This is a genomic window from Flavobacterium sp. UBA5153, assembly GCA_002413745.1.
Taxonomy (GTDB): domain Bacteria; phylum Bacteroidota; class Bacteroidia; order Flavobacteriales; family Flavobacteriaceae; genus Flavobacterium.
On record DHXP01000070.1, the window covers coordinates 1 to 57,671 of the forward strand.

A 57,671-nucleotide genomic window follows, 5' to 3' on the forward strand; every position below is an offset into this window, starting at 1 on the left:
TCACATAGCTATGCATTCTAAAAAAAAATGAAATGCCTTTATAAAACAACAACAACAACAACAACTATGTTTCTATGCGTTTAAAAAACTTATTCTCTTTTAATCTCGTGACCCACAAATTCTTCTAAAATGGCAAACATATCGTCTACCGAAAGCACTTCGAAATCGGGGTGGGTTTTAAGAAAATTTGCATTCAACATAATCAGGTTTTCATCTATTTCGAAAAAAGTATCGTTGTTGAGCAAATCTCTTGTTGGGTTTACACCTTCTAGTTTTCCTTTGAGGAATTTATTGAGCTTCACGCTGCTCATTAATTTCACTTTTTTGGATTGTTGTTGAAATAATTCCAAATGTTTTTCGGCTCCAAGCAACGCCAAACCTTCTTCTATCAACTCGTTTAATTCCTTGTCCCAACTCGAATTATAAACAAATTGGGCAAAATTCCCTTCGGTATATTGCGACACATAATAATCTAAATAATAACTCATTAAAGCATCTTCGTGAATCAAATCATCGTTCACGCCTTCCTCACGCATTAGGTTGATTACCGAAATATTAGAGTGAATTATATCTTGAAGATTTTCACTGTTCATCGCCGTTTCAGAAACTATTATTCTACCGAATTCCATAGGTTTTATGTTTAAATACTTGGCAAATTTACATACTTTTTATTTGGCGTTCTAATTGTCTTGACGGCCAAAATGTGGACGGATTAAAATCCATCCCTACAATATATGCCAAGCCTACGGCTCTTATAGATGCGTAAAAGTTCCGTAGGAACGATTCATATTATAGCAACGGATTTTAATCCGTTGGCAGATATAAAAAACAAAGAATAAAGTTCCGTAGGAACGATACATATTAAATTATTGGGGAGGAACTAGAAAAAAGAGAAAAAGCTACATCGATAAAAATGCAGCTTTTTAGATGATGTAAGAAAGCGTTTTTTTATTTCGTTTTCATTGGTGGCAAATCAAATGCTTTTGAATCACTTTCAAAATTATTACGATGTGATCCATCGCAAAAAGGTTTGTTGGATGATAATCCACATCGACAAAGACCCAATGCTGTTCTCCCCTGTAGTCCAAAAACGGTACCATCTTGGTCCATTATTTCAAAATCGCCTTCAATTTTTATCGATCCGTTTTTATTAATTATTAGTTTGGTCTTGCTCATATTGTTTTTAGTTTTTAAGGTCAAAGATTGCAAAATATATTCTGACTTCATCCTATTGAGGTGCTTTTTTATTTTTTAAAGCCCACACTAACCAATCTGGAAATCTTTGTGAATGAATTCGTCACTGCTCTTTTTCTCATTCATTTTTGCAACTAAAGCTTTCAACCGTAATGCTTTTGCCTTTTTATCTTCTTGAAGTTTAGTGTTTTTTCGTTTTAGCAATTTGGTATGCAAAGCCTTGTTTTTAGTGTTTTTTTCGGGTCCTTTTGCCATAATTTATAATCTTATATAATTATGGTTACAAATATAATTAAAGCCGAATTAAAAATGATGGACACTACAATATGTGCCGAGCCTACAGCTCTTTTAGGTGCGTGAAAGTTCCGTAGGAACGATTTTGTTTTGTAGCAACGGATTTTAATCCGTTGGCAAAAACGACACAAAACCACATATTAAACAATTACAAAAACGTCTTGAAAATGCCAAATCCCTAGCCCCGATAGAAGTGAAAATCCCACGCTTTTGGGCGTGGATTGAAACGAATAGCGGGAAATAGCTTCAAATAAAAATTCTATTGCTTATTTTTGCAGGAAATTAAACTGAATTATGTTACAGAATCCTAAAAGATATACCATTACGGCGGCATTGCCTTATACAAACGGACCCATTCATATTGGGCATTTGGCGGGGGTTTACGTGCCTTCGGATATTTATTCTCGCTATTTAAGATTGCAGGGAAGAGACGTTTTATTCGTTTGCGGAAGTGACGAACACGGCGTGGCGATTTCGATGAAAGCCAAAAAAGAAGGCGTTACGCCTCAGGAAATTATTGATAAATATGACGGTATTATCCGGAAATCATTCTCGGATTTTGGAATTTCGTTTGATAATTATTCTCGAACTTCGGCAAAAATTCATCACGATACGGCTTCGGAATTTTTTAGAACGCTGTACGACAAGGGCGATTTTATCGAGGAAGTGACCGAGCAATTGTATGATGCGAAAGCGGATCAATTCTTGGCAGACCGTTTTGTGGTGGGAACTTGCCCAAAATGTGGCAACGAAGAAGCGTATGGCGATCAATGCGAAAAATGTGGTTCTACTTTAAACGCTACAGATTTGATTAATCCAAAATCGACTATTACGGGTGAAACCCCGATTATGAAAAAGACGAAACACTGGTTTTTACCTTTGGATCGTTATGAAGATTTCTTGAAGGAATGGATTCTTGTTGGACATAAAAATGACTGGAAACCGAATGTTTACGGGCAAGTAAAATCTTGGATTGACGGCGGATTAGAACCTCGCGCCGTTACTCGTGACCTAGATTGGGGAATTGACGTTCCGGTTGAAGGTGCCGAAGGGAAAAAATTATACGTTTGGTTTGATGCGCCGATTGGCTATATTTCATCTACCAAAGAATGGGCTTTGCGCGAAGGAAAAGATTGGGAACCGTACTGGAAAGATCAAGACACAAAACTGGTTCATTTCATCGGGAAAGACAATATTGTTTTTCATTGCATTATTTTTCCTGTGATGTTGAAAGCCGAAGGAAGTTATATTTTACCTGACAATGTGCCTGCAAACGAGTTTTTGAATTTGGAAGGAAACAAACTTTCCACGTCTAAAAACTGGGCGGTTTGGTTGCACGAATATTTGGAAGATTTCCCAAACCAGCAGGACGTGTTGCGTTATGCCTTGACCTCGAATGCGCCGGAAACCAAGGATAATGATTTTACCTGGAAAGACTTTCAGGCGAGAAATAACAATGAATTAGTGGCGATTTTTGGAAATTTCATTAACCGTGTCGTGGTTTTAACCAATAAATATTACACGGGAATTGTTCCAAGTCCGAACGAACTTTCGGAAGTGGACGAAGCGACTTTGACCGAATTGAAAGCGTATCCAGCCGTGATTTCGAGTTCTTTGGAACGATACAGATTTAGGGAAGCTTTGGGCGAATTGATGAATGCTGCCCGTTTGGGAAATAAATATCTGGCCGACGAAGAGCCTTGGAAAGTGATAAAAACAGATCCGGAACGTGTGCAAACGCAAATGTATGTGGCTTTACAAATTGCCGCTGCATTGCGAATTTTGTGTGAACCGTTTTTGCCGTTTACCGCTGCAAAATTATCTCGTATTCTTGTCATTCCGACGAAGGAGGAATCTCATCTTACCTGGAAATTAGTTTCAGAAACATCCGATTTAATTGCTGCCGGGCACCAAATTGGCGAAGCAGAGTTGCTTTTTGCCAAAATTGAAGACGAGGAAATACAAAAACAAATCGACAAATTGGAAGCAACAAAAACCGCTAATTTAGCCGAAAATAAAGTGGTTGAACCTCAGAAAGAAACCATTCAATTTGAGGATTTTGCCAAAATGGATTTGCGCGTCGGCACGATTCTGGAAGCCGAAAAAATGCCGAAAGCCAACAAGCTTTTGATTTTGAAAATCGACACCGGAATTGACGTTCGCACGATTGTTTCAGGAATTGCCGAGAGTTTTTCGCCAGAAGAAATCATCGGAAAACGAGTGACCGTTTTGGTTAATTTGGCTCCTAGAAACCTTCGTGGCGTGGAAAGTCAAGGAATGATTTTGATGACCAATAACGCCGAAGGAAAATTGGTTTTCGTAAATCCAGATGCAGATGGTGTTGCGAATGGGGAAACGATAAATTAATAAAAAGGGAATGATTTTCACTATTTTATTTAAAACAATTAGTGAAAATCTTCTTTTGAATACAGCATAAACAAATGGCAAATGCAAAACCTAGATTAGCTTTAGTTACCGGGATTCTTTGTATTTCGATTTTTCCGATATTGGTTAAACTCAAACTAACTCCTGGGTTAATCTCTGCATTTTATAGGATGGCAATTGCAATAGCCTTGCTTTTACCCTATGTTCTTATCACAAAGAAATTTAAATTGCCAAAAACAAACATTCTGCTTTTAGCGGTTCTTTGCGGGATTTTATTTGCTTCAGATGTTGGTGTTTGGAATATCGCCATACAGGAATCGAGCGCTACCCAAGCCTCATTACTTACTAATTTGTCTCCTTTATGGGTTGGAATTATTTCGTACGTTTTTTTAAAATCAAAACCAGCAACCAATTTTTGGATTGGTACCTCAATCGCTTTGTTTGGAATGGCAATGTTCGTCGGTTTCAAATTTTTTCTTGAATTAAATTTTGATAGGGCTTTTTTATTAGCGGTACTGTCAGGAATTTTATATTCCATCTATTTATTGATTAGCAAAAAAGTACTCTCGCAAATGGATGTGCTCTCTTTTATGACCATCAGTTTATTGTCATCAGCTGTATATCTGGCTATTGTTTGTATAATAGTAAAAGAACCCTTTTCTGGTTTTACGAATATGGGCTGGCTAGTGTTATTCATACAAGCAGTGGTTTGTCAACTTATGGCTTGGCTATCTATTAGTTTTGCGATTCAGCATATGCGAGCCACTAGGGTTTCATTAAGTTTACTAGGCCAAGCGGTGTTAACTTCTCTCCTGGCTTGGTTATTTTTAGATGAAAAAATTAAATTAAATATGATTATTGGGGGTCTTATTTTACTTTTAGGAATCCGAATTACTTTTTATGCAAAAACATTTTTAATCAAAAATAGATTTAATAAAGCGAAAGAGGGTTCCTCTTTAGCGACACAAAAAACAGTATGAAAAACCTAAAAGTAATCGCCTTCGATGCGGACGACACCTTGTTTATCAACGAACCTTATTTTCAGGAAACGGAACAAAAATTCTGTGGTTTGATGGAAGATTATTTGTCGCACCAAGGAATTTCGCAGGAACTTTTCAAGGTCGAAATCAATAATTTGAAAATCTACGGTTACGGCATCAAAGCCTACATTCTTTCGATGATTGAGGCGGCGATGAACATTTCGAACAATACCATTCCTGTAGAAATCATCGAGAAAATCATCGAATACGGGAAAGAATTACTCGAAAAACCAATTGTTTTATTGGACGGAGTCGAAGAAACTTTGGAAGCTTTGCACGGAAAATACAAACTCGTGGTCGCCACCAAAGGCGATTTGTTGGACCAACGCAGGAAACTGCATGATTCGGGTTTGGGACATTATTTTCACCATATCGAGGTGATGTCTGACAAACAGGAAAAAGATTATTCCGATTTGATAAAACGTCTGGAAATAAAACCCAAGGAATTCTTTATGATCGGAAATTCGTTGAAATCGGATGTTTTGCCGGTTTTGGCCATTGGCGGTTACGCCGTCCATATTCCGTTTCACACCACTTGGGCACACGAAAAAATTGACTTTAAAGTAGAACACGAAAACTTTAGTGCTTTTGAAAAACTGACTGATGTTTTAAAAAAACTACAATAGTAAAACCCTTTCAGAAACGAATGACCAAACCAAATTTAGAATTAAACAGTCAAAAAATTAGGATGACTAAGGCTCTATATTCTCATTTTTAAATCCAAACTACTCCCATAATTCATTAAAGAAGTAATATAACTAATACAAAAGTGCGTGTTTTTATATTTTCTATTAATTATTTTAAAATAAATATTTTCCTATTTTTTTTTCAACACATTGATTTTCAAATTCATAAATTTTCAAATCATTTTTACTCTTATAGAATTAATGTTAATACTTATATAATTAACAGTTTAAATTTTCTTATCAAAAATTGTGATGTATTTTTGCAATAAATTTAAATAATAAAATTATGAAAAAAGTAATACTTTCTTTAGTTTTTGTTTTGGCTTTGACAACTTTAAGCGCACAAACAGAAACGGTTAAAACCACGGGAACTGGCTTTAACCAATGGTCTTTTGAATTGGCCGGTGGTTTTAATAAACCACAAAGACCAATGACTGCGGGTTATTCAACTTCCTTAATAAGTCCTTATGTTGTTGATTTAGGAGCTCGTTACATGTTTAACAATAAATTCGGTTTAAAAGCTGACTTTGGTTTCAACAGTTTTACAGGAAAAACCAATTCTCTTAATTTTGACACCAAGTACTATAGAGTAGATTTACAGGCTGTTGCCAACTTAGGTAGAATCATGAGTTTTGAAACTTGGACTCATACAATTGGTTTATTGGGCCATGCTGGTTTTGGGTTATCAATGTTGGAAAGAAAAGATCCTTCTTATCTAAAAGACAGAATGGGTAACTTCATGGCCGGTGTAACTGGTCAAATCAAATTGACTGACAGAATTGCTTTAACAGGCGATTTCACAACTATCCTTGATGCTAAACAAAACGCTGCTTTTGATGGCGCTAGTTCATCAAATGCTAGAGGTTTCAGTGGAATTCTTTTTAATGGCACTGTAGGTTTAACGGTTTACTTGGGTAAAAATGTTAAACACGCTGACTGGGTACTTGATAATGAAGACAAATTCGTTGATATAAACAATAGACTTTCAGCTATCGAAACTAAGATGCTTGACACTGACAAAGATGGTGTAGCTGATTATTTAGATCAAGAACCAAATACTGTTGCAGGTGCAATGGTTGACACTAAAGGGAAATCAATCGATCTTAACAACAACCATGTTCCTGACGAAATGGAAAGTTATTTATTGACAAATTACGGAAGTAAAACGGATAAATCCCCTATTTTGACCAATGACGAATTGATTAAAAACTTGATCAACAGTGGTTATGTTTGTGCTTATTTTGATTTCAACAAATCTCAACCTACCAGTGTTTCTACAGAAAGTATTGATTTTATCTTAACTTACCTAAGAAAGAATCCTACTGCCTCAGTTGACATTGTGGGTCATGCAGATGAATTGGGAAGCTCTGCTTATAACGACAAATTATCTGATGCGAGAGCTACTAACGTGAAAAATATTTTAGTGAAAGCTAATATTGATCCGTCAAGATTAAATGTTATCGCTGCCGGTGAAGACAATTCAGTTGATAAAAAATCAGAAGTAGCAAGAAAATTAGTTAGAAAAGTTACTTTTAGTGTAAAATAAACTATTTTATATTCTCTTAAAAGCCCTAAAGGAAATTTCCTTTAGGGCTTTTTTTATTTTGTCCTGTTCTGAAAAAGTTGACCACAAAGTTAAAAAGGAGGTGAACAAAAATTAAATATATTGCTGTACTTTTGAAAAAGTAAATTTCATAAAACAGTGAAAACCCTTTTAGATATTGAAAATTGTCCGAAAAGTTCTTTTGGAAAAATGATGATTGATGAACGGGTAAAAAGGGTGCAGTCACAGTGTCCAGTTTTGGCAGATAAAAATAAAAAGCCGCAATTTACAGGCAAAATAGCGCTGCAAACTGCGACCATAAACAGATTACTAATTCCCCTTTGGAGGCAAGGCGGCTTTACTTTCCTAAAAGCAGCACATCATTCACGACCACCTCGGTAATGTATCGTTTTTCTCCATTTTTATCGTCGTAACTTCGGTGTGTCAATTTCCCTTCAATGGCAATTTGAAGACCTTTAGTCACATATTTTTCGATGATTTCGGCAGTTTTTCCCCAGGCAACGACTTTGTGCCATTCCGTTTGTTCCACTTTTTCTCCTTTGTCGTTTTTGTAGCTTTCATTTGTGGCGATGGTCAGATTGGCTACTTTTTTTCCTCCGTCAAGATTTTTGATTTCGGGATCGTTCCCTACGTTTCCAATTAACTGTACTTTGTTTTTCATTGCATTCATGGCGTGTAAAATTTAAATTGTTAGTGTATGTTTTGCTGAATTATTCGTTTAAATCAACAGGGCAAAGATGCGATGACTCGAAACAGTTATTCGGTTGATAACTACTTACTTTCGGTTGTAGTTATTTGTAACCGTTTGTAAATGGAAATTAATTATTACATTTGGTTGATTTATAGAAATTTACTGATAAATTATTTGAGACAACCGTTCACAAAAAACACAAAACCATGGACAAAACCTGCCTTGAATGTGGAGACAAAATTGTAGGTCGCGAAGACAAAAAGTTTTGCAGTGACGGCTGTCGCAATGCCTACAATAACAAAATAAACAAAGACAGCACTAATTTTATGCGCAACGTAAATAACAAATTGCGCAAAAATTATCGCATTCTTTCAGCCTTGAATGTCGATGGAAAAGGAAAAACTACCAAATCAAAACTATTAAGCAAGGGTTTCGATTTTGAGTTTTTTACCAATATCCTAGAAACTAAAACAGGAAACACCTACTATTTTGTTTACGACCAAGGATATCGCGTTTTAGAAGATGATTATTATATGCTTGTCAAAAAAGAAATATAGACCCCAAACCTAGAAACCTACTATGATGAAAAAGAATTATTCCTCCGTTATCTCGATAGCATTTATCCTCGGAGTCCTTGTGTTATTGTTTGCCACAATGATGCCGCAATGGACAACCAACAGTCAAGTTCCGCTTTCTGAATTTTCGACCCAAAGAGCTTTGGAACAAGTCAAAAATATTTCTAAAGAGCCGCATTTCGTTGGTTCCGGAAATCACGAATATGTTGCCAATTATTTGGTGAAAGAATTGCAAAAAATGGGCTTGGAAACTTCCGTTCAGGAAGGTTTTTCTTTTTCGGATTGGGGAACCTTGACAAAATGCAAGAATATCTTGGCTCGAATAAAAGGGACTGACAGCGAAAAAGCCTTGCTGTTACTTTCTCATTATGACAGCGCGCCACATTCGGCTTCTCATGGCGCGAGTGATGCGGGTTCCGGCGTGGCAACAATTCTCGAAAGTGTCCGTGCTTTCGTGTACAATAAAAAACCGCACAAAAACGACATCATTATTCTATTTTCTGACGGGGAAGAATTAGGTTTAAACGGTGCCGCTCTTTTTGTGACAGAACATCATTGGGCAAAAGAAGTGGGTTTGGTGCTGAATTTCGAAGCCCGCGGTTCTTCGGGTCCAAGTTATATGTTAATGGAAACCAATGGTGGAAATGCAGCATTAATAAAAGATTTCGTGGCAGCAAATCCAAAATATCCCGTGACCAATTCCCTGATGTACAGCATTTATAAGATGCTTCCCAATGACACTGACTTAACGGTTTTTAGAAAAAATGGCAACGTTCAAGGCTACAATTTTGCCTTTATAGATGGGCATTATAATTATCACACGGCTCAAGACGACATCAACCATTTGAGTACAAACACGTTGGCGCACCAAGGAACTTATTTGATGCCGTTGCTGGATTATTTTTCGAATGCCGATTTGAAAACTACGGAAACCAAAAATGACGATGTTTATTTTACGATTCCGTATACTTTAGTAAGCTATCCATTTGACTGGGTTTTACCAATGGTGATTATTGCATTTGGACTCTTTATTATTTTAATATTCGTCGGGATCGCGAAACGAATTTTATCTTTCAAGGAAATTGCAAAGGGATTTATTCCCCTATTCGGCTCCATAATTATTTCTGGATTAATTACCTTTTTTGGATGGAAAGGTTTGCTCATAATATATCCACAATATAATGATTTGCTCAACGGTTTTACGTATAACGGCCACGATTACATTGCGGCTTTCGTGCTGCTGAGTTTGGCTATTTGTTTTGCTTTTTACCAAATTTTCTCTGCCAAAAAAGTGACGATGAACCATTATATAGCTCCGTTATTTATTTGGATCATCATCAATTTGGCAATCGCTTTAAAGCTAAAAGGCGCTGGATTTTTGATAATCCCTGTTTTTGCGGGATTAATTATGCTGGCTTCATTTATCCTTACCCAAAAATCGAATTGGAAACTAAACCTCTTCTTAAGCATTCCAACATTGTTAATTATTGCGCCATTTATTCAAATGTTTCCAATAGGTTTGGGATTAAAAGTACTTTTCGGAAGTGCCCTTCTTACTGCATTGGCTTTTGGATTATTATTACCCGTTTTTGGTTCGTTTAGACGAAAAGGACTTTCGTCATTAATACTGCTTTTAGTTGCGATCGGTTTTTTTGCAAAAGCGCATTATTACTCAGGTTATGAGTTGGGCAAAGCCAAATCAAACAGTTTGTTGTATGTTCTTGACGCCAATAAAAACAAATCCTTTTGGGCAACCTATGACGCCAATCTTGACGAATGGACAAAAGAATATTTGGGACAAAATCCAAAAAATGCCCAAAAATTAAATTCACTTCCTCTGACAAGCAAATACAATTCAGGTTTCACCTTTATGGCGGATGCGCCAATGAAAGACATCGCCAAACCGACGGTCGAATTTCTGAAAGACAGCGTCGTTGGAAATAATCGCTATTTAAAAATCCGAATTACGCCCAACAGAAAAGTCAATCGATACGATATTTTTGCCAATGAGGATTTGGTTTTTCAAAATTTCAAAGCCAACGGCTTGTCGGTTTTAGGTCAAAAAGGCTCCAAATACGAACGAAATGGCAAGAAATTGTTGAGTTATTATGTGGTGGATCAACTTCCGTTAGAAATCGAATTTAGCATTCCTGCTTCAAGTATTTTGGACATGGATTTGATGGAAAGTTCATTTGATTTGATGGAGAATCCCTTGTTTTCGATGACAAAAAGAGCCAATTGGATGATGCCAACACCTTATGTATTGAATGATGCCGTGGTGATTAAAGAAAAAATAAAACCAAGTGCTAAAATAGTTGAACAAAAGCCTTTGAATTCCAGAATTCGTTATGCTGTCAAAAAAGATAGTCTGACGATTGTTAAAGATAGTTTGAAAAAACCATAATCAAAATATATCATCACAAATTGTGATGATATAAAATAATCCATAATCTCTATGCAAGTAACTACATTACAATCTAAAATATATGACATTCGAGGTCAAAAAGTCATACTAGACTTTGATTTGGCAATGCTTTATGAAGTGGAAACTAAAGTTCTAAATCAAGCCGTCAAAAGAAACATCAAGAGATTTCCTGTCGATTTTATGTTTCAGTTATCAGATGATGAATATAATTCTCTAAGGTCACAAATTGTGACCTTAGAGAATGTTGGTCGTGGAAAATACAGCAAATATTTGCCTTTTGCTTTTACCGAACAGGGCGTTGCTATGTTGAGCGGAATTTTAAATTCGGATGTGGCGATAAACGTGAATATCGCCATAATGCGAACGTTTGTCATCATTAGAAAATATGCTTTGGAACACAAAGAATTCAATGAAAAGTTATTGGAAATAGAAACCAAATACGATAAAAAATTTAGTGATATTTATGAAGCGTTGAATTACCTCATCAAAAAAGATGAAAAGGAAACGGTTCAAAAAGAGCGTAAACAAATTGGTTACAAAAAATAATACAACCCCAATTACAAATGAAACAATTTCAATAGCAAATTAATAGCTATATTAGCTAAAAAAACAAAGCCTTTTAGGACACAAAGTTGGCTAAAATAGGTGGAATGGAGGCGTTTTAGGGCTGGGATATGCAAATTAGGAGTAATTGCGCAAATCAACGGAGAATTCACTCAATAAACTAACAGTGAAATTTTAAGAAAATAAAAAAATGAAACCAATGACTTTAATTTTAATCGGAGCATTAATTGCTATCCTAGGAGGAGTTACTGGAGCAATCGGTACGTGGAAGCAAAATAAGAATTCTTCAGAAAAATCTACACGAATTGAAACTGGTGTTAATAAAGGAGTTTCAATTGGAGAAACTACAAATAAAGAAGTACTAAAATTAAGAAACGAAAATCAAGACTTAATAGCTCAATCTGTCGAACTTAACAAAAAGAATGATATACAGATAAGTACAATTGATGCTTTGAGAAAAGAAAACATAGATCTTTACTCAAAGTTAGCAAGTTCCTCTCTCAATATTTATAACAATTTAACTGGTGGAGATAGCTACTGTTATTGTTTTTTTCTTATATCAACTTATTATAAATCAAAAGATACAGGGAACTTAGTTTTCAAGCTTGGGGACAATAACAAGAATCCTTTAAAAAATGTACAAGCAAGAATTTTTGATCTTAATACATACGACAAAGAAAATCCACCAACTCCAGATGATCTTTTTAAAAATTTGATTAATTTTCAAAGCATAGAAACTGATGGAAGCGTTCAAGTACCAACTAAATACCATTTAGATAAGCAAAAAGGTGTTAACTTAAATATCTTCTATTCAGCAAATAATGGTTTTTTTACCCAATTACTACGTATGAGGTTTGTCAATAATGAATGGACTTCTGCCACAATAGTGATACGAAATGAGGATACTATATTTAAAAATATTGATAAAAATTATCCTGATAAAATTTCTAATAAAATATTTAAATAACTAAGCCCAACACGTCTCTAGCCATTTGCAAATTCATCGGCTAAACGTAAATAGGAATGATCATTTTTAATCGTATTTTCGTTTAGCCGAAAATACTCGTTTTCAAAACTTGCAAATGGTTAGAGGTTTGGGTATGTTACAAACACTCCAGAATAAAGCATATTCCCCCATTTAAAAACCGTAAAAACTTTAAATAATAAAGTAAATAGCTACGCTATTTACTTTATTATTTAAACTACTTTTGAGGACTCTATTTTTTTTACAATGACGCAAATTAGCATTCTCGGTTGTGGTTGGTTGGGTTTGCCTTTGGCGAAAGCCTTGCTGGAAAAAGGATTTTCAGTAAAAGGTTCAACGACTTCTCCGATGAAACTTTCGGTTTTAGAAAACCTGAAAATTCAACCATTTCTAATTTCGCTTGAAAGCAAAAATGTTTCAGGAAATATTGAAGGTTTTTTAGAAAATTCTAAAATCTTGATTATAGATATTCCACCCAAATTAAGAGGAAATTCGAAAGAAGATTTCGTTGGGAAAATCGAAACCTTGATTCCATTTATTGAAAAATCCTCAATTGAAAACGTGCTTTTTATCAGTTCGATTTCGGTTTATGGCGACGACACTTCTCCCGATAGCAATCGGGATGCGCTCAGTGTGACAGAAGAAACAATCCCGATAGCTATCGGGACAAATCTAAACACCGAAAGTGGCAAACAATTACTACAAACAGAGCAACTTTTGCAAAGCAATTCCAACTTTAAAACCACCATTCTTCGCTTTGGAGGGTTGATTGGTGAAGACCGACATCCCATGAAATTTTTGGCGGGTCGTGAAAATCTTGAAAATCCTGAAGCACCCATAAATCTCATTCATCAGGTTGACTGCATTGGCATCATTCTAAAAATTGTTTGTCACACTGAGCCTGTCGAAGTGTGGAACGAAACCTTCAACGCTGTAGCCCCTTTTCATCCAAGTCGAGAAGAATATTACACCCAAAAAGCCGTCGATTTGAACTTGGCTTTGCCAAAATTTAATCACGAAAACCTTTCTGTTGGAAAAACAATTTTGAATGGTAAAATAAAGACCATTTTAAATTATACTTTTGCCAAACCAAATTTATAAAGTGAAAGCCAAAATACAAAATGCCGTATCATCTAAAGTAAACGCTATTGGTTTACCAATAATCGCCTTGTGCTGGGTGTGCTTTTTCTGGGGGACTACCTGGATTGCCTCGAAAGAAGGCGTGAGAAATATGCCCGCTTTGCAACTTGCCGGCATCCGACAATTTATTGGCGGATCCCTTTATGTTGGCTACTTCTTGTATAAAAAAGCGCCTTGGCCGAAAGGAAAACAATGGAAAACAATCATCATTTTAAGCATCCTTAATTTTGCATTAAGTAATGGACTGAGCACCTGGGGGGTGAAATACATCAGTAGCGGTTTGGGCGCCATTATCAATGCAGTGTTCCCATTATGGATCGTGATAATCACCGTTTTTAGAGGCGAAAAACTGGTGCGATTGGCCGTGTTTGGTCTAATTGTTAGCTTCGGTGGGGTTTGTGTTATTTTTTATGATCATCTAAACGACTTCATAAATCCCGATTTTAGATTTGGTATTTTACTTTCGATACTATCAACGATAAGTTGGGCTTTTGGTAGTTTATATACCAAGAAAAAAGCGGCCACTTTCAATCCTTATTTTAGTCTTGGATTACAAATGCTGATTTCAAGTACCGTACTTTTTACCATTACAGGCGCAACTGGAACAAGTGTTCCCATAAGTTCAATTCCGGCAAATTCCTGGTGGGCGATTGCCTATTTAGTGGTATTTGGTTCCGTTTTATCCTTTATTGCTTATATCTATATGCTACAAAGACTCCCTCCGGAAATAAACAGTATTTATGCTTACGTCAATCCTATTGTAGCCGTTCTTTTGGGGGCAATAATTTTTGGAGAACCTCTCACAATGGCTATTGCCATAGGTGGCGCAGTGACTTTGGGCGGATTGTATATGGTCAATTATTCGATACGGAAAGCGAGGATGTAATGAATTGTAATCCTCCAAAAACAAAAAAATTCCCAAGCTCACACTTGGGAATTTCTATTATAACAAATTTTTATTACCAGATTTTCACTCTTTTCTCGGGAGCAATATACATCCCGTCGCCTGGCTTGAGGTTGAAAGCTTCATAAAAAGTATCCAGATTTTGCAACGGCACATAAGCGCGGTACATTCCTGGTGAATGTGGATCCGTTTTTATACTGTTTTTTATGGCTTCGTCCCGCGTTTTAGTACGCCAAACTGTTGCCCAAGAAATGAAGAAACGCTGTTCCGGTGTGTAACCGTCGATTAATCCCGGGTTTCCATTCTCTTTTAAATAAAGCTGCAATCCATCATAAGCGGCATTTGTCCCTCCTAAATCGCCTATGTTTTCTCCCAACGTAAATTTCCCGTCAACATGAACTCCCGGCAGTGGTTCCAAAGCACCGTATTGATCTGCAAGTGCGCCTGTTAAAGCCGTAAATTGTTTCAAATCGCCTGCTGTCCACCAGTCAACGAGGTTTCCGTCGGCATTATAACGTGATCCGGAATCATCAAATCCATGAGAAATCTCGTGACCAATTACGGCTCCAATTCCTCCATAATTTACCGCTTCATCAGCTTGATAATTGTAAAACGGGGGTTGCAAAATAGCCGCTGGAAATACAATTTCATTATACGATGGATTGTAATAGGCATTTACCGTTTGTGGTGACATGTGCCATTCTGTTTTATCAACGGGTTTATTAAGTTTATTTAAATCTTCTTGAAAGTTCCAACGAGAAATATTTTTTGAATTATCAAAATACGTTCCTCCTTCTTCCGGGCTGTTTAAAGTCAAGGCGGAATAGTCTTTCCATTTGTCCGGATAACCAATTTTTATCGTTGCTTTATGTAGTTTTTCAATGGCGCTTAACTTTGTTTCTGGCGACATCCATGTTAAATTATTGATTCTGTTTTGGTAAGCCGCAATGATATTTTTAATCATTTTTTTGGCTTTAACCTTGGCTTCTTCAGGGAACATTTTCTCCACATATAATTTTCCAAGTGCTTCCCCAACTGTTCCATTAATGACTTGCAAAGCTCTTTCGTCACGAGGTCTTTGTTTGATGGCACCAGTTAATGTTTTACCGTAAAATTCCCAGTTTGCTGTTTCTATAGCTGTTGACAAACTTCCAGCCGATTTGTTTAATAAAGTCCAACGCAAATACGATTTCCAACCTTCAACCTTATTTTCTTTGAAAATAGTCTCTAAAGCAGTCATGTATTTTGGTTGTGAAACAACCAAAGAATCTACATTTTTTAAACCAATATTGTTTAAATATACATTCCAATCAATGGAAGGCGTAAGTTTTCCCAAATCTTTAACCGTCATTGGATTGTATGATTTTCTTCGGTCTCTTCGCTCAACTCTATCAAATCTTGGTTTTGACATCTCAGTTTCCAATGCCAAAATTGTAGTAGCATCTGATTTTGCTTTTAGTGGTTTTTCGCCTAAAAATTGCAACATTCTAGCCACGTGCAAAACATATTTATCTCTTTTTTCTTTAGAATCCTTATCGTCAGAAACATAATAATCCCTGTCTGGCAAACCAAGGCTTCCTGGGCCAACAGTTATCACATTTCTGTTGCTGTTCTTAGCATCTGAACCAATACCAACACCAAAAAACCCTATACCGCCAATAGGTTCCATCTCTATTAATAATGCTTGTAAATCCTTGACGTTTTTTACTGCATTAATTTTTGCCAAATACGGTTTTAGTGGAGATAACCCTTGTTTATTTCTGGCAACGGTATCCATAATGGTTTTATACAGATTTACTGATTTTCCTTGATCTGTATTTGATTTGTATTTTGGATTCGTTGCGGCTTCTTTCAAAATATCCAAGGCATCTTTATCCGTTTTTTGACGCAATTCATTGAAGCTTCCCCAAGAAGTTTTGTCACTGGGAATTTCGGTTTTGTCTAGCCAATTTCCGTTTACGAACCTAAAAAAATTGTCATTTGGCTTTACGTTCGTATCCATATAAGAAACATTAATGCCCGGTTCTTTCTTTGCCGGAGCATTTTGTGCATTGGCTGTTGTAAATCCAATGATTACAGGAATTACAAAAAAAAGCTGTTTTTTAAAGTGTATTTTCATCTATTTTAATGGTTTAGTTATTATCACAAAACTATTCATAATATTTCAAATAAAAGATTAATTCCTTTAAAAAAACATTGTGTTAATTTAATTTGAAACAAATGTCCTTTTCGTAATTTTGCACCAAATCATTTTTATGAAATGAGCATTCCGTAAATTCGATAAAATCTTAAAAAAGTTAAATGCGAATTACATATGACCATTAAAAAAACAAATAAAAATCTACATATGAAATCAATTCTTTATAGATACCGAAAATTCATAGTTGGGTTTTTAGTTTTTTCCGCTGTTACGCTTTATTTTTTTTATATGGCTTTGAAGCCGGCGAAAACCCTGCCTATATACAATCCGGCAGATGTAAACCCGGAATTGGTCGACACTACTGTTCAATATATAAGCAAATACCACACGATTGCTGATTTTTCATTTACCAATCAAAACGGAAAAACCATCACCCAAAAAGACTATGAAGGCAAAATTTATGTTGCCGATTTTTTCTTCACGACTTGCGGTTCCATTTGTCCAAAAATGACAACCAACTTGATAGATGTGCAAAAAGCTTTTCTTCATAATCCAAAGGTGATGTTGCTATCGCACACCGTTTTTCCAGAAATTGACAGTGTTTCAGTTTTGAAAGAATATGCCAAAATATACGGCGTAGATGACAACAAGTGGAACCTAGTTACCGGAGACAAAAAAGAGATTTACACAATGGCACGTAAATCCTATTTGGCGGTAAAACAAGGAAAACCAGATCAACTCTATGATATGGTTCACACAGGAAATTTTGTCCTTGTCGATTCAAAAAGACGCGTTCGCGGCTTTTATGACGGGACAAAAAAGGAAGAAATTCAAAGACTAATCGAGGATATAAATTGGCTTTTGGAAGACGAAAAAAAATAGCAAACCTGATAATTGTCACTTAATATTCTTTTTTTATCTGTACTTTTGTAATCTAAATTCAATCTAAATAAGAATTGCGAACTACAATAGCCAACCTAAAAAAAGGAGACAAAGCCATCATCAAGGATTTTGATGTAGAAGCCATTCCGTTAAAACTATTGGAAATGGGATGTTTGCCTGGAAATCAGGTCGAACTGCTCCAAATCGCGCCCTTTGGTGATCCTCTGTTTTTAGATATAAATGGTTCTCATCTTGCCATTCGTATCGAAACTGCTCGTGAAATTGAAGTTGAAATTATTGCAAAATAAGTTGAAATGAGCAAGCAAACCATCAATGTCGCTTTAATCGGGAATCCAAACGTGGGGAAAACTTCGGTTTTTAACCAGCTTACCGGATTGAACCAGCAAGTGGGAAATTATCCTGGAATCACTGTCGAAAAAAAATTGGGTTTTTGCAAATTGCCCGACAATGTCAAGGCAAATGTGCTTGATTTTCCCGGAACGTATAGTTTGAACGCCAGCTCTGTCGATGAAAATGTGGTAATCGAACTTTTGCTCAACAAGAAACATTCTCTTTATCCCGACGTCGTCTTATTGGTTGCCGAAGTAGAAAATTTGAAGCGAAACTTATTGCTTTTTACCCAAATAAAAGACTTGGAAATTCCGACCATTTTAGTCATCAACATGATTGACAGAATGGATAAAAAAGGAATTTCATTAGACATTCCCTATTTAGAAACGCAGTTAAAAACCAAGATAGCACTGGTAAGTTCCCGAAAAGGTTTGGGTTTTGAAGAACTGAAAAAAATGATTACCGCATACGAAACGCTTCCCACCGAACCGTGTTTAAATGCTTCATCGATAGACGAAGTTTACTTCAATACTCTTCGAAAAACATTCCCGAACCAGTCTTTATACAAGCTTTGGCTCGTCATTACACAAGACGTAAATTTTGTGGATTTGAACCGAAAATCGCTCGAAAACAATTCGTTTACAAAAACCAATTCCGAGCTGAAAAGATTGCAACAAAAGGAAACCGTTAAAAGGTATCAATTCATAAATGAAACTTTAAAAATTGGTCAAAAAATTGACTCCGCATTGGCCACGGATTTCAGAAGCAAGCTCGACCGAGTGCTCACACATAAAGTTTGGGGTTACCTGATTTTCTTTTTCATATTATTCGGAATTTTCCAGTCGATTTTTGAATGGTCAAAAATCCCAATGGATTTCATTGACCGAACTTTTGCAACACTAAGCACTTTGGCAAACGAAAACTTGCCGCCCGGAGCATTCACCAATTTAATTTCGCAAGGAATTATTCCTGGAATTGGCGGAATTTTGATATTTATTCCTCAAATTACCTTTCTGTTTTTATTCATTTCCGTTCTCGAAGAAAGCGGTTATATGAGTCGTGTGGTCTTTTTGATGGACAAAATTATGCGCAGATTTGGACTTTCTGGCAAAAGTGTCGTGCCTCTTATTTCTGGAACTGCTTGTGCCATTCCGGCGATTATGGCAACGCGAAACATAGAAAACTGGAAAGAAAGATTGATCACGATTTTAGTGACCCCGTTTACCACTTGTTCGGCGAGATTGCCGGTTTACGCCATTATTATTGGGTTGGTAATTCCCGACAAATTTATTTTTGGCTTTCTAAATTTGCAGGGATTGACCTTGATGTTGTTGTACCTTATTGGTTTTGGAATGGCGATTCTTTCGGCTTATGTTCTAAATAAAGTCCTGAAATTGAATTGCAAAACCTTCTTTGTAGTCGAAATGCCCAACTACAAATTGCCGATGTTCAAAAACGTGGCGATAAATGTGGTCGAAAAAACCAAGGCTTTTGTTTTTGGAGCCGGAAAAATTATCTTGGCAATATCAGTAGTTTTATGGTTTTTGGCATCCAATAGTCCAACCAAAAAATTCAATGATGCCGAAGCGATTCTTATGTCAAAAATCGAGAATCAGAACTTGTCAAAATTGGAACTAAAAAACAAGGTCGCTTCCTATAAATTAGAACATTCCTATATTGGAATAATGGGAAAAACCATCGAACCCGCTATTTCGCCTTTGGGTTACGATTGGAAAATTGGCGTTGCCATCATCAGCTCGTTTGCGGCAAGGGAAGTTTTTGTGGGAACCTTGGCAACCATTTACAGCGTCGGCGGAAGCGATAATGACGACACCATAAAGAACAAGATGAAGGCCGAAATTAATCCCGAAACCGGGGAGAAAATATTCAATTTTGCTTCCGGGATTTCGTTGCTGTTGTTTTATGCTTTTGCAATGCAATGTGCAAGTACATTGGCAATCACGAAAAAGGAAACCAACAGTTGGAAATGGCCGTTGGGCCAACTCGTTTTTATGAGCAGTTTTGCCTATATTGTAGCATTGATCGCTTACCAAATTTTAAAATAAATCGTAATGGTACAAGAAATTTTAGCTTATCTAACCCTTGGAATTGCAGTTGCTTTTTTGGTCAGGAAATTCTTTTTCAAAAAGAAAAAAACCGACAAAAACTGCGGTGACGACTGCAACTGCGGTTAAACGACCTTCACAAAAAGATTCGTCGCTATTTTATGCGAAATCGTCAATTCTTTAGCATTCACTTTTATTTTCGTGGAAGAATCGAAAGTTTCTTTGGAGATGATTTCGATTTTTGAACCCAAAGCGATTTCCTGTTTGTCCAAATATTTCAAGAATTGGGACGAAGAATCTTTCACTCCAACACAAATCCCCATTTGGTTTACAGCTAAATCCGAAAGTAACTGTTTTTCCGTTTTAACAATTCTTCCCTTTGCATCCGGAATTGGGTCGCCGTGAGGATCTTCGGTGGGATTGCCCAGAAAATCATCGAGTTTATTAATGAGTTGTTCGGATTTTATGTGTTCTAACTGTTCGGCGACATCGTGCACTTCGTCCCAGGAAAAGTCTAGTTTTTCAACCAAGAAAACTTCCCAAAGACGATGCTTTCTGACAATCATTTTGGCGGTCAGTTTCCCTTTTTCGGTCAAGGAAACTCCTTGATATTTTTTATAGTTTACCAAGTTTTTTTCGGCCAGTTTCCTAAGCATATCCGTCACTGATGAAGCCTTGGTTTCCATCTTTTCGGCAATGGCGTTCGTGCTCACTTCGGCATCTGAAATGGCGGTCAGGTGATAGATGGTTTTAAGATAATTTTCTTCTGAAAAAGTCATAAGATTTTTGATTTTGGCAAGTGTTTATAATGAAATTTTTACCGCAAAGTCGCAAAGTTCTTTACTTTTGTTTGTAAATTTAAGTTCACAAAGTTAAAAACATCTTTATTTTGAAAATATTTGTCTTAAATTTTCGATAAAACTTTGTGCCCTTTGTGCCTTCTTTGTGTTCTTTGCGGTTAAACATTATATTTTTACGATAAACAACGGAATCGAAATCTTGTGTCGCAATTTGTCAACGGTTGTTCCGAAAATTAAATCCTTGATGCCGGTATGACCGTGGGTTCCCATCACCAAAACATCGAATTTTCCGTTATTGATAATTTCCGGAATTACTTTGTTTGGTTTGCCAAATCCTAATTTAGTTTTTACTTTAAATCCTTTTTCCGAAAGCATTTCCTTGTATTCGGCCAATAATTTTGCGTCAATCAAGGTTTCATGGTCCTCAATGTTTTTGCCGTAAACCATAGCCCCCACGGTTTCCACGACGTGAATCAAGGTGTATTTTGCTTCCATTCCGCCCAACTCAAAAGCGTTGTTTATGGCAACGGCATCGGCGGAAGAGAAATCGACTGAAACGGCAATATTCTTTTTGTTATACGTTCCCATTTTAGAAAATTGCAATTTTAAATTGTGTGGCGAATGGTTTTGAATATCCTGTTTTGCCTTGGTAATAAACGGTTTCAAAATAATATAAATTAACAAAATCAGAAATCCCATCGCCAGCGGAACAACCGTCAACCATAATACAACAGGGTTTTCGGATATTTCAAGCCAGTCCTTAATTTCGTCAAAAACTAGTTTGACGTTAAGTAAAATGATGATCGAAGCAACGGTCCAAGAAACAATTTGGGTAGTTTTGCTAATATGAAAACCTCTCATTTTGGTTTTATCGCTCACAAAATGAATGAGCGGAATAATGGCAAAACCCAATTGCAAACTCAAAATGACTTGGCTCAAAATCAAGAGTTTTCCTGTTATGCCTTCGCCAAAAATCGTAATAACAATTAATGCCGGAACAATGGCAATTAATCGGGTGATTATCCTTCGCACCCAAGGCTGAATTCTTAAATTAAGATAGCCTTCCATAACGATTTGTCCCGCTAATGTTCCCGTAATTGTGGAACTTTGACCTGCCGCAATCAAGGCAACCGAAAACAATATTGGCGCCCATTTTGTTCCCAGCATTGGCTGCATAAATTGGTAGGCATCCTGAATTTCGGCAACATTAAACATTCCGTTTTTGTAGAATGTGGCTGCCGCCAAAATCAAAATTGCGGCGTTTACAAAAAAGGCAAGGTTCAAGGCAATCGTACTGTCAATCAAATTATATTTTAAGGCTTGCTTGATTCCTGCGGCGGTTCGGTCGAATTTTCGGGTTTGTACCAATGACGAATGAAGGTATAAATTATGCGGCATAACCGTGGCTCCTATAATCCCGATGGCTATGTAAAGCGCTGCCGAATTTGGCATCGAGGGAATCAGACCGTAAATTACTTTTCCCATTTCTGGCTGGGCAAAAAACAGTTCGAAAATAAACGAAATTCCAATTATCAAAACCAAAGCAATGATGAAAGCTTCCATTTTTCGGATGCCTTTATTGATGAGAAACAACAATAAAAAAGTATCCAAAATAGTAATCATCACCGCTTGAATCAACGGAATTCCAAACAATAAATTAATCCCGATTGCCATTCCCAACACTTCGGCAAGATCGCAGGCAGCGATGGCAATTTCGGCAAGGATATAGAGAATGTAATTAATGAATTTCGAATAGGTTTCTCTTGAAGCTTGCGCCAAATCGCGTTGGGTTACAATTCCTAGTCGCGCACTCAAACTTTGCAAAAGCAAGGCCATCAAGTTGCTCATCAACAAAACCCAAAGCAAGGCATAACCAAACTGGCTTCCGCCGGCAATATCGGTTGCCCAATTTCCCGGATCCATATAACCAACACTAATCAAATATGCCGGCCCAAAAAAAGCCAATATTTTTCTGAATCCTGTTTTCATATTTTGGGTTGCCACCGATTGGTTTACTTCCCCCAATGATTTGTTCATAACACATTAATTTGGAAACAAATATAATTATTTTTATCAATCAAATAAAATTTTTAGACGAAACTAAATCATTAGCTCCCAAAAGTTATTTATGATTATATAACTATAACAAATCTTTATCTCTTTTGCATATTTCAAAAGACGAAAACTTTGTAACTTTGCAATCCCGAAACATCGGGGCAAACAAAAAAACAATAAACTTTAAATTAAAAAATATGTATCCAGAAGAAATGGTAAAACCAATGCAAGCTGAATTAACGACTGCAGGTTTTCAAGAATTACATACAGCCGAGGCCGTTGAAAAAGCAATGAAAGCAAAAGGAACAACTCTTGTGGTTGTCAACTCCGTTTGTGGTTGTGCTGCCAGAAATGCACGTCCGGGAGCAAAAATGAGTTTAGACAATGCTAAAAAACCAGATCATTTAGTGACTGTTTTTGCAGGAGTTGATAAAGAAGCCGTGGCATCTGCAAGAGAATTTATGTTCCCTTTCCCTCCGTCTTCGCCAAGTATTGCTTTGTTCAAAGATGGCGAATTAGTTCATATGTTAGAGCGTCACCACATCGAAGGTCGACCAGCTGAATTAATTGCCGAAAACCTGAAAGACGCTTTCGACGAGTATTGTTAATTCATTAAAAATTGCAATAAAAACCACGATTACTCGTGGTTTTTATATTTTCAACCCTTTCAGCGTTTTGAATCCTGAAAGGGTTTTTTGATTGAATCTTTGCTGCTTTGCGGCAAACTTTCTTTACTTTTGCAAAAATAATTTTCTCAACTTAACTGTTTATAGCATGCAACTGTACAACACTTTAAGCGCAGAAGAGCGAGCCATTATGATTGATGATGCCGGAAAACAGCGACTCACGTTGTCTTTCTATGCTTATGCGCAATTACCAAATCCAACCGAATTCAGGAACGAATTATTTCTGGCTTGGAATCCACTCGATGTTTTAGGGCGAATTTACGTTGCCAATGAAGGAATAAATGCCCAGTTATCGCTTCCGGCAGATAATTTTTATGCCTTTAAAGATTCTATTGAAAAATACGATTTTATGAAAGACATTCGGTTGAATATTGCCGTTGAACACGATGATCATTCCTTTCTGAAACTCACCATAAAAGTCCGTGACAAAATCGTTGCCGATGGTTTAGTGGACGAAACTTTCGATGTAACCAATATTGGAATTCATCTGAAAGCCAAGGAATTCAATGAATTACTTAAAAATCCAAATACGATTGTGGTCGATATGCGAAATCACTACGAGAGCGAAATAGGACATTTTACCGACGCCATCAAACCCGATGTGGATACCTTTAGAGAAAGTTTACCCATTATCGAGGAGCAATTGTCTGAACACAAGCAAGACAAAAACCTTTTGATGTATTGCACAGGCGGCATTCGATGCGAAAAAGCCAGCGCCTATTTCAAACACAAAGGTTTTGAAAATGTGTACCAATTAGAAGGTGGAATCATAGAATACACGCGACAAGTAAAAGCCGAAGGATTGAAAAGTAAATTCATCGGGAAAAACTTCGTGTTTGACCACCGCTTGGGAGAAAGAATTACTGACGATATTGTGTCGCAATGCCACCAATGCGGAAAACCTTGCGATGTGCATACGAATTGCGTGAACGAAGGTTGTCATTTGCTTTTTATCCAATGTGAGGAATGCAAAACGGCTATGGAAGGTTGTTGTTCTTCGGAATGTGTGGAGGTAATTCACTTGCCGGAAGAGGAACAAAAAGCCATTCGCAGGGGGATTAAAAATGGAAACAAAATTTTCAAAAAAGGAAAATCTGACGTTTTGACTTACAAAAATAATCTGGAAAGTCACAGTGTTTTCGTGGCTGAAGAACCTAAAACCACAGTTAAAAAAGAACCTAAAATGCTTCGCCAGTTCGCTAACGCTCGGGTCAAGAAAATCTATATTGGGAAAGGGATTCATTTTTATCCAAAAGCCAATATCGGTCAGTTTTTAATTGAAGAAAACGAAATCAAAGTTGGCGATAAAATCCTAATCAAAGGTTCCACAACTGGCGAACAACAAATGATACTTTCAGAAATGTTTGTCAATGAAATTGCTTCGGCAAAAGCAATTCCTGGCGATACCTGTACTTTTAAATTGCCTTTTAGGATTCGATTGTCTGATAAATTGTATAAAATCATCGAATAATTTCCCACGGTTGAAACCGTGAGCTATAGTAAAAGTAACGCAAAACAATAGCCAACGGTTTCAACCGTTGGAGGAGATAATAAAAACGTATTATGCCACATTCTTTTAATAAATTATGGATTCACGCCATTTGGGCAACCAAAAATCGTCAGGAATTAATAGATTTTTCGATAGAGAAACAAGTTTATAATTATATCCGCGAGGAATTAATAGAAGTTGGATGTCCAGTTAGAATCATTAACGGTATGCCGGATCATATTCACGCTTTGTTTTTGTTAAACCCACAAAAATCAATTGCAGATGTGATAAAACAAATAAAAGGAAGTTCTTCTCATTCAATAAATGGAGAAAATCTAATCCTTAAAAAATTTGCTTGGCAAACAGGTTATGCCGCTTATTCAGTGAGTGAATCCCAGCTAAAAGTTGTTTATAATTATATAAAAAATCAGAAACAACATCATCTTAAGAAAAATAGCCAAGATGAATTTGATGAATTTATAAAATTACACGAATTGAACAATTCTAATGATTGAAAAATCAATGAGTTTTATGCAATACGTTTCCCACGGTTGAAACCGTGGGCGATAGTTGAAAAACGATTATAAAAAACACAATACCATAACCAACGGTTTCAACCGTTGGATACAATATAAGAAAAATCAAAAATGACTGCAACCAATAACATAGAGCTAATGGCTCCCGCCGGAAACTTCGAATCGCTTCAAGCGGCAATTGATAACGGTGCTGATTCCGTTTACTTTGGAGTAGAACAATTGAATATGCGTGCCAGAGCCACGGTAAATTTCACAATGGATGATTTACAGGAAATTGCCAATCGTTGCGAAGCCAAAAAAATCAGAACCTATTTGACATTAAACACCATAATTTACGATCACGATTTGTCGGTCGTGAAAACATTATTGGCGAAAGCCAAAGAGGCCAATATAACCGCAGTGATTGCTTCGGATCAAGCCGTAATTGCCATGGCGAGAGACATAGGGATGGAAGTTCATATTTCGACCCAGTTGAATATTACCAATATCGAGACCATAAAATTCTACAGTTTATTTGCGGATACTATGGTTTTGTCTCGGGAATTGAGTCTGCGACAAGTGAAAAAAATCACGGAACAAATCGAAAAAGAACAAATCAAGGGACCAAGCGGTAATTTAGTCGAAATCGAGATTTTTGGCCACGGTGCTTTGTGTATGGCGGTTTCCGGGAAATGTTATTTGAGTTTGCATTCTGATAATTCATCGGCAAATCGCGGTGCTTGCAAACAAAATTGCCGCAAGAAATACACCGTTATCGATCAGGAAACAGGTTTTGAAATTGAAGTTGACAACGAATATTTAATGTCGCCAAAGGATTTATGCACGATAGATTTTTTGGACCAAGTGATTGATTCGGGTATTCAAGTCTTGAAAATTGAAGGTCGCGGTCGTGCTCCGGAATATGTGGCAACCGTTATAAAAACGTATCGCGATGCGATTGACAGTTATTATGCAGGAACATTTTCTAAAGAAAAAGTCACGGTTTGGATGGAAGCGTTAAATACCGTTTATAATCGCGGTTTTTGGGCGGGTTATTATCTCGGACAGGAATTGGGAGAATGGAGCGATGTTTCCGGATCAATGGCAACGCAGAAGAAAGTCTATGTGGGGAAAGGAACCCATTATTTTCCAAAAGCCAATATTGGAGAATTCAAAATTGAAGCCTACGACATCAAAATTGGAGACAAAATCCTTGTTACAGGCCCAAGCACTGGTGCCCAAGAAATGATCATCGAGGAAATGTACGTGAATGATGCCGCGGCAGAAAAAGCCACAAAAGGAGACGATTGTACTTTCAAATTGCCGTTCCGAATTCGAATGTCGGACAAATTATATAAAATAGTGGAAGCCTAATGGTCATTGTAACACTACAAAGAGCAAAATGTATTGGCTGCAATTATTGCGTTGAAATGGCGCCAGTACAATTCCAAATGTCCAAGAAAGACGGAAAATCGGTTTTGATTCATTCCCAAAATGCCAAAGGTTTTTTTACTTTAAAATCCTACGACCATACTATTGTCGAGAGTTGTGATTTGGCCGCAAAAGCCTGCCCGGTAAAGATAATTACGGTGAAAGAAATCTAAAAAATCATCCTAATTTTAAATTAATCCATCCCAATATACTTAAATTTAACCCATTACGTTTTTAAATCTAATGGGTTTTTTATTATAAAAACGCTAAACCTTTGCTGTTTTCAACCTTTGTAAGTTAACCCGAAAAAATACTATCTTTACCATCTAAACGTTTTAAGAACTTAAGTTGTGCCCGTCACAACACTACATATATAATTATGGCATGTACAAGTTGTTCAACTTCTGACGGTGGCGCACCGAAGGGTTGTAAAAATAATGGGACTTGCGGCACCGATAGCTGCAACAAATTAACGGTTTTCGACTGGCTTTCCAATATGAGTTTACCCAATGGAGAAGCCCCTTTTGACTGTGTCGAAATACGTTTCAAAAATGGCAGAAAAGAATTTTATCGCAATTCCGAAAAACTGACCCTAAGTATGGGAGACATTGTGGCTACCGAAGCTGCCCCTGGACATGATATAGGAATTGTGACTCTTACAGGTGAATTAGTAAGAATCCAGATGAAGAAAAAAGGAGTTAATCATACCAGTAATGACATTCCTAAAATATACAGAAAAGCCTCTCAAAAAGATATTGATATTTGGTCTGTTGCCCGAGCTAAAGAAGAGCCAATGAAAGTTCGTGCTCGTGAATTGGCGATTGCCCAAAAATTGGAAATGAAAATTTCCGACATTGAATTTCAAGGAGATGGGTCGAAAGCCACTTTCTATTATACTGCCAATGACAGAGTCGATTTTAGACTTTTAATCAAAGACTTTGCGAAAGAATTCAGCACCAGAGTCGAAATGAAACAAGTAGGTCTTCGACAAGAAGCGGCTCGTTTGGGCGGAATTGGATCTTGCGGCAGGGAATTGTGTTGTTCCACTTGGCTAACCGATTTTCGAAGTGTCAACACTTCGGCGGCGCGTTACCAACAACTGTCCTTGAATCCACAAAAACTGGCTGGACAATGCGGAAAATTAAAATGCTGCCTGAATTATGAGCTCGACACTTATATGGATGCCTTAAAAGGATTTCCTGACTTTGACACCAAGTTAATAACGGAAAAAGGGGAAGCTATTTGTCAAAAACAGGACATTTTCAAAGGAATGATGTGGTTTGCCTACACCAATGATTTTGCTAATTGGCACATGCTGAAAATTGAACAAGTCAAAGAGATCGTTGCCGAAAACAAGCTCAAAAACAAAGTGGCTTCTCTTGAAGATTTTGCCATTGAACTTATTCAAGAACCGGAAAAACACTTTAATAATGCGATGGGTCAGGAAAGTTTAACCCGTTTTGACCAACCAAAGAAAAAGAAAAAACCAAATAAAAAACGCAAACCAGTAGGGGAGAATCTTATTGTTGCAAATAATAATAAACAGAGCAGCAATAACAATAATAAGCCAAACAATAACGCGAAACCAAAGGTTACAAATGAAAAACCGGCAGTGGCAAGAAAACCCATAATTATCACTAAAAATGAGAATAAAGAATAGTGCATTACTGCTTTTGGTTATGATACTCTTTTTTTCATGTGATAAAAAAAGAGTTTTTGACGAGTACCAATCCGTCGGAAACGCGTGGCATAAAGACAGTATTGTAACTTTCAATTTACCTGAATTAGATTCGACAAAACGGTATAATTTATTTGTAAATTTGAGAGATAACAACAACTATAAATACAACAATCTCTTTTTAATTGTGGCAATGGAAAAACCAAACGGATTTACAAAAGTCGATACCCTCGAATACCAAATGGCAAATCCAGACGGAACCTTGCTGGGTGATGGGTTTTCGGATATAAAGGAAAGCAAGTTGTTTTACAAAGAAAATATAAAATTGAACGGAAAATATAAAGTTCACATAAAACAAGCGGTCAGGGAGAACGGAAAAATCCCTGGGGTTACGACTTTGGAAGGAATTACGGAAGTGGGTTTTAGAATAGAAAAAATAGATTAGGACATTATTATGGCAACTCAAAAAAACAAACATCAGGCAAAAAATACCGAAAAAGACATAAACTATTATAAAAAGAAATTTTGGAAAATTTTCTTTTATGGTTTGGGAACCATATTAGTGTTTTTCTTATTTGCCTCTTGGGGACTTTTTGGTTCAATGCCTTCCTTTGAAGATTTAGAAAATCCAGATTCTAATTTGGCCACCGAGATTATCTCGTCAGATGGAGTGATTCTAGGTAAATATTTTGAGCAAAACAGGTCTCAATTAAAGTATTCCGACTTGCCTAAAAATTTTGTGCAAGCCCTTGTAGCTACCGAAGACGAACGTTTTTACGAACATTCAGGAATAGACGGCAGAGGAACTTTAAGAGCAATTGCCAGCTTGGGAACAAGCGGTGGTGCCAGCACCCTGACGCAGCAGTTGGCCAAACAATTATTTCACGGCGAAGGTTCCAAATTTTTGCCTTTCAGAATTGTACAAAAAATCAAGGAATGGATCATTGCCATCCGTCTGGAAAGACAATACACCAAAAGCGAAATAATCGCCATGTATTGCAATGTATATGATTTTGGAAATTACTCAGTGGGGGTTAGTTCAGCCGCAAAAACCTATTTTTCGAAAGAACCCAAGGATTTGACCATAGACGAATCGGCAATGCTGGTAGGAATGTTTAAAAATTCCGGTTTGTACAACCCTGTCAGAAATCCACAAGGCGTAAAAAACCGCAGAAATGTGGTGCTTGCACAAATGGCAAAAAATCACATTATTACACAATCCCAAAAAGAAAAATTACAAAGCGAACCCATCGTTTTGCATTTTAAATTGGAAAGTCACCGAGAAGGAACAGCCACTTATTTCAGAGAATATTTACGTGACTACATGAAGAAATGGGTGGAAGAAAATAAAAAACCTGACGGTTCCGATTATAACATCTATAAAGATGGCTTGAAAATTTATACCACCATAGATTCAAGAATGCAATTGCACGCCGAAGAAGCTGTAGAAGCCCACATGGCAAACCTTCAGGAAGAATTTTTTCTTCAATCGAAAAAAAACAAAAACGCCCCTTTTGTAAACATCTCTGAGGCAGAAACCCAACGCATTCTAAATCAGGCAATGAAATCATCGAGCAGATGGGCCATTTTAAAAGAACAAGAAAAAAGTGATGAGGAAATAATAAAAACTTTTAGCATAAAAACTAAAATGACGGTCTTCACATGGAAAGGCGAGAGAGACACCATTATGACGCCATTGGATTCCATTCGATATTACAAACATTTCTTGCAATCAGGTTTAATGGCAATGGATCCTCAAACTGGCGGTATCAAGGCTTGGGTTGGCGGCATCAACTACAAATATTTTCAGTACGATCACGTGGGACAAGGAGCCAGACAAGTGGGCTCCACTTTCAAGCCATTTGTTTATGCCACTGCCATTGAACAATTAGGCATGTCACCTTGCGACACCATTATCGATGGTCCATTTATCATTCGCAAAGGGCGTCATCACGTAACCGAAGATTGGGAACCAAGAAATTCCGACAATAAATACCGTGGAATGGTAACCCTGAAACAGGGATTGGCAAATTCCATCAACATCATTTCCGCAAAATTAATAGACAAAGTAGGTCCTGAAGCCGTGGTCGAATTGGCGCACAAATTGGGAATAAAATCCGATATTCCTGCACAACCTTCCATAGCGCTTGGTGCGGTTGACGTCACCGTCGAAGATATGGTGGCCGCTTACAGTACTTTTGCTAACCAAGGAGTTTACATCAAGCCCCAATTCATTAGCCGAATAGAGGACAAAAGCGGCGTGGTAATCTACGAACCAATACCTGAATCACATGATGTTTTAAATAAAGATGTCGCATTTGCGGTCATCAAATTGCTTGAAGGCGTTACCGAGGGAGGTTCAGGAACAAGATTGCGAACACAAGGTGGCGGAAGCGGCGACAATCGATGGACAGGTTATCCTTATCTATTTACAAACCCAATCGCGGGAAAAACCGGTACCACACAAAACCAGTCTGATGGTTGGTTTATGGGAATGGTTCCAAATCTTGTAACCGGAGTTTGGGTAGGATGCGAAGACCGTTCGGCACGATTCAAAAGCATGACTTATGGCCAAGGTGCCACGGCTGCATTACCCGTTTGGGGATATTTTATGAAACTTTGCTATGCCGATGAAAATCTAAAAGTTTCCAAATCAGATTTCGACAGACCTCCAAATCTTTCCATAAAAGTGGATTGTTATACTGCCCCAAAAGTAAAAGACAGCACCGATGTTGAACAAAATACCGATGAATTTGGATTGTAGCAGTATTTGCGAAGAATGAGGCAAAGCTGTTGTTGAGAATTTTTAAGTAAGGAGCTATTTCCAGCTGTTCGCTAAATCTTTTTATCCCGCAAAAAATCAGGATAAAAAGGATATCGCTGCCATCTGGGCTAAGGCATTTGTTTTTAGAAATAATTTACATCAAACTTAATAACCTTAATATCTTAATGGTTAAAAATAATTTGAACCCATTAAATTCAGAAGGATCAATTAACGGCTAATTATTATGATCAACAAAAAAGTAGACAACGTTCAAGAAGCACTCCAAGGAATCGAAAACGGAATGACCATTATGCTCGGCGGTTTCGGTCTGTGCGGCATTCCCGAAAACTCCATTGCAGAACTCGTCAAACAGGAAACCAACAATCTAACCTGCATTTCCAACAATGCCGGTGTCGATGATTTTGGTCTTGGATTATTGTTGCAAAAGAAACAAATCAAAAAAATGATTTCTTCCTACGTGGGAGAAAATGCCGAATTCGAACGCCAAATGCTTTCTGGCGAACTCGATGTGGAATTAATTCCGCAAGGAACTTTGGCAGAAAGATGTCGCGCGGCGCAAGCCGGAATTCCCGCTTTTTTCACGCCGGCAGGTTTCGGAACCGAAGTTGCCATTGGCAAAGAATCCCGAGAATTCAACGGAAAAATGCACGTAATGGAACTCGCTTTCAAAGCTGACTTTGCCATTGTAAAAGCTTGGAAAGGCGACACCGCAGGAAACCTCATCTTCAAAGGAACTGCCCGAAATTTCAATCCCTGTATGGCTGGTGCAGCAAAAACCACCATTGCCGAAGTCGAGGAACTAGTCGAAGCCGGAACATTAGATCCCAACCAAATTCACATTCCCGGAATCTTCGTGCAACGCATTTTTCAAGGGGAGCAATACGAAAAGAGGATTGAGCAGAGAACTGTGAGGAAAAAATAGTGTTCAGTGTTCAGTCGCGGTGTTCAGTTCGAAAAAAAAACAAATAATAAAAATAATTAAAAGCTAAACATTAATGAGAAAATTTATTTTAATATTCTTTATCCTCTTTAAAGGCACTCTTTTTAGTCAAGATTTCAATTCACTTGAAAAAAAATTAAATAATTTGATTGAAAAAAGAATATTTTGGAGTGACAGCCAAAATGAAAATTCTTATGATTCATTAGCCAAATATAACAAAGAATTTGAAAAATTAATTTTAAACTTCACTTCAAAAAACCCCAAAACATTAACTCATAATTTTAATAAAATTAAAGTAGGTCTTAATGTAATTTCTTCTCCAGATGATCTTTTTAGAATCTATACCTGGAATACTTTTGGAGGAGGCTCTATGCAATTTTACAGAAATGTTTTTCAATACAATATTGATGGAAAAGTATATTCAAAATTAAATAAAAAAGATGAAGAGGATAATGGTTGTAGCTTTTATGAAATCAATGAAGTAGAAGTGAAAAACAAGCATTATTATATTACCAATAGCGTTAGTGTGGGAAGTAGCGCAGTTTATCTTTATGAAGCAAAAATATTTTCAATTGAAAATGGAAAATTAAATGAAAATGCTAAACTCATAAAGACAAAAAGTGGTATAAAAAACACTTTAGGTTATGAAGTCGACCTCTCTAGTTTATCAAATAGAGATAGAAAGGATGGTGTTGAAAGTAGAGATTATATTGATTTGATTTATGACAAGATGAATAAAACAATTAAAATTCCTTTAATAAATGAAGATGGAAAAATCACAAAAAATAAAATAACATATAAGTTTAAAGGAGAATATTTCGAAAAAATATAATATTTGTAGCAATTGCAAACTGATTTTAGAATAAAAAATATCGACCCAATTCCTTTATTTCTTATACAATTCAAAAACTTAAAGATTCTTAATTTCTTAATGGTTCAAAACATAAAATTATGGCTTTAACAAAAGAAGACATCGCCAAACGCATCGCCCAAGAAGTTCAAAATAATTATTTTGTAAACCTCGGAATCGGCATTCCCACTCTGGTGGCCAACTATATCCCAAAAGGAATCGACGTGGAGTTTCAAAGCGAAAACGGCGTTCTGGGAATGGGACCTTTCCCATTTGAAGGCGAGGAAGACGCTGATTTAATTAACGCCGGAAAACAAACCATTACGACTTTGAAAGGCGCCAGTTTTTTTGACTCGGCTATGAGTTTCGGAATGATTCGCGGGCAACACGTCGATTTGACGATTCTTGGCGCAATGGAAGTTGCCGAAAACGGTGATATTGCCAACTGGAAAATCCCGGGAAAAATGGTCAAAGGAATGGGAGGCGCGATGGATTTAGTGGCTTCGGCCGAGAATATTATCGTGGCAATGATGCACGTCAACAAAGCCGGAGAATCAAAAATTCTAAAAAAATGTACTTTGCCATTAACAGGCGTTGGTTGCGTAAAAAAAGTGGTCACCGAATTAGCCGTTTTAGAAGTAACCCCAAAAGGTTTTAAACTCTTGGAATGTGCGCCGGGTGTTTCCGTAGAACACATCATCGCTTCCACCGAAGCCACTTTGATTATCGAAGGAGAAATTCCTGAAATGGTAATAAATTAAAAAAAAGAAACCGCAAATTCGCAAATTTTAAATCTCAAAAACTTTGAAATAATTTGCGAATTTGCGGTAAAAATATTCTTTGTGAACCTTGCGACCCGAGACTGAAAGTCGAACGGACGAAGTAAAAACTTTTGCGCCTTAGCGGTTAAACTTTACAAATTCTCAAAGAAATCATTCCCTTTATCATCAGTGATAATGAAAGCTGGGAAGTCTTTAATCGTGATTTTACGAACAGCTTCCATTCCTAATTCTTCAAAATCAACTATTTCAACAGAAAGTATATTTTCTTTTGCCAAAATAGCCGCTGGGCCTCCAATAGAACCCAAATAGAATCCACCATATTTTTGACAAGCATCTTTCACTTCTTTCGTTCTGTTTCCTTTGGCAAGCATTACCATACTTCCTCCATTTTTTTGGAATTCATCTACATAAACGTCCATTCTACCCGCAGTTGTTGGCCCAAAACTTCCTGAAGCCATTCCTTCCGGTGTTTTCGCAGGTCCTGCATAATAGATTGGGTGATTTTTAAAGTATTCAGGCATTGGTTTACCGGCATCCAATAATTCTTTGATTTTGGCGTGGGCAATATCACGAGCCACAATCAAAGTTCCGTTTAGTTTCAAACGGGTTTTGATTGGATATTGAGATAATTTTTTAAGAATGTCAGCCATTGGTTGGTTCAAATCTATTTCGACAGCTGGTTCTAAATGTGGTGCAGTTTCTGGCAAAAAACGTTTTGGATTCACTTCCAATTGTTCTACATAAATACCGTCTTTGGTAATTTTTCCTTTGATATTTCTATCGGCAGAACAGGAAACTCCCAATCCAACCGGACAAGAGGCAGCGTGACGTGGCAAACGAATTACTCGAACATCGTGCGTGAAATATTTACCGCCAAACTGGGCTCCAATATGACTTTCTTGACATATAATTTGCACTCGTTTTTCCCATTCTAAATCGCGGAAAGCCTGACCAGCCATATTTCCTGAAGTAGGAAGATTGTCAAAATAACCTGCTGATGCTTTCTTAACCGCAGCTAAATTCGCTTCGGCAGAAGTTCCTCCCACTACAAAAGCCAAGTGATACGGTGGACAAGCCGAAGTTCCCAAGTCCATTATTTTGGCACGAATGAAAGCATCCATTGATTTTTCATTCAATAAAGATTTCGTTTGTTGGTATAAATACGTTTTGTTGGCAGACCCCCCCCCTTTTGCTAAAAACAAAAATTCATAAGAAGCTCCTTTTTTGGCATAAATATCAATCTGTGCCGGAAGATTAGAACCTGAGTTTTTTTCTTCAAACATACTGATAGGTACAATTTGGGAATAACGAAGATTTCTTTCTTGATACGTATTAAAAATCCCTTTTGAAAGCCATACGGCATCATCCACTCCCGTATATACATTTTCGCCTTTTTTGGCCATTACAATCGCTGTTCCGGTGTCTTGACAAGAAGGTAATTCTCCCTCAATTGCCACCACTGCATTTTGTAATAAATTGTAAGCCACGAAACGGTCATTATCTGTTGCTTCTGGATCGTCAAGAATGGCTTTTAGCTTTTCTAAATGTGCCGTTCGCAACATAAACGAAACGTCTTTCAAGGCTTCTTGAGCTAATAATTCCAACCCTTTTGGGTCAACCGTCAAGATTTCTCTGTCTCCTAGATTTTCTGTTTTTACAAAATCGGAAGTGATTTTGCGGTATTGGGTATCGTCTTTTAAAATGGGATAAGGATCCTGGTATATAAAGTCCATAATATGAGGTTTTTTTAGAACCCCAAATATAAGAATTGTAGAAAGAATTCTTTGCGATTTATATCAACTTATGCTTTAGAATTGTTATAAATTAAAAGGTGTGAATTGGTAAAAAATGACCAAAAAATTCCTCAACGGATTAAAATTACAAAGATTAAAATCCATTACAAAATACATCATCGTTCCTACGCCAACGGATTAAAATCCGTTGCTACAAAATGCACCATCCCTCCTATGCCAATGGATTAAAATCCGTTGCTACAAAATGCACCATCCCTCCTATGCCAACGGATTGAAATCCGTTGCTACAAAATGCACCGTCCCTCCTATGCCAACGGATTGAAATCCGTTGCTACAAAATGCACCGTCCCTACGGGACTTTTCGCACAGATAAGAGCCAGAGGCTCGGCACATTTTGTAAGGCTGGACTTTAGTCCAGTTTATCCAGCCTGCCATAAACAACAAAGAGCCATAGGCTCGGTTCATATCAACTCTTCAAAAACATATCTTTCATCAAACGGGACTTCGAACTTATCTAAAAACTCCAAATACTCGTCCTTAAAAGTTTTTTTCTTATGATGTTCTTCTTGATTGGCGATGTATTTATAGACCCCATTAATTTGTGAATGTCCATAAGAAAAAACACCATAACCTTCCTGCCATTCAAACCTTGACTTTGTCAAATGATTGTCATTAATATATTTTGAAGATTTTGCTTTAACGGTTTTCATTAGTTCCGAGATTGAAACTACTGGTTTAAGACCTAAGAAACAATGAACATGATCTTCAACTCCATTTACAATAATAGTTTTACATCCCGTTTCATTTATCAAATTACCAATTACACCAAACAATATTGATTTCCATTCATTTGCAATAACTGCTTCTCGGTATTTTACCGCAAAAACAACCTGAATGTAAACTTGATGATAGGTATTTGCCATATTTGTTGTTGTTTTATGATTTGTTACTATGCCTATGCCAACGGTTTAAAATCCGTTGCTACAATATTTGTCGTTCCTACGGAACTTTCACATTTCATCCATTACACAGAGCCATCGGCTCGGAGCATTTTGTAGTAACGGATTTTAATCCGTTGTACACAAAACATTTTTTCATTACGAGTTGATTTAAAAAAACCAGCTCGCCACAAAAATAGCCGTAATCACGCAAACTAAATCTACCAAAAGCATGGTACTCAAAGTGTAACGAGTGCTTTTAATTTTAACAGATCCAAAATAGACGGCGATAACATAAAACGTAGTCTCGGCACTACATTGAAAAATAGAACTTAGCCTTCCGGTAAAAGAATCAACACCAAAAGTACGCATCGAATCAATCATAAATCCTCGAGAACCACCTGAACTAAAAGGTCTAAGCATCGCCACAGGTAAGGCATCGGTAATTTCTTTATTTACACCCAAATGAGAGAAAACAAAAGACAGCCAATTGCTGATAATTTCAAATAAACCACTATTTCTAAATAGTGAAATAGCTACCAACATTGCTAAAACATAAGGAAAAATGGTAATTCCTGTTTTCAATCCATTGTTGGCTCCAGTTACAAAAGTGTCAAAAATAGTCGTTTCTTGGTTGACGAATTTTTTCTCGTGAATAAACGAAAACACCAATGTAAACCCAATAATAGCGACTAACATCAACCCGGAAAGGTTGGCCGTAAAAAAGTTTTTACCTATTAAATCCAACTGATTCACATACATTAACAATCCTACAATCGCAGCAATAACAGTCATCAAACCAACCACTAAAGTCGCACTTTTGAAATTTACTTTTTGTCTGATTCCAACAATCAAAAAGGCTGCAATTGTACCAATAAACGAAGTGATGATACAAGGCAACATCACATCGGCTGGATTCGCGGCATTTTCGGCAGCACGATAACCAATGATAGAAGTTGGAATTAAAGTTAAACCAGCTGCGTGCAAACACAGAAACATAATTTGAGCATCGCTCGCCTTGTCTTTATCGGGATTAAGGGTTTGCAAGCTTTCCATCGCTTTTAATCCAAATGGAGTTGCAGCTGAATCCAATCCTAAAAAGTTGGCTGCAAAATTCAAGGTCATATAGGAAATTGATTCGTGGTTTTTGGGAACACTTGGAAACACTTTTACAAAAACGGGACTGAGTGCTTTGGCTAATTTTTCGGCTGCACCAGAAATAATTAGCAGCTCCATCAATCCGCAAAAGAAAGCCAAATAAGCAATTAACGGAATAATTAAATCCAAAACGGTGTTCTTGCAAGTTGGTAAAAGTCCATCCGATTTCTGAACACCACTATAGATTTTGACTGTTTTAGCGGAATACACATAAGTCGTATCTGGATTTGTAGTGACATTGTTGATTACCATCGTTTTATCTGGCGCATTGGCAATGCTGTCTTTTATAAAAGCAGGCAATTGGTGTATGTATTTTTCGGATATTAAAATAGGATCATCTTTCTTACCATTCAATACAAAATCGATGGTATAACTGTTCCCAATAAATAAACTCACTACAATAAAAGCAATCGACGAAATGAAGATGGCCAACCAAAATCTACTCAATACCATAATCTATAATTTCTGTAAATGTAATAAATCAATGGCAATTGCAATTATCAATTGCAATGACAATAATTGAAATCTTAAACGTGAATAATCTCCTCTTCTATCAACAAATCTTCTCTTCGTAAACGCAAGAAAATTTGCGCCACGGCAATGGTGTCTTTTTCACAATAAGTCACAATGCGGTCGATGTCTTTTTCGACATAGAAAACGTGACCTACTTGGCTACCGTCGATATCTCCTTTTGGTGATGGAATCCCGAGAACTTTACACATTAATTTCAAGGAAGTGTAGTGCTTATAATCACCAAATTTCCATAATTCCAAAGTGTCTAAATGTGGGATTTCCCAAGGTTTTTTACCAAACAAATTGAGTTTGTTGGGAATGGCAATTTGGTTGATTATCATTCTGCGGGCAATAAACGGAATGTCGAATTCCTTGGCGTTATGACCACACAAAACGTGCTGCGGTTGATTGAAATGGTTGTTTAAAAGATTGATGAAATCGTGCAAGATTTTCTTTTCGTCTCCAAAAAAGGATGTTACCCTAAAATTCCGAATGTCACCTTTGATGGTAAAATAGCCCACGGAAATACAGACAATTTTGCCGAACTCAGCCCAAATTCCGGCTCGGTCATAAAAGTCCTCCGGGGTATATTCATCTTTGCGCTGGTATTGGGTTTTGTGTTCCCAAAGGTCTTTCGTTTCATCGTCCAATGTGTTGAAATCGGCTACTTCCGGAACGGTTTCAATGTCTAGAAAAAGAATATTATTGAGGTTGATTTTTTCTATCATAATAAATTATTTTTTTGCCGCGAATTACACAAATTTTCACAAATTCAATGTTGGTCTGTGTAAATTGAAAGTAATTGTATACGAATATAAAAAAATTCGTGATAATTCGTGTAATTCGTGGCAACCCTTTTAAAACAAACTTTGCTGATCAGACGGGTTTTCGTGTTCCAACAACCATTTTTTGCGCCACAATCCTCCGGCATAACCGGTAAGCGAACCATCGGTTCCAATGACTCTGTGACAAGGAACCACAATCCAAAGCGGGGTTTTTTCCATTGGCCGAAGCCACGGCGCGAATCGCTTTGACATCACCCAATTTCTTGGACAATTCCATATAACTAACAGTTTTCCCGAAAGGAATTTCGAGTAATCCTTTCCAAACTTTTTGCTGGAATTCGGTTCCGACAGGATTTAATTTGAAGGTAAAATCATTTCTTTTTCCTTCGAAATAGTCGTCAAGTTGGGAAACGGATTCTTGTAAAATAGCTGGAATTATTGGAGAAATGGTTCCTTCATCTAAAACTGAAATTACCGAAATGCCGTTTTCATCGCCCATTATTTTAGCGATTCCTAAAGGCGTTTTGAAGTAAGCGGTTTCCATTTTCAAAAATTATTTTCCTGCTCTATTTTTGAGCATTTCTCGACTAAGTGTCAGCATTCTTCCTATTTGCACGCCATTTCGATAGGCCACCACACGAAATGTGATTTCCCCTTTTGGAATTTCAAAAGGACTGGTGTATTTTGGCGAATATTTTGCAGGGAAAGAACCGTCTATAGTGTAATATATGTCGACATTGGACAATTCGTTCGATAGGGTACATATCATTTTTTCACCATCCATTTTCGTCTTGACAATTGGATCATAAACTGCCTTGCAGATGGGTTTTTCAAGGGTGTCGAATCTCTTGAAATGTTTTTCTACTCTGGACGAAAAATTGTCCCAATTTTTGTTTTTCGATGGGCTCCAAACAGATTCTATGGTGGCAAAAGCTCTTGGATAAGTCATATAGAACGCATGTTGTATCGTAGGCACTTTCTCTGTCCATAGGTTCGCTTGGCCTCCCAAAACATATTTTGGATCAATACCATCGGGCGCTGGCTCAAACTCGTACGTTTTTTTCAATGTCAAACTTGCATAAACAGGCACCTCAACTGAATTATCTCCTTGGATGTAATCAAGATAAGTATACGTATTTGGCGACATAACCACTTCGTGTCCCATTTTAGCAGCCTTTATCCCGCCTTCTATTCCTCTCCAACTCATTACTGCAACTCCATCTGCCAAACCACCGTCTAAAATCTCGTCCCAGCCAATCATTTTTTTTCCTTTGGAGGTGATAATTTTCTCTATTTTTTTTATGAAATAACTTTGCAGTTCTTTGGAATCCTTTAAATTTTCTCTTTTCATCAATGCTTGGCAATTGGCATCTTTCTCCCAATAACCATGGTAGCATTCGTCTCCGCCTACGTGAATGTATTGTCCTGGAAATAAAGAAGCTATTTCGCCAAATATGGTGTCGAGTATTGCATAGACTTTTTCGTCTGATGGATTTAAAGAATTTTCAATCTTCATGGTAAAAGTTCCGTCACCATGCCATTCGGAAAAATTAGAACCTGGGTTAACCATTTTGGGCTCTTTTTTGGTAGACAATTCAGGATAGGCCGCCAGCAATGCCATACTGTGTCCTGGCACATCAATTTCGGGTAAAATCGAAATTTGTCTCTCCGCAGCATATTTTATAATATCCTTGATCTCGTCTTGGGTATAAAATCCTCCATATGGTGTTTTCTCTTCTTGATTAGGAGCTTCTCTTTCGCCAAACGAGCCAAATCTTTCCACTCGCCAAGCTCCTATTTCGGTAAGTTTTGGCAAGGCTTTAATTTCGATTCTCCAGCCGTTGTCGTCTGTGAGATGCCAATGCAGGACATTGAATTTGTATTTAGACATCCAATCAATGTATTCTTTTACTTCGTTTGTTGTGAAAAAATGTCTACTCACGTCGAGCATTAAACCTCGCCAACCGAAACGTGGGTAATCTTTGATTTTACAAGCAGGAATTGCAATATTTCTGCTGGATAGTGCTTCTAAAGGCAGTAATTGGTCGAAAGTTTGTAGGGCATAAAATAATCCTGACACGGTATTGGCTTTTAACACAACTGCTTTTTCGCTCACATCTAAAGTGTACCCTTCTTTTCCAAGAGTTTCATCGAGCGTTTTGTTTAATTCAATGGTTATATATTTTGTGTTGCTGTCTGGTTTTTTTTGAGATATTGCCAAACCTTTTTTCAAAAAAGAACTGAAATGCAAATTGGTAATTTGACGTAATTCAGGATTGCTGTTTACCAAATAGACTTTTGTGTTTTGGTTTAAAACAAAACTCCCTTTTTGTATAACGTAGCTCACGGGAGCGGGGATAATGGAGTGCTGTGCTTGCAGAGATAAGCTCATTAAAAAAATAAAAAAGCTGGTTGTTTTGAATTTCATCATTTTATTCCGGTTTTATTTGAAATTCAAATATACTGATTTAATAAAAACAAAAAACCATCTCGATTGAAATGGTTTTTCTTTTTTAGCCCTGATGATCGTATTGTTTTCACAATTACCTTTTATGCCGGTGTTCGGCATAAAAGATATAACGTACAGCGGGAAGAAGTTCCCGACTTTGATAATCTCAGTATAAAATTTACTTTAAATTCGAATATACATAAGCTTCCAAGGCTTTTAATTCTTCATCAGAAAAAGTTTTAGTTACGGCAAAATTAGGTTTCATAATTTCGAATTGTGTTGGGTCAACAAGTGGCTCGCCTTCGCCTTTAAAGAAGGTAACCATATCGCCGTTTTTGTCTTTGTAGATTTTGGCAATGTCTTGCAAACTTGGCCCCACGAGTTTTACATCTGGCTTGTGACAAGCGATGCAAGCTCCTTTTCCTAGAAAAATTTCCTTTCCTAAATCTTCGGGTTTTTGAACTTCAGTTGTGGCTTCGGGTTTGCCAAAGGATTCTTGGTTCTCTTTTTTACAGGACACAAGCGTTAGCGAACTGGCGAAGCAAATTAGAACTAAAACGGAGAATAAAAATATAACTTTTTTCATATTTATTTATTCAAAAGTCTTGCAGCTTCCTTGGCAAAATAGGTAGAAATAATATTGGCTCCGGCTCTTTTGATGCAAAATAATTGTTCAATCATAATTTGGTCGTGATCCAACCAGCCTCTTTCGGCAGCGGCTTTTACCATCGCGTATTCGCCGGAAACTTGGTACACCGCCACTGGAACGTGAACGGCATTTTTCACTTCGCGAACGATGTCAAGGTATGCCATTCCTGGTTTTACCATCACAATATCGGCTCCTTCGGCAACATCATCCAATGTTTCGCGAATGGCTTCGATGCGATTGGCATAATCCATTTGGTAGGTTTTTTTGTCTTTAGGAACATTGTTTAAATCTACTGGAGCAGAATCTAAAGCATCCCGAAATGGGCCGTAAAATGCCGAAGCATATTTGGCGCTGTAACTCATAATTCCCACATTGTGATGACCGTTTTCTTCCAAAGCTTTGCGAATGGCAAGCACGCGACCGTCCATCATATCGCTTGGCGCGACAAAATCGGCACCGGCTTCGGCGTGACTCAAACTCATCAACGTTAAAGCCTCGATTGTGGCATCGTTGACTACTTGTCCGCCTTGCCTGCCGGCAGGCAGGTTTTTAATAATTCCGTCGTGACCATAAATAGAATATGGATCCAAGGCTACGTCGGGCATCACAATCATTTCAGGAACGGCGTCTTTGATAGCGCGAATGGTTTGCTGCATCAATCCGTTTTTGTTCCAAGCCTCGACACCTGCATTGTCTTTCAGGCTTTCGCTCACTTTTACGTAAATATTGACAGCTTTTATCCCCAAATCCCAAGCTTCTTTGACTTCCTTAATGGTGTTATCCAAGGAATGACGGTAAATTCCTGGCATCGATGCAATGGGGATTTTCACGTCCTTTCCTTCAGCAACAAACATCGGGAGCATAAAATCGGTTGGGCTTAATGAGGTTTCACGAACTAGGGAACGAATGGATTCGTTGGTTCTTAAACGGCGATTTCGGTTTAATGGGAACATAATAATTGGCCCCCTAACCCCCAAAGGGGGAATTTGTGGAGACGGTTTTTTTATAGTTATACTTTATTTATTTCACTTTCTGTTCCCCCTTCGGGGGTTAGGGGGCTATCCAATTTCTTGGATTCTCTAATACTTCTACTAATTTTTCTTCTTCGCTTCCTTTTTCAGGATGATGGTCATAAACCCACTGAACGTGTGGCGGCAAACTCATCAAAATGCTTTCAATTCTGCCATTGGTTTTTAAGCCAAACAAGGTGCCTTTGTCGTGCACCAAATTGAATTCGACATAACGACCACGACGGATTTCCTGCCAAGTTTTATTAGCTTCCGAATATAGCAAATTTTTTCTTTTCTCCACAATTGGAACGTAAGCTTCGAGGAAACTGTTGCCTACTTCGGTTACAAAGTTAAACCAGTTTTCCATTGACATATCGTCATTTGCTTTGCAATAATCGAAAAACAAACCGCCAATTCCTCGTGCTTCATTGCGATGTGCGTTCCAAAAATAAGCATCACATTGTTTTTTATATTTTGGATAAAAATCTGGATTGTGTTTGTCGCAAGCGGTTTTACAAGTTTGATGAAAATGTTTTGCATCTTCCTCAAACAAATAATAAGGCGTTAGATCTTGCCCGCCACCAAACCATTGCTGAATCACTTTCCGTGAGCCTGTCCTGAGCGAAGTCGAAGGGTCATACATTTCAAAATAGCGCCAATTAGCGTGAACCGTTGGTACCATTGGGCTTTTTGGATGCAAAACCAAACTCAATCCGCAGGCAAAAAAATCGGCTTCGCCCACGTTGAATAATTTCTGCATACTGTCCGGTAATTTCCCGTGAACTGCCGAAATATTAACACCGCCTTTTTCGAAAACTGCCCCGTTTTCTATCACGCGTGTTCGTCCGCCTCCGCCTTCCGGGCGTTCCCAAATATCCTCACGGAATTTTGTTGTGCCATCTGCATCTTCTATTCCTTTGCAGATTTGGTCTTGGAGGTTTTGTATGTATTGGTAAAATTTATTCTTCATTATAAATTTGCTTTTGCAGCAGCTATTTTATTAAATATTTCAAACGAAAAAGTCTTGCTTTCCTTTTGAATATAATCGTAAATGGAAATGGCTTTTTGGGAAAAATCAAACGGATTATCTCTCGAACTTTTTATCAAAAAATCGGCAAATTGCTCTAACTGATTCCAATCTAAATGGCATCGCAAAAGATGAGTAATCAAATCTTTTTCAGAAATATCAACCAGACTTTGAATGTTTAAACCTAGATCTTTCAAAATGTTTTCAAGAAGACTTGTGTCTTCAACATCCCAAAATTTAGGCAAAACCAAAGAATGTAACATTCTCAGAATATTATCTATTCGGATACTTTCCTGATCGCGTAATCCTTTGTTTAACATTATTTAATTATTTATTATCCAATGGATTGAATACGTTGACACAAAACATATCGTTCCTACGCCAACGGATTAAAATCCGTTGCTACAATATACGCCGTTCCTACGCCAACGGATTAAAATCCGTTGCTACAATATACGCCGTTCCTACGGAACTTTTACGAACGCATGAGAGCCATCGGCTCGGTACATTTTGTAAAGCTGAATTTAGTCCAGTTGCCTGAAAACTACCTACTTTTGCCTATACTCTTTCACTGCATCAATAAATGCTTTGGCGTGATCTACAGGAATATTTGGTAAAATTCCGTGACCTAAATTGGCGATATATTTGTCTTTTCCGAATTCGTCAATCATTTCGTGAACCATTTTCTTGATGACAGGAATTGGCGAAAGCAATCTTGACGGATCGAAATTTCCTTGCAAAGTGATGTTTCCACCTGACAAATATCGTGCATTTCTTGGCGTACAAGTCCAATCTACTCCCAATGCTGAAGCTCTACTTTTTCCCATTTCGCCAAGTGCAAACCAACATCCTTTTCCGAAAACAATCACTTGGGTTTCGTCGGCCAAAGCTTCTACGATTTGGTTGATGTATTTCCAAGAGAATTCCTGATAATCCACTGGCGAAAGCATTCCGCCCCAAGAGTCGAAAATCTGAATGGCATCACAACCTGCTTTTACTTTTTCTTTTAAATATAAAATGGTCGTATCAGTGATTTTTTGCAATAATGTGTGCGCAGCAACCGGGTTTGAGAAACAAAATCCTTTGGCGGTGTCAAAACTTTTCGACCCTTTTCCTTCCACTGCATAACAGAAAATAGTCCAAGGTGAACCGGCAAAACCAATTAACGGCACGGCATCGTTCAGCATTTCTTTGGTCAATTTTATGGCATCCATCACATAGCCCAACGTTTCTTGAATGTTAGGAACATAAACCTGATTTACTTGTTCCATCGTACGAATTGGATTTGGGATAATGGGCCCCAAATTGTCTTTCAATTCCACGTGAATTCCCATCGCTCTTGGAACAACCAAAATATCCGAAAACAAAATGGCAACATCCGGTCCAATACTGCGAATTGGCATCACGGTGATTTCGGCAGCTAATTCTGGGGTTTCACAACGGGTAAAAAAATCATATTTATCACGCATTGCACGGAATTCAGGCAAAAATCTTCCGGCTTGACGCATCATCCAAACGGGTGGACGTTCTACTGTTTCTCCTCTTAATGCTTTTAAAAATAGGTCGTTCTTTATCATAATTTCTTGTTTTTTTGCCACAAAGGCGCAAAGTTTTTTATTTATATTCTTCGATTACATCTTCAATCACCTCTTCAACCGAAGGCTGTTGAGCGATTATTACATTTTTTACTTTATTATTTTCCAAAGCTTCGGCGGTTGTGTTGCCAATGCAAAAGCAAATTTCGTTTTTTATTTTGTTTTCCTTCAAAAAACTTTCCACGGCTGACGGACTAAAAAACAGAATTCCATCCGCTGCGGTTTTTATCTTTTGTGGCGTTAAAGTCGTTTCATATACTTGAATTTCATTAAAATTGACTTTGGCTGTTTTCAAGGCTTTTGGCAAAGTCTCTTTTCGCAAATTACCGCTGAAAAAGGTATAACTTTCACTAGCATAAATCAAAGTGATGATTTCTGCCAAGTCAGAAGCGTAATCAACATAGACAACAACGTTAAAACCGTTTTCTTCCAACAATGCTTTTGTTTTCAAACCAACACAAAAAACATTTTTCGTTTTTAATTCTTCCCATTTTGGATGTAGCAATACGCTTTGAGCAGCATTTTGACTGGTGAAAATTAAATTTTCGTTGATTCCTTTTAAGTCAAAATCCGAGTTTTCGGTTTTGATGAAATTGGCTTCGGTAACTGAAAAACCAGCATTTAATAAGGCTTGCTTTTGATGACTCAAAAGTATTTTTGTGGATAAAATGCTGATTGTACTCATTTTTTATTCTTTGGTTTTGTTTCAGTAATCAAGATGCTTTGAAATTGTTCTGATGTTGGTAATTTCCCGATTAACTCTTTTGGCAATTGTTTACTCAAAATATATTCGGCTACTCCTATTGGTTTATTGGCATTTCGCAAGGTATATTCTACTTCTAAATGATTTTTATCTGGAACCAATAAAATTCCAATACTGGGTTGGTCGTCCAACTGTTTCAATTGTTCGTCCATTAATTGCAAATAAAAATCAAGTTTTCCAACAAATTCAGGCTCAAATTCAACTACTTTCAATTCGACAGCCACCAAACATTTTAAAATTCTATGATAAAAAAGCAAATCGATATAATAATCTTTATCTCCTAATGAAAGTCGGTATTGGTTGCCAATAAAACAAAAACCGTAACCCAATTCCAGCATCAGTCGCTTTACGTTTTCGACCATTGTATTTTCTAAATCTCTTTCAGCAACAGGTTTATTGATATCTAGAAAATCAAGACTATAAACACTTTTTATGCTTTCTCTTGCCTGCTCCTGAAAATGTTTGGGCAATGCTTTTGCAAAATTATGCTGTGATGGTTTTGTTGTAAAATGTTCGTAAGCATTTGCCTTAATTTGATGCAAAAGTACAGAACTACTGTATTTATTTTTGATAGTTTGTTCTAAATAAAAAACCCTGGCCTTAGGCTCTTTTACCTTTTGAAGTATTAAAATATTATGCCTCCAAGGTGTATTTAAAACCAATTTTTTCACGTATTCCAAATGTGAAACAGGCTGTTTCACATTTGTGTTTTCTAAATATGAACCAACTTGGTTCACATTTGAATACTCGGCAACCAATTGCTTCATAAACTGAAGATTTCGGGGAGACCAACTCACTCCTTCTCCAATTAACTGTGGCAAATCTCTGCTCAATAATAAAATAACCGATTTTCCCCAACCAAATTCCAATTGCTTTTTTATAATCAATTCTCCTATGTTCCAATAGAGTTGGTTCGAAATAGTTTGCACCGATTGAATGGCTTGTACCCGATGTTGTTGGACAGCAGTAGCCACATCCGAAAGAAATTCGTTGTAAGCTTCTGGTAAAATGTCTTTGTTCAACTGGGTCATAACTATTATTTAGTCTCAAATAAATTAACCTCTTATAAGGCTTGCTTCTGATTGCTCAAAAGTATTTTTGTGGATAGAATATTAATGGAATTTTGCATTATTTTTTCAAAGTTTCCTTAATTACTTTCATCAATTCGGCACCGCCATTATCCAAAATTTCTTTGGCCAAGGTATATCCTAATTTCTTCCATTCCCCAATTGAAACTGACTTTTCGACTTCGAATTTTTGTTTTCCGTCTATTGAAAAAAGCACTCCTTTAAATTCGATTAAATCTTCGTTAAATCTTGCAAGTGCACCAATTGGTGCCGTACAACCGCCTTCTAAAGTTTTTAGAAATTGTCTTTCTATATAGGTGCAAATATCGGTTTCAAGGTCATTAAGTTGGGCAACTGCTTCTTTACAAAATTCATCATTTGCCATAGCGACAATTACCATCGCGCCTTGAGCTGGTGCGGGAATCATCCAATCTAAATCGATAAAATCCGTGGGTTTTAAGTTGATTCGTTCGAGTCCGGCAGCGGCAAAAACAGCTCCACTCCAATCGCTTTCGTTCAGCTTTTGCATTCGCGTATTCACGTTTCCGCGTAAATCGACTACTTTATGATTGGGGTATTTGTGCAACCATTGCGCTTGACGACGCAAACTTCCGGTGGCGATGGTTCCGTTTCCTTGTAGAAAATCGAGGTTTCCTTTGTGAACCAAAATATCCAAAGTATTGGCTCTTTCGAGGACCGCAGCCTGAATAATCCCAATTGGCAAAGCCGTTGGCACATCTTTCATCGAATGCACCGCAATGTCAACTTGACCGTTTATCATTGCGATATCGAGCGTTTTAGTAAAAATTCCTGTGATTCCGAGTTCGTAAAGTGGTTTATCAAGTAGGATATCACCTTGTGATTTTACGGCAATAATTTCAGTTTTATAGCCTAAATCGTTTAATTTTTTTTGGACTGTGTGGGCTTGCCAAAGTGCTAATTCGCTGTCGCGAGTCCCAATTCGAATTGTTTTTTTTGAATCCATTAAACCTTTTCTTTTTTATAAACCGTAAAGTCCCGATAGCTATCGGGATAAGGTTTGTTTAGATTTTTACTATGATAGGGTAATTTTGTATTTTTCTTCGACGATTGAGATTTCTTTTTTTGGAGTTGAAAGGCCGATTTGGAATACTTTTTCAATAAAATCGATGCTTTCATCAACCGAAGTATTTTCGTCTTTTAAGTGATTGGCGAAATGATTGGTGATTTTTTGGATGATTCTGGAGCTGATTAGTTCGGCTTGTTCTTCGTCGAAATTGGATAATTTTTTACGTTGGAAAGTCAATTCGCCGGCCGCAATATCGGTCAATTTTGCTTTCAATGCGTGAATTGTAGGCGCAAATTTTCTGCCATTCATCCAGATATTCAATTCTAATTTCATATCCTCAATAATGGCTTCGGCGGCGGGAATATGTTGTTTTCTTCTTTCAAGCGTGTCATCGGTCATTTGTGACAAATGATCCATGTGGATTAAAGTTACCTCTTTTAAATCTTTGACATTTTCGTGCACATTTTTTGGAATGGACAAATCCAAAATCAAGATTGGTTTTTTCAGGTTCAGGATGGCTTTGTCGATTGTTGGGTTATGCGCTCCAGTTGCCACGACCAAAACGTCGGCCTTTTGTAATTCCTGATGCAAATCAGAATAATCTTTTACAACCAAGTCGAGTTTTCCAGCCAATATTTCGGCGGTACTTTTAGTTCGGTTTATTAAGGTAATTTTTTCGTTTTTGGTGTGTTTTACCAGGTTTTCACAGGTGTTTCGACCTATTTCCCCTGTTCCAAAAAGCAGGATGTTTTTGTTGCCAATGTCCTCAACACTTTTCATTATGTATTGAACCGCGGCAAAAGAAACAGAAGTTGCTCCAGAGCTAATTTCGGTTTCATTTTTTATTCTTTTGCTGGTTTGAATAACGGTATTGATCAATCTATCTAAAAAAGCATTGATTAAACCTAATGATCTCGACTCTTCGAAACTGGTTTTTATTTGGCCAATAATTTCGAAATCGCCAAGAATTTGACTGTCTAAACCTGTTCCTACACGAAACAAATGATTGATGGCTTCTTGGTTTTTATAAACAAATCCCACTTTCTGGAATTCTTCAACGGTACCATTACTGTTTTCGCAAATCAATTTGATTAACTGGAAAGGATGTTCTGCATATCCATATATTTCGGTGCGGTTGCAGGTAGAGGTTATGATTAAACTTTCTAATCCACTTTCTTTGGCTTGAAGCAATGCAGTTGTTTTTGCTTTGGCATCCAAACTGAATTTTCCTCTAACTTCGGCATCCGCTTTCTTGTAACTCAAACCAATGGAGTAGAAAGTTTTGTGTTTTGATAAATTCAGATTTTCCATATATAATCTTTTTCTGATATGCTTGACAAATTTATAACTAAGGTTTCTATTAAAGTAACGCTAAAAGTACTTTTTGTATCGCTGAATGATTTTTTGTTGATAAATATAATTTTTCTTGTAAAAAATACTATTTTTGTAATGAAATTAGGCTTTTCAAAAACAAAAGTATTAATTTCTTATAAACAAAAACCTGATAATTATCATACCTACTAATAAAAAATGTCGCAATGAGTTCTCGAGATATTATAACAATTGAAGATGACTTTACCCTACTTCGTTTCGAAAACGACAGTGATGAAGTGTATTATACCCAGCGTGAAGTTAAAAGCGGGTTGATCCAATTTCACTTTGGATTAAAAGGAAAAGCAAAATTTATTTTTAACCAAGGAAATTACGCCTTGGATCTAAAAGAGGAGAAGTCGTTGTTGCTTTACAATCCACAAAAAGAACTGCCGTTAAACCTAGAAATAGAGCCGAATTCTTGGGTTATTTCGGTCATTATTTCTATAAAAAAATTCCATAATTTATTTTCTTCCGAGGCCAATTACATCACTTTTTTGAGTGACGACAACAAGGATAAAAAATATTATAAAGAAGGAGATATTAGCCCATCGATGGCGATTGTTTTGAGCCAATTGTTTCATTACAACTTGCATCCGTCGATAAAAAATTTGTATTACAAAGGAAAAGGATACGAATTGTTAAGCTTGTATTTCAATCGCACCGAAGATCCAAATGCGGAACAATGTCCGTTTTTGATTGACGAAGAAAATGTTTTAAAAATAAAAAAAGCCAAAGAAATCATCATTGCCAATATGGCTGAACCACCAAGTTTACAAGAATTGGCCGATGAAATTGGACTTACTTTAAAGAAACTAAAAATGGGTTTCAAACAAATTTACGGCGACACCGTTTATGGTTTCCTGTTTGATTACAAAATGGATTCTGCCCGAAAATTATTGGACAGCGGTTCGTATAACGTGAATGAAGTGGGTTTGAAAATTGGCTACAGCACGGGAAGCCACTTTATTGCTGCTTTCAAAAAGAAATTTGGAACAACTCCGAAGAAATATTTGATGGCCATTAATCCAAATATGTAAAAAAAAGTTTAGTTACTTTTAACCCAAATGAAATTTAGAGATTCTTCAGAATGACAAAAAAATAAAGTATGAAAGGAGTATTATTAGTAAATTTAGGTTCGCCGGAAAGTCCAACACCAAAAGATGTTAAAACCTATTTAGACGAATTTTTGATGGATAAATACGTAATAGACGTTCCGTTTCTATTACGGGCATTGTTAGTTCGCGGTATCATTTTAAGAAAAAGGCCAGAAAAATCAGCTGGAGCCTACAAAAAAATATGGTGGGAAGAAGGTTCGCCGCTTGTGGTATTATCAAAAAAAATGCACGAAAAGGTACGAAAACTGGTTAACATTCCCGTTTCATTAGCGATGCGTTATGGAAATCCTTCCATTTTATCCGGATTACAGGAATTGGCAGACCAAGGCGTGACTGAAGTTTTGTTGTTTCCGTTATATCCGCATCACGCGATGTCGTCAACAACTACGGTTATAGAATTGGCCGAAGAATTGAGAAAAAAGTATTTCCCCGAAATGAAGTTCACGCTTGTTCCTGCATTTTATAACAAGCCAGATTACATCAAAGCATTGGCAAATTCCATCAAAAAACATCTGGAAGGTTACGATTATGACCATCTTTTGTTTTCTTATCACGGACTCCCAGAACGTCATATTCGCAAAACCGACGTGACTAAATCGCACTGTAAAATCGACGGTTCTTGTTGCAACACGCCTTCGCCGGCACACGAATTTTGTTACCGTCATCAATGTTATGAAACTACGAAACAAGTTGTAAAACTACTTGGAATCCCCGAAGGAAAATACAGCCAGACTTTTCAATCGCGTTTGGCAGGCGACAAGTGGCTGGAACCTTACACGGATGTCGAAGTGAATAAAATGCCCGAAAAAGGAATACGGAACTTGGCGGTCGTGACGCCTGCTTTTGTGGCTGATTGCTTAGAAACATTGGAAGAAATCGCAATGGAAGCCAATCATCAATTCAAGGAACACGGCGGCGAGAATTTCTTGGCGATTCCTTGTATGAATGATGATGACGAATGGTGTGGGGTTGTGGGAAATTGGATTACGGAATGGGCAAAACAATAATTCTATGGACTACTACAACTACCTGAAATCCCTTCACCTCATCTTTGTCATCACTTGGTTTGCCGGACTTTTTTATATTGTTCGCTTGTTTGTTTACCAAATTGAAGCCAACGACAAACCTTCGCCCGAAAAGGAAATTCTGCAAAAACAATACAAAATAATGACCTATCGTTTGTGGTATATTATCACTTGGCCGTCGGCAGTTTTGGCGAGTATTTTTGCTTTTTGGATGTTGTTTTTTACAGCCGTGGGAAATGCTTGGTTGCAAATGCCTTGGATGCACGTAAAACTTGGCTTTGTTTTTGCGCTGTATTTGTACCATTATAAATGCCATCGAATATTCAAGGAATTGCAAAACGACGAAGTAAAATACTCGACAAATTATATGCGGTTGTGGAACGAAGGTGCCACAATCATATTGTTTGCCGTAGTGTTTTTGGTCATTCTGAAAAATGCCGTCAACTGGATGTATGGCGTTGTTGGCATTATGTTGTTTTCGGTTTTGATTATGCTGGGTTTCAAGTTTTATAAAAGAATTCGAGAAAAAAATCAATCGTAAATGCTAAAAGGCTTCAAGATATCGATGCTTTCCTTACAAATCAGGATTTTCCTTTCGATGATCGTGTTGATTATTGTGGCCTCGGTATTAATGGCCACAATTTCTGTTATTCAATTCAAAAATGAGGCCAAGGAATACCATCAAGAACGACTGGAACGCAAGGAAGACGCCATAAAGGAGAACATCAATTATGTGCTTTCGAACACCACCTATCCGCTTACTCCAAATAATCTTTCGTTGATTTTTAAAGATAAAATTCACGAATTATCGGATATTCACAATCTTGAAATCAATATTTATAGCTTGGATGGAAAGCTTTTGAAATCTTCGAAATCCAAATTTTCCATTGATGCCGTTGCTCCGCCAATTCCAAAATACATCATAAAACTCGTTCAATCATCCATCGAAAAACGATACGTTGACATTAAAACCATCGACGGAAAAAAGAATCGTTCTTCGTACAGTTTGATAAAAGACGACAAGTTCAAGCCGCTGGGAATCTTGAATTTGCCCTATGTGGAAGACGACAGTTATTATCAAACGGAATTGCAAAATTTCTTGGTTCGATTGGCGCAGGTTTACACTTTTATGCTCTTGGTGGCTTTTGCCGTTGCTTATTTTCTATCGTCCTATATCACAAAATCATTGAAGACGATTTCCGACAAATTGAGCGAAACAAGTTTGAACCAGAAAAACGAGAAAATTGTTCTCGAAGCCAGTAGCAAAGAAATCAATCTTTTGATAAAAGCATATAACGCAATGGTCGATGAATTGGAAGAAAGCGCCCTGAAATTGGCCCAAAGCGAGCGCGAAGAAGCCTGGCGGGAAATGGCAAAACAAGTGGCACACGAAATCAAAAATCCGCTGACACCAATGCGACTGACTGTGCAAAGTTTTCAGAGAAAATTCGACCCTAACGACCCCAACCTGAAACAAAAAATCAATGATTATTCCGAAACCTTGATACAGCAAATCGACACGATGAATTCAGTTGCTTCGGCATTTTCAAATTTTGCATCGATGCCGGCCCAACAAAATGAAACCCTTAATGTCGTTGATGTTGTGGAGTTGACTTTGGATATTTTCAATGAAGAATACATCCATTTTGAAGCGGAAGAAGACGAGATTATTTCGAAAATTGACAGAACGCAACTCATCAGAATCATTACAAATTTGGTCAAAAACGCCATTCAATCCATTCCGGAGCAACAGGAAAACAAAGCAATATTTGTTACAATAAAAAAGAAATTCAACAAAGTTTTAATCACTGTTGCAGACAACGGAATTGGAATAGCAAGTGAAGATTCCAATCGGATTTTTGAGCCCAAATTTACCACAAAAACCAGCGGAATGGGATTAGGTCTTGGCATCATCAAAAACATAATCGAAAATTACAACGGAACAATTACATTTGAATCACAAAAGGGAAAAGGAACGACTTTTATGGTTTCTTTACCAATTATAAACAAATAAATCTAAAAAATTATGGCATTGGAAAATATAATACTGGAACACGAAAAAGGGATTGCTACCATTTTTATCAATCGCCCAGAAAAATTAAATGCTTTAAACCGAGCCACGATTCAAGAGTTGCACGAAACTTTAAAATTGGTGGACGAAAACCCCGATGTGCGAGTGATTATTATAACCGGAAGTGGAAAAAAAGCTTTTGTGGCCGGCGCCGATATTTCGGAATTTGCCCATTTCTCGGCTGAGGAAGGTTCACAATTAGCTGCACAAGGACAACTCATTTTATTCGATTTTATTGAAAATTTAAAAAAGCCGGTAATAGCGGCCATTAATGGTTTTGCCCTTGGTGGTGGACTGGAATTGGCTATGGCTTGTCATTTTAGAATCGCTTCTGACAATGCCAAAATGGGCTTGCCGGAAACTTCACTTGGCATCATTCCCGGTTACGGAGGAACACAACGCTTGCCGCAACTTATTGGCAAAGGACGTGCAATGGAAATGATCATGACCGCGGGAATGATTGATGCCGAAACTGCAAAAACTTACGGATTAGTCAATCACGTGGTGCCACAAGCCGATTTATATTCAACTTATATGACGATTGCCGTCAGAATTATGAAAAATTCTCTCGTCGCCATTGCCAAAGCCATCGAAGCCGTAAATGCTAATTTTGTGTCTGGCGTAAATGGATTTGATGTGGAAATCAACGCTTTTGGCGAATGCTTTGCCACCGAAGATTTCAAGGAAGGAACGACGGCTTTTTTAGAAAAGAGGAAAGCAGCGTTTGAAGGGAAATAAGAATGTTGGCAGTGTTCATTGGCAGTTTGCAGACTAAAAAATTGTATTTTTGGAAACTCATTTCGGAAAATAATCCATCAAAATTTTTAACTTATGTCCTTCCAACCTGTATTTGCCCAATTTTGGGAAAAAGTAAAAGAAAGCATCGAAAATAAAACCTACGCCAAATTGACTTTGGCTAAAACCATTGGCGACACCGAACTGAAGAATATATATGTGCGTCCCGTTTTGTCAGAAGAGGGTTTTAAGCTTTCTCTGACGGCGCGCTATAAAACAGAAGAGATCGAGAGTTTCCATACTTTGGACGAGGCTTTTTTTGTGTTGGCTCCCTATATGAATAACCCCTTTTTAACGGCACTTTTGTTTACCACCGAGAATGATATCACCTTCAAACTCAATAAAAAACGGGTGGGAAGCATCATAGAACAAGCTCCCACTTTCAAAAATGCTTCGGATGTAATTATAGAAATGAAGGAGAAAGGATTATAAATCTAATTTTTGTAGTGACGCACATAGGGAGACGCACATAGGTAGAGACGCACTGCAGTGCGTCTCTACTACAATTCCCCGTCCCATTCGGCATAAAATTGAGAAAGGAAAGTCATCATAAATTGATGTCTTTCTTGGGCAATTTGTTTCCCGGTTTCGGTATTCATTTTGTCCTTTAAAAGCAATAGTTTTTCGTAGAAATGGTTGATGGTTGGTGCTTCGCTGTTTTTATATTCTTCCTTGCCCATTCGTAGATTTGGAGCAATTTTCGGGTTGTACAAAGGCCTGTTTTTGAAACCTCCATAATTGAATGTTCGTGCGATTCCAATGGCACCCATGGCATCCAATCGATCGGCATCCTGAACAATATCTAACTCTTTTGACGAAAATTGCTTTGGAATATTTCCGCCCTTGAATGAAATGTTTTCAATAATATTAATTACGTGCTGAATTGTGGCTTCATCAATATTTTCACTTTCAAGAAATTCACGGGCTATTTTAGGGCCAACTGTTTCGTCTCCACTGTGAAATTTACTGTCGGCGATATCGTGAAGCAAAGCGCCTAATTTCACGACGGTAACATCACAAACTTCGTTATCGGCAATTGACACCGCGTTTTTAAAAACTCTTTCTATGTGAAACCAGTCGTGTCCGCCTTCGGCATTTTCTAGTTTTTGTTTTACAAAAAGAATCGTTTTGTTGATTATATTTTCGTTGCTCATAATTCAATGATATGAAAAAAAATGCTGATTTTTAAAGATTAAATTCAAAAATCAGCAATTCAATATTTTAAATCAATTTCAAAAAAAGTTAATCTCAAATCGACTATTCCAACCAATCTGAAATCTGCATTCTAAAATCTACAATCTAGCAGGTTCGACCCATTTAAAAACAAATGATTCTTCTGGAATCACCATTCTCTCTGAAATTCTCGCCATTCTTGCTGGTAATTTCATTAAATAATCCCTGGCTCTTTCTGCTTCATCTGTCAAACCGGTAATCTTGTCGATTTGCCATTTTTCGATTAGTTTTTGCATGATGTCAACATAATCACTTGCGGTATACACCCCAATTCGCTGTGCTGAATCTGAAAAATGTTCGAAAGCGGAACTTATTTTTTGGCCAGATTCTCTCAAGAAATGTGCCGGCATGACGATTTTTTGTTTCATCATATATTGAAATGCCAACATCATTTCGCTTGGATCTAATTTGAAAATCTGATTTACAAACTCGCTGTAAGCATGGTGATGGCGCATTTCATCGCCAGCAATCATTTTGCACATTTTTGACAGTTTATTGTCCCCATAGCTTTTGGCCAATTGGGAAACCCTATTATGGGAAACATAAGTCGCTAATTCCTGGAAACTGGTGTACACAAAGTTTTTATATGGGTCTCTGCCGGTTCCTATGTCAAATCCATCATTGATAAGGTGCTGAGTCGTCATTTCGATTTCGCGCATATTTACACGCCCAGATAAATAAAGATATTTATTGAGCAAATCACCGTGTCGGTTTTCTTCTCCAGTCCATTGGCGAACCCACTTTGCCCATCCATTTCTTTCGAGATTATCTACGCCTTCGACTTCTATTAACCAAGATTCATAAGTGGGTAAAGCTTCTTCGGTAATGGTGTCGCCCACCATGGCAACCCAAAAATCATAAGGCAAATCTTTAGCTATTTCACGCAATTCTTTAACTTCTTCAAAAAAAGTATCGCTTTCCGAATTGGGCAAAAAATCAGATGGTTGCCAAATTTTTTCAACCGGAATTAGATATTGGTCAACATAACCGTTAACATTTTTTTCTAAAAGTTGCATTACTTCTAATCGAATATTTTTTATAGACATTATTAATTTAGGATTTAGGATTTAGGATTTAGGATTTCTCTCAAATACTTAAAATCGATTTTAATTTTTTATTCCCTGAACTACTACTTTTTCTGTTTTTTCCATTATTTCGGCAAAACTATATTCACTTACTGCAAGTGATTTATGAACGGTAAAGGTAAGATGATTTCCCAAACCAAGTGGAAAAAAACCAAATCTAACCATTTTCCATGAATTATTGATACTTATCGGTACAACATGGGCCGATGGTGCATATTTACATAAGATTTTCAGCCCACTTTTTGCAAATTCTTTTGGGTGGCCCGTTTTACTTCGTGTCCCTTCCGGAAAAATTACTGCCGAGCGGGTGTGTTTTTCGA

Annotated in this window: 54 protein-coding genes and 1 pseudogene (1 of these 55 running past the window's edge); 30 read left to right on the forward strand and 25 right to left on the reverse strand. The window is 37.2% G+C overall.

Going from position 1 to position 57,671, the window contains the following annotated elements:
* Window positions 1-89 precede the first annotated feature (89 nt).
* The 3 genes from B2145_RS13940 to B2145_RS13950 form a co-directional block, all read right to left on the reverse strand.
* Window positions 90-629, reverse strand: a complete 540-nt coding sequence (locus B2145_RS13940) for a DMP19 family protein (protein WP_291103414.1) — start codon at window positions 627-629, stop codon at window positions 90-92.
* Between the two features lie 319 nt (window positions 630-948).
* A complete protein-coding gene (locus B2145_RS13945) occupies window positions 949-1,176 on the reverse strand; it encodes a CDGSH iron-sulfur domain-containing protein (protein ID WP_291103417.1) in 228 nt (75 codons plus the stop codon).
* 87 nt (window positions 1,177-1,263) lie between these two features.
* The gene (locus tag B2145_RS13950; protein WP_291103420.1) at window positions 1,264-1,449 is read right to left on the reverse strand and encodes a hypothetical protein; all 186 of its coding nucleotides are present in this window, start codon (window positions 1,447-1,449) and stop codon (window positions 1,264-1,266) included.
* Window positions 1,450-1,782: 333 nt separating this feature from the next.
* Here B2145_RS13950 and metG point away from each other — a divergent pair, with 333 nt between their 5' ends.
* The 4 genes from metG (at window position 1,783) to B2145_RS13970 (ending at window position 7,145) form a co-directional block, all read left to right on the forward strand.
* On the forward strand, window positions 1,783-3,855 hold the full coding sequence (metG, locus tag B2145_RS13955; RefSeq protein ID WP_291103423.1) for a methionine--tRNA ligase: 2,073 nt from the start codon (window positions 1,783-1,785) through the stop codon (window positions 3,853-3,855).
* 74 nt (window positions 3,856-3,929) lie between these two features.
* Entirely contained in the window at window positions 3,930-4,853 is a 924-nt protein-coding gene (locus B2145_RS13960) for a DMT family transporter (protein WP_291103426.1), read from the forward strand.
* On the forward strand, window positions 4,850-5,539 hold the full coding sequence (locus tag B2145_RS13965) for an HAD family hydrolase (RefSeq protein WP_291103429.1): 690 nt from the start codon (window positions 4,850-4,852) through the stop codon (window positions 5,537-5,539). The genes B2145_RS13960 and B2145_RS13965 overlap by 4 nt, the downstream gene beginning before the upstream one ends.
* 346 nt (window positions 5,540-5,885) lie before the next feature.
* Window positions 5,886-7,145, forward strand: coding sequence for an OmpA family protein (locus B2145_RS13970; RefSeq protein ID WP_291103433.1), 1,260 nt, complete (start codon window positions 5,886-5,888; stop codon window positions 7,143-7,145).
* A 355-nt stretch (window positions 7,146-7,500) separates the two neighbouring features.
* Here B2145_RS13970 and B2145_RS13975 read toward each other — a convergent pair whose 3' ends face one another.
* Window positions 7,501-7,833 (reverse strand): single-stranded DNA-binding protein, encoded by a 333-nt coding sequence (locus B2145_RS13975; protein WP_291103436.1) that lies wholly within the window; start codon window positions 7,831-7,833, stop codon window positions 7,501-7,503.
* 227 nt (window positions 7,834-8,060) lie between these two features.
* Here B2145_RS13975 and B2145_RS13980 point away from each other — a divergent pair, with 227 nt between their 5' ends.
* The 6 genes from B2145_RS13980 (at window position 8,061) to B2145_RS14005 (ending at window position 14,429) form a co-directional block, all read left to right on the forward strand.
* Window positions 8,061-8,411, forward strand: coding sequence for a hypothetical protein (locus B2145_RS13980; protein WP_291103440.1), 351 nt, complete (start codon window positions 8,061-8,063; stop codon window positions 8,409-8,411).
* Between the two features lie 25 nt (window positions 8,412-8,436).
* Window positions 8,437-10,833 carry a M28 family peptidase gene (locus B2145_RS13985; RefSeq protein WP_291103674.1) on the forward strand — a complete coding sequence of 799 codons (2,397 nt, stop codon included), beginning with the start codon at window positions 8,437-8,439 and terminating at the stop codon, window positions 10,831-10,833.
* A 51-nt stretch (window positions 10,834-10,884) separates the two neighbouring features.
* On the forward strand, window positions 10,885-11,400 hold the full coding sequence (locus tag B2145_RS13990) for an ORF6N domain-containing protein (protein ID WP_291103443.1): 516 nt from the start codon (window positions 10,885-10,887) through the stop codon (window positions 11,398-11,400).
* A gap of 217 nt (window positions 11,401-11,617) precedes the next feature.
* Complete coding sequence (locus B2145_RS13995; RefSeq protein ID WP_291103445.1) at window positions 11,618-12,385, forward strand: hypothetical protein; 768 nt, start codon at window positions 11,618-11,620, stop codon at window positions 12,383-12,385.
* A 264-nt stretch (window positions 12,386-12,649) separates the two neighbouring features.
* Window positions 12,650-13,504, forward strand: coding sequence for an SDR family NAD(P)-dependent oxidoreductase (locus B2145_RS14000; protein WP_291103447.1), 855 nt, complete (start codon window positions 12,650-12,652; stop codon window positions 13,502-13,504).
* A gap of 1 nt (window position 13,505) precedes the next feature.
* Window positions 13,506-14,429 carry a DMT family transporter gene (locus B2145_RS14005; RefSeq protein ID WP_291103677.1) on the forward strand — a complete coding sequence of 308 codons (924 nt, stop codon included), beginning with the start codon at window positions 13,506-13,508 and terminating at the stop codon, window positions 14,427-14,429.
* Window positions 14,430-14,502: 73 nt separating this feature from the next.
* On the opposite strand, the gene B2145_RS14010 is transcribed toward B2145_RS14005, so the two are convergent.
* The gene (locus B2145_RS14010) at window positions 14,503-16,566 is read right to left on the reverse strand and encodes a M13 family metallopeptidase (RefSeq protein ID WP_291103449.1); all 2,064 of its coding nucleotides are present in this window, start codon (window positions 16,564-16,566) and stop codon (window positions 14,503-14,505) included.
* A gap of 228 nt (window positions 16,567-16,794) precedes the next feature.
* On the opposite strand from B2145_RS14010, the gene B2145_RS14015 reads away from it, so the two are divergent.
* From B2145_RS14015 to feoB, 3 genes are all read left to right on the forward strand, one after another.
* Window positions 16,795-17,469, forward strand: a complete 675-nt coding sequence (locus B2145_RS14015; protein ID WP_291103452.1) for an SCO family protein — start codon at window positions 16,795-16,797, stop codon at window positions 17,467-17,469.
* Window positions 17,470-17,543: 74 nt separating this feature from the next.
* A complete protein-coding gene (locus tag B2145_RS14020) occupies window positions 17,544-17,777 on the forward strand; it encodes a FeoA family protein (RefSeq protein ID WP_291103455.1) in 234 nt (77 codons plus the stop codon).
* 6 nt (window positions 17,778-17,783) lie between these two features.
* Window positions 17,784-19,886: a ferrous iron transport protein B gene (feoB, locus tag B2145_RS14025; protein WP_291103458.1), complete on the forward strand. Its 2,103-nt coding sequence runs from the start codon at window positions 17,784-17,786 to the stop codon at window positions 19,884-19,886.
* A 125-nt stretch (window positions 19,887-20,011) separates the two neighbouring features.
* Here feoB and B2145_RS14035 read toward each other — a convergent pair whose 3' ends face one another.
* Window positions 20,012-20,665 (reverse strand): metal-dependent transcriptional regulator, encoded by a 654-nt coding sequence (locus B2145_RS14035; RefSeq protein ID WP_291103464.1) that lies wholly within the window; start codon window positions 20,663-20,665, stop codon window positions 20,012-20,014.
* A 186-nt stretch (window positions 20,666-20,851) separates the two neighbouring features.
* Window positions 20,852-22,723, reverse strand: coding sequence for an Nramp family divalent metal transporter (locus B2145_RS14040; RefSeq protein ID WP_291103466.1), 1,872 nt, complete (start codon window positions 22,721-22,723; stop codon window positions 20,852-20,854).
* 215 nt (window positions 22,724-22,938) lie between these two features.
* Here B2145_RS14040 and B2145_RS14045 point away from each other — a divergent pair, with 215 nt between their 5' ends.
* From B2145_RS14045 to B2145_RS14095, 11 genes are all read left to right on the forward strand, one after another.
* Window positions 22,939-23,349, forward strand: coding sequence for a BrxA/BrxB family bacilliredoxin (locus tag B2145_RS14045; protein WP_291103467.1), 411 nt, complete (start codon window positions 22,939-22,941; stop codon window positions 23,347-23,349).
* 166 nt (window positions 23,350-23,515) lie between these two features.
* On the forward strand, window positions 23,516-24,898 hold the full coding sequence (locus tag B2145_RS14050) for a rhodanese-related sulfurtransferase (protein WP_291103468.1): 1,383 nt from the start codon (window positions 23,516-23,518) through the stop codon (window positions 24,896-24,898).
* Between the two features lie 92 nt (window positions 24,899-24,990).
* Complete coding sequence (gene tnpA / locus B2145_RS14055) at window positions 24,991-25,431, forward strand: IS200/IS605 family transposase (protein ID WP_291103470.1); 441 nt, start codon at window positions 24,991-24,993, stop codon at window positions 25,429-25,431.
* A gap of 132 nt (window positions 25,432-25,563) precedes the next feature.
* Window positions 25,564-26,805: a peptidase U32 family protein gene (locus B2145_RS14060; protein WP_291103472.1), complete on the forward strand. Its 1,242-nt coding sequence runs from the start codon at window positions 25,564-25,566 to the stop codon at window positions 26,803-26,805.
* The gene (locus tag B2145_RS14065) at window positions 26,805-27,035 is read left to right on the forward strand and encodes a ferredoxin (RefSeq protein WP_291103474.1); all 231 of its coding nucleotides are present in this window, start codon (window positions 26,805-26,807) and stop codon (window positions 27,033-27,035) included. The genes B2145_RS14060 and B2145_RS14065 overlap by 1 nt, the downstream gene beginning before the upstream one ends.
* Window positions 27,036-27,241: 206 nt before the next feature.
* Complete coding sequence (locus B2145_RS14070) at window positions 27,242-28,522, forward strand: PSP1 domain-containing protein (RefSeq protein WP_291103477.1); 1,281 nt, start codon at window positions 27,242-27,244, stop codon at window positions 28,520-28,522.
* A complete protein-coding gene (locus tag B2145_RS14075) occupies window positions 28,506-28,985 on the forward strand; it encodes a gliding motility lipoprotein GldH (protein WP_291103480.1) in 480 nt (159 codons plus the stop codon). Before B2145_RS14070 ends, B2145_RS14075 begins: the two co-directional genes overlap by 17 nt.
* Window positions 28,986-28,994: 9 nt before the next feature.
* Window positions 28,995-31,304: a penicillin-binding protein 1A gene (locus B2145_RS14080; protein ID WP_291103483.1), complete on the forward strand. Its 2,310-nt coding sequence runs from the start codon at window positions 28,995-28,997 to the stop codon at window positions 31,302-31,304.
* Between the two features lie 244 nt (window positions 31,305-31,548).
* On the forward strand, window positions 31,549-32,247 hold the full coding sequence (locus B2145_RS14085) for a CoA transferase subunit A (protein ID WP_291103486.1): 699 nt from the start codon (window positions 31,549-31,551) through the stop codon (window positions 32,245-32,247).
* Between the two features lie 73 nt (window positions 32,248-32,320).
* The gene (locus B2145_RS14090; protein WP_291103489.1) at window positions 32,321-33,097 is read left to right on the forward strand and encodes a hypothetical protein; all 777 of its coding nucleotides are present in this window, start codon (window positions 32,321-32,323) and stop codon (window positions 33,095-33,097) included.
* 119 nt (window positions 33,098-33,216) lie between these two features.
* On the forward strand, window positions 33,217-33,876 hold the full coding sequence (locus tag B2145_RS14095; protein ID WP_291103491.1) for a CoA transferase subunit B: 660 nt from the start codon (window positions 33,217-33,219) through the stop codon (window positions 33,874-33,876).
* A gap of 152 nt (window positions 33,877-34,028) precedes the next feature.
* Here the strand turns inward: B2145_RS14095 and B2145_RS14100 are convergent, their stop codons facing one another.
* The 15 genes and pseudogenes from B2145_RS14100 to hemA form a co-directional block, all read right to left on the reverse strand.
* Window positions 34,029-35,630: a fumarate hydratase gene (locus B2145_RS14100; RefSeq protein WP_291103494.1), complete on the reverse strand. Its 1,602-nt coding sequence runs from the start codon at window positions 35,628-35,630 to the stop codon at window positions 34,029-34,031.
* Between the two features lie 482 nt (window positions 35,631-36,112).
* Window positions 36,113-36,574, reverse strand: a complete 462-nt coding sequence (tnpA, locus tag B2145_RS14105) for an IS200/IS605 family transposase (protein ID WP_291103497.1) — start codon at window positions 36,572-36,574, stop codon at window positions 36,113-36,115.
* 186 nt (window positions 36,575-36,760) lie between these two features.
* A complete protein-coding gene (locus B2145_RS14110) occupies window positions 36,761-38,200 on the reverse strand; it encodes a nucleoside recognition domain-containing protein (RefSeq protein WP_291103500.1) in 1,440 nt (479 codons plus the stop codon).
* A 74-nt stretch (window positions 38,201-38,274) separates the two neighbouring features.
* Window positions 38,275-38,988 carry a 3'-5' exonuclease gene (locus tag B2145_RS14115; protein WP_291103504.1) on the reverse strand — a complete coding sequence of 238 codons (714 nt, stop codon included), beginning with the start codon at window positions 38,986-38,988 and terminating at the stop codon, window positions 38,275-38,277.
* A 129-nt stretch (window positions 38,989-39,117) separates the two neighbouring features.
* Window positions 39,118-39,589, reverse strand: a pseudogene (locus B2145_RS14125) (methylated-DNA--[protein]-cysteine S-methyltransferase).
* A 9-nt stretch (window positions 39,590-39,598) separates the two neighbouring features.
* Entirely contained in the window at window positions 39,599-41,476 is a 1,878-nt protein-coding gene (locus B2145_RS14130; RefSeq protein WP_291103510.1) for a beta-N-acetylhexosaminidase, read from the reverse strand.
* 196 nt (window positions 41,477-41,672) lie between these two features.
* Entirely contained in the window at window positions 41,673-42,080 is a 408-nt protein-coding gene (locus B2145_RS14135) for a c-type cytochrome (RefSeq protein ID WP_291103513.1), read from the reverse strand.
* Between the two features lie 2 nt (window positions 42,081-42,082).
* The gene (gene hemB / locus B2145_RS14140) at window positions 42,083-43,096 is read right to left on the reverse strand and encodes a porphobilinogen synthase (RefSeq protein ID WP_291103515.1); all 1,014 of its coding nucleotides are present in this window, start codon (window positions 43,094-43,096) and stop codon (window positions 42,083-42,085) included.
* A 97-nt stretch (window positions 43,097-43,193) separates the two neighbouring features.
* On the reverse strand, window positions 43,194-44,123 hold the full coding sequence (gene hemF / locus B2145_RS14145; RefSeq protein WP_291103518.1) for an oxygen-dependent coproporphyrinogen oxidase: 930 nt from the start codon (window positions 44,121-44,123) through the stop codon (window positions 43,194-43,196).
* A complete protein-coding gene (locus B2145_RS14150) occupies window positions 44,123-44,500 on the reverse strand; it encodes a hypothetical protein (RefSeq protein ID WP_291103520.1) in 378 nt (125 codons plus the stop codon). The genes hemF and B2145_RS14150 overlap by 1 nt, the downstream gene beginning before the upstream one ends.
* A 228-nt stretch (window positions 44,501-44,728) precedes the next feature.
* On the reverse strand, window positions 44,729-45,757 hold the full coding sequence (hemE, locus tag B2145_RS14155) for a uroporphyrinogen decarboxylase (protein ID WP_291103523.1): 1,029 nt from the start codon (window positions 45,755-45,757) through the stop codon (window positions 44,729-44,731).
* A 37-nt stretch (window positions 45,758-45,794) separates the two neighbouring features.
* Window positions 45,795-46,460 (reverse strand): uroporphyrinogen-III synthase, encoded by a 666-nt coding sequence (locus B2145_RS14160; RefSeq protein WP_291103526.1) that lies wholly within the window; start codon window positions 46,458-46,460, stop codon window positions 45,795-45,797.
* Window positions 46,457-47,569 carry a PDDEXK nuclease domain-containing protein gene (locus B2145_RS14165; RefSeq protein WP_291103529.1) on the reverse strand — a complete coding sequence of 371 codons (1,113 nt, stop codon included), beginning with the start codon at window positions 47,567-47,569 and terminating at the stop codon, window positions 46,457-46,459. Before B2145_RS14165 ends, B2145_RS14160 begins: the two co-directional genes overlap by 4 nt.
* A 97-nt stretch (window positions 47,570-47,666) precedes the next feature.
* On the reverse strand, window positions 47,667-48,590 hold the full coding sequence (hemC, locus tag B2145_RS14170; RefSeq protein WP_291103532.1) for a hydroxymethylbilane synthase: 924 nt from the start codon (window positions 48,588-48,590) through the stop codon (window positions 47,667-47,669).
* Window positions 48,591-48,659: 69 nt separating this feature from the next.
* Entirely contained in the window at window positions 48,660-49,964 is a 1,305-nt protein-coding gene (hemA, locus tag B2145_RS14175) for a glutamyl-tRNA reductase (RefSeq protein ID WP_291103535.1), read from the reverse strand.
* Between the two features lie 227 nt (window positions 49,965-50,191).
* Here hemA and B2145_RS14180 point away from each other — a divergent pair, with 227 nt between their 5' ends.
* From B2145_RS14180 to B2145_RS14205, 6 genes are all read left to right on the forward strand, one after another.
* Window positions 50,192-51,064, forward strand: a complete 873-nt coding sequence (locus B2145_RS14180; RefSeq protein ID WP_291103538.1) for an AraC family transcriptional regulator — start codon at window positions 50,192-50,194, stop codon at window positions 51,062-51,064.
* A gap of 68 nt (window positions 51,065-51,132) precedes the next feature.
* A complete protein-coding gene (gene hemH, locus B2145_RS14185) occupies window positions 51,133-52,149 on the forward strand; it encodes a ferrochelatase (protein WP_291103541.1) in 1,017 nt (338 codons plus the stop codon).
* Window positions 52,150-52,153: 4 nt separating this feature from the next.
* The gene (locus B2145_RS14190; protein ID WP_291103543.1) at window positions 52,154-52,708 is read left to right on the forward strand and encodes a CopD family protein; all 555 of its coding nucleotides are present in this window, start codon (window positions 52,154-52,156) and stop codon (window positions 52,706-52,708) included.
* Complete coding sequence (locus B2145_RS14195) at window positions 52,709-54,181, forward strand: sensor histidine kinase (RefSeq protein WP_414654610.1); 1,473 nt, start codon at window positions 52,709-52,711, stop codon at window positions 54,179-54,181.
* Between the two features lie 12 nt (window positions 54,182-54,193).
* Window positions 54,194-54,976, forward strand: coding sequence for an enoyl-CoA hydratase/isomerase family protein (locus B2145_RS14200; RefSeq protein ID WP_291103546.1), 783 nt, complete (start codon window positions 54,194-54,196; stop codon window positions 54,974-54,976).
* 93 nt (window positions 54,977-55,069) lie between these two features.
* Window positions 55,070-55,465 (forward strand): hypothetical protein, encoded by a 396-nt coding sequence (locus tag B2145_RS14205; RefSeq protein ID WP_291103549.1) that lies wholly within the window; start codon window positions 55,070-55,072, stop codon window positions 55,463-55,465.
* A 68-nt stretch (window positions 55,466-55,533) separates the two neighbouring features.
* Here B2145_RS14205 and B2145_RS14210 read toward each other — a convergent pair whose 3' ends face one another.
* From B2145_RS14210 to B2145_RS14220, 3 genes are all read right to left on the reverse strand, one after another.
* Complete coding sequence (locus B2145_RS14210; protein WP_291103552.1) at window positions 55,534-56,187, reverse strand: HD domain-containing protein; 654 nt, start codon at window positions 56,185-56,187, stop codon at window positions 55,534-55,536.
* 138 nt (window positions 56,188-56,325) lie between these two features.
* Entirely contained in the window at window positions 56,326-57,312 is a 987-nt protein-coding gene (locus B2145_RS14215; protein WP_291103555.1) for an acyl-ACP desaturase, read from the reverse strand.
* Window positions 57,313-57,372: 60 nt separating this feature from the next.
* Window positions 57,373-57,671, reverse strand: partial view of a lysophospholipid acyltransferase family protein gene (locus B2145_RS14220; protein WP_291103558.1) — the 3' portion only. It continues 436 nt past the right edge of the window; 299 of the gene's 735 nt are visible here — the last part of the coding sequence; the start codon falls outside the window, past its right edge; the stop codon is at window positions 57,373-57,375.

Excerpts from the sequence above, each read along its gene's own strand:
- B2145_RS13940 (WP_291103414.1), bottom strand. The coding sequence starts at position 629 with ATGGAATTCGGTAGAATAATAGTTTCTGAAACGGCGATGAACAGTGAA.
- B2145_RS13945 (WP_291103417.1), bottom strand. The coding sequence starts at position 1,176 with ATGAGCAAGACCAAACTAATAATTAATAAAAACGGATCGATAAAAATT.
- B2145_RS13950 (WP_291103420.1), bottom strand. The coding sequence starts at position 1,449 with ATGGCAAAAGGACCCGAAAAAAACACTAAAAACAAGGCTTTGCATACC.
- metG (WP_291103423.1), top strand. The coding sequence starts at position 1,783 with ATGTTACAGAATCCTAAAAGATATACCATTACGGCGGCATTGCCTTAT.
- B2145_RS13960 (WP_291103426.1), top strand. The coding sequence starts at position 3,930 with ATGGCAAATGCAAAACCTAGATTAGCTTTAGTTACCGGGATTCTTTGT.
- B2145_RS13965 (WP_291103429.1), top strand. The coding sequence starts at position 4,850 with ATGAAAAACCTAAAAGTAATCGCCTTCGATGCGGACGACACCTTGTTT.
- B2145_RS13970 (WP_291103433.1), top strand. The coding sequence starts at position 5,886 with ATGAAAAAAGTAATACTTTCTTTAGTTTTTGTTTTGGCTTTGACAACT.
- B2145_RS13975 (WP_291103436.1), bottom strand. The coding sequence starts at position 7,833 with ATGAATGCAATGAAAAACAAAGTACAGTTAATTGGAAACGTAGGGAAC.
- B2145_RS13980 (WP_291103440.1), top strand. The coding sequence starts at position 8,061 with ATGGACAAAACCTGCCTTGAATGTGGAGACAAAATTGTAGGTCGCGAA.
- B2145_RS13985 (WP_291103674.1), top strand. The coding sequence starts at position 8,437 with ATGAAAAAGAATTATTCCTCCGTTATCTCGATAGCATTTATCCTCGGA.
- B2145_RS13990 (WP_291103443.1), top strand. The coding sequence starts at position 10,885 with ATGCAAGTAACTACATTACAATCTAAAATATATGACATTCGAGGTCAA.
- B2145_RS13995 (WP_291103445.1), top strand. The coding sequence starts at position 11,618 with ATGACTTTAATTTTAATCGGAGCATTAATTGCTATCCTAGGAGGAGTT.
- B2145_RS14000 (WP_291103447.1), top strand. The coding sequence starts at position 12,650 with ATGACGCAAATTAGCATTCTCGGTTGTGGTTGGTTGGGTTTGCCTTTG.
- B2145_RS14010 (WP_291103449.1), bottom strand. The coding sequence starts at position 16,566 with ATGAAAATACACTTTAAAAAACAGCTTTTTTTTGTAATTCCTGTAATC.
- B2145_RS14015 (WP_291103452.1), top strand. The coding sequence starts at position 16,795 with ATGAAATCAATTCTTTATAGATACCGAAAATTCATAGTTGGGTTTTTA.
- feoB (WP_291103458.1), top strand. The coding sequence starts at position 17,784 with ATGAGCAAGCAAACCATCAATGTCGCTTTAATCGGGAATCCAAACGTG.
- B2145_RS14035 (WP_291103464.1), bottom strand. The coding sequence starts at position 20,665 with ATGACTTTTTCAGAAGAAAATTATCTTAAAACCATCTATCACCTGACC.
- B2145_RS14040 (WP_291103466.1), bottom strand. The coding sequence starts at position 22,723 with ATGAACAAATCATTGGGGGAAGTAAACCAATCGGTGGCAACCCAAAAT.
- B2145_RS14045 (WP_291103467.1), top strand. The coding sequence starts at position 22,939 with ATGTATCCAGAAGAAATGGTAAAACCAATGCAAGCTGAATTAACGACT.
- B2145_RS14050 (WP_291103468.1), top strand. The coding sequence starts at position 23,516 with ATGCAACTGTACAACACTTTAAGCGCAGAAGAGCGAGCCATTATGATT.
- tnpA (WP_291103470.1), top strand. The coding sequence starts at position 24,991 with ATGCCACATTCTTTTAATAAATTATGGATTCACGCCATTTGGGCAACC.
- B2145_RS14060 (WP_291103472.1), top strand. The coding sequence starts at position 25,564 with ATGACTGCAACCAATAACATAGAGCTAATGGCTCCCGCCGGAAACTTC.
- B2145_RS14065 (WP_291103474.1), top strand. The coding sequence starts at position 26,805 with ATGGTCATTGTAACACTACAAAGAGCAAAATGTATTGGCTGCAATTAT.
- B2145_RS14070 (WP_291103477.1), top strand. The coding sequence starts at position 27,242 with ATGGCATGTACAAGTTGTTCAACTTCTGACGGTGGCGCACCGAAGGGT.
- B2145_RS14075 (WP_291103480.1), top strand. The coding sequence starts at position 28,506 with ATGAGAATAAAGAATAGTGCATTACTGCTTTTGGTTATGATACTCTTT.
- B2145_RS14080 (WP_291103483.1), top strand. The coding sequence starts at position 28,995 with ATGGCAACTCAAAAAAACAAACATCAGGCAAAAAATACCGAAAAAGAC.
- B2145_RS14085 (WP_291103486.1), top strand. The coding sequence starts at position 31,549 with ATGATCAACAAAAAAGTAGACAACGTTCAAGAAGCACTCCAAGGAATC.
- B2145_RS14090 (WP_291103489.1), top strand. The coding sequence starts at position 32,321 with ATGAGAAAATTTATTTTAATATTCTTTATCCTCTTTAAAGGCACTCTT.
- B2145_RS14095 (WP_291103491.1), top strand. The coding sequence starts at position 33,217 with ATGGCTTTAACAAAAGAAGACATCGCCAAACGCATCGCCCAAGAAGTT.
- B2145_RS14100 (WP_291103494.1), bottom strand. The coding sequence starts at position 35,630 with ATGGACTTTATATACCAGGATCCTTATCCCATTTTAAAAGACGATACC.
- tnpA (WP_291103497.1), bottom strand. The coding sequence starts at position 36,574 with ATGGCAAATACCTATCATCAAGTTTACATTCAGGTTGTTTTTGCGGTA.
- B2145_RS14110 (WP_291103500.1), bottom strand. The coding sequence starts at position 38,200 with ATGGTATTGAGTAGATTTTGGTTGGCCATCTTCATTTCGTCGATTGCT.
- B2145_RS14115 (WP_291103504.1), bottom strand. The coding sequence starts at position 38,988 with ATGATAGAAAAAATCAACCTCAATAATATTCTTTTTCTAGACATTGAA.
- B2145_RS14130 (WP_291103510.1), bottom strand. The coding sequence starts at position 41,476 with ATGATGAAATTCAAAACAACCAGCTTTTTTATTTTTTTAATGAGCTTA.
- B2145_RS14135 (WP_291103513.1), bottom strand. The coding sequence starts at position 42,080 with ATGAAAAAAGTTATATTTTTATTCTCCGTTTTAGTTCTAATTTGCTTC.
- hemB (WP_291103515.1), bottom strand. The coding sequence starts at position 43,096 with ATGTTCCCATTAAACCGAAATCGCCGTTTAAGAACCAACGAATCCATT.
- hemF (WP_291103518.1), bottom strand. The coding sequence starts at position 44,123 with ATGAAGAATAAATTTTACCAATACATACAAAACCTCCAAGACCAAATC.
- B2145_RS14150 (WP_291103520.1), bottom strand. The coding sequence starts at position 44,500 with ATGTTAAACAAAGGATTACGCGATCAGGAAAGTATCCGAATAGATAAT.
- hemE (WP_291103523.1), bottom strand. The coding sequence starts at position 45,757 with ATGATAAAGAACGACCTATTTTTAAAAGCATTAAGAGGAGAAACAGTA.
- B2145_RS14160 (WP_291103526.1), bottom strand. The coding sequence starts at position 46,460 with ATGAGTACAATCAGCATTTTATCCACAAAAATACTTTTGAGTCATCAA.
- B2145_RS14165 (WP_291103529.1), bottom strand. The coding sequence starts at position 47,569 with ATGACCCAGTTGAACAAAGACATTTTACCAGAAGCTTACAACGAATTT.
- hemC (WP_291103532.1), bottom strand. The coding sequence starts at position 48,590 with ATGGATTCAAAAAAAACAATTCGAATTGGGACTCGCGACAGCGAATTA.
- hemA (WP_291103535.1), bottom strand. The coding sequence starts at position 49,964 with ATGGAAAATCTGAATTTATCAAAACACAAAACTTTCTACTCCATTGGT.
- B2145_RS14180 (WP_291103538.1), top strand. The coding sequence starts at position 50,192 with ATGAGTTCTCGAGATATTATAACAATTGAAGATGACTTTACCCTACTT.
- hemH (WP_291103541.1), top strand. The coding sequence starts at position 51,133 with ATGAAAGGAGTATTATTAGTAAATTTAGGTTCGCCGGAAAGTCCAACA.
- B2145_RS14190 (WP_291103543.1), top strand. The coding sequence starts at position 52,154 with ATGGACTACTACAACTACCTGAAATCCCTTCACCTCATCTTTGTCATC.
- B2145_RS14195 (WP_414654610.1), top strand. The coding sequence starts at position 52,709 with ATGCTAAAAGGCTTCAAGATATCGATGCTTTCCTTACAAATCAGGATT.
- B2145_RS14200 (WP_291103546.1), top strand. The coding sequence starts at position 54,194 with ATGGCATTGGAAAATATAATACTGGAACACGAAAAAGGGATTGCTACC.
- B2145_RS14205 (WP_291103549.1), top strand. The coding sequence starts at position 55,070 with ATGTCCTTCCAACCTGTATTTGCCCAATTTTGGGAAAAAGTAAAAGAA.
- B2145_RS14210 (WP_291103552.1), bottom strand. The coding sequence starts at position 56,187 with ATGAGCAACGAAAATATAATCAACAAAACGATTCTTTTTGTAAAACAA.
- B2145_RS14215 (WP_291103555.1), bottom strand. The coding sequence starts at position 57,312 with ATGTCTATAAAAAATATTCGATTAGAAGTAATGCAACTTTTAGAAAAA.